This window comes from Pseudomonas brenneri (assembly GCF_007858285.1).
Taxonomy (GTDB): domain Bacteria; phylum Pseudomonadota; class Gammaproteobacteria; order Pseudomonadales; family Pseudomonadaceae; genus Aquipseudomonas; species Aquipseudomonas brenneri.
Window position 1 is genome coordinate 287,555 of sequence record NZ_VFIL01000008.1, and the last position, 45,527, is coordinate 333,081.

Consider the following 45,527-nt stretch of genomic DNA (forward strand, 5'->3'; position numbering starts at 1 on the left):
CCGGCTGCCCGCGCACTTGCGCCGCCGCGCACATTGCCCCGGTCACCTTGCTGGCGGTGGGCGTCGGGCACTACGACCTCTATTTTCGCGATGCAGCCCAGCCGGGTTTCGGCCGGCTGCACGCGCACAACCTTTCTATTGAAGCGGCGGGCGCCGTGTTGCGTGCCCGTCCACGGAGCAACACCGATGATTGATTACATCCGCGACGGTCAGGAGATCTATCGCAACTCCTTTGCGATCATTCGCGCAGAGGCCAAGTTGGATCGCATTCCGGCCGACCTGGAAAAACTCGCCGTGCGGGTGATTCACGCCTGCGGCATGGTCGAGGCCATCGACGGTCTGCAGTTTTCCGAAGGCGCGGGCAAGGCCGGGCGTGAGGCCCTGGCGGCAGGTGCGCCAATCCTGTGTGATGCGCGGATGGTCTGCGAAGGCGTGACCCGTGCACGTCTGCCGGCCAACAACCCGGTGATCTGCACCTTGCGCGACGATAGCGTGCCGGAGTTGGCGCGGGAATTGGGCAACACCCGTTCCGCTGCGGCCCTGGAGCTGTGGCGCCCGCACCTGGCAGGCAGCGTGGTGGTGATCGGCAATGCGCCGACGGCCTTGTTCTATCTGCTGGAAATGCTCGACGCCGGTGCCCCGAAGCCGGCGCTGATCCTCGGTTTCCCGGTCGGCTTTGTGGGCGCCGCCGAGTCCAAGGCGATGCTCGCCGCCGACAGCCGTGGCGTGCCGTTTGTGATCATGCAAGGCCGCCTGGGCGGCAGTGCGATGGCCGCTGCGGCGGTCAACGCACTGGCCACGGAGGTCGAATAATGCAGGCGCGTGGACGTTTGATCGGCCTGGGTGTCGGCCCCGGTGACCCGGAGCTGATTACCCTCAAGGCCTTGCGCCTGCTGCGCGAGTCGCCGGTGGTGGCGTATTTCGTGGCCAAGGGCAAGAAAGGCAACGCCTTTGGCATTATCGAAGAGCACCTGGTGCCCGAGCAGACGCTGATGCCGCTGGTGTACCCGGTGACCACCGAAGCCTTGCCGGCGCCACTGTCTTATGAACAGGTGATCAGCGATTTCTACGACGCCGCCAGTGTCGACGTGGCCGCGCACCTGGATGCCGGGCGCGATGTGGCGGTGATCTGCGAAGGCGATCCGTTCTTCTATGGCTCCTACATGTACCTGCATGACCGCCTGGCCGAGCGCTACGAGGCCCAGGTCATTCCGGGCGTGTGCTCGATGCTCGGCGGCGCCTCGGTGCTGGGTGCGCCGTTGGTGTATCGCAACCAGAGCCTGTCGGTATTGTCCGGGGTGCTGCCCCATGACGAACTCAAGCGGCGTCTGGCGGATGCCGATGCGGCGGTGATCATGAAGCTGGGGCGCAACTTTACCAAGGTGCGCCAGGTCCTTGAGGAACTGGGGCTGGCCGGGCGCGCGCTGTATGTGGAGCGTGCGACCATGGCCAACCAGAAAATCGTTGCGCTGGATCAGGTCGAGCCCATGTCCTCACCGTATTTCTCGCTGATCATCGTGCCGGGCGAAAGGTGGCAGGGTTGATGACGCCGGCGATCGTAATCCTCGGCCAGGGCAGCCTGGCCACGGCCCGCAGCATCCAGCAGCTGTATCCCGGCGCCTTGATCCATGGCCTGGCCGGCCGGGTGGAGGGCGCCGACCAGGCCTACAGCGAATTTGGCACGACCGTGCGCCAGCTGTATCAGCAGGGCACGCCGATCATTGCCCTGTGCGCGGCCGGGATTGTGATCCGCACCCTGGCGGCGCAGTTGCTGGAAAAAGGCGAGGAGCCGGCCGTGCTGGCTGTCGCCGAAGATGGCAGCGCAGTGGTGCCGTTGCTGGGTGGCCTGGGCGGGGTGAATATCATGGCGCGGGAAATCGCGGCGGCCCTGGGTGTGGCGGCTGCGATTACCACCAGTGGCGAGCTGCGGTTCGGCACCTGCCTGCTCAACCCGCCCCAGGGCTATCAACTGGCCGACCTGGAACTGGGCAAACGTTTTGTCTCGGACTTGCTGGCCGGCGAACATGTGCGTATCGAAGGCGCCGCGCCGTGGCTGGACCAGGCCAACCTGGCGCAGGACCAGCAGGCGCACCTGAGCATTCATATCGGCAGTGCCGAGCGTGTGCCGGCGGACAACGAGTTGCTGATCTATCCGAAAAACACCTGGGTGGCCTGCCGTCCAGGTGCCGGGCTGGCTGCACGGGTTCGCCAGGCGTTGCAGCAGGACGGTATCGCCGTGCAATCGCTGGCGTGCCTGCTGGGTGATGATGCCGACATGGCTTGCGGTGAACTGCATGAGGCAGCGCTGGAACTGGGTGTGCCGTTACGGTTTACGGCGTTGGCCGCTGGGCCGGAGATTGTCATCCACTCGACCGCTGCGCCGGTGGATCTGGCGCAACTGGGTCGTCCCCGTGGCCGCCTCGCGGTGATCGGCCTGGGCCCTGGCGCTGCCGAACTGATGGTGCCGGCGGTCAAGGCCGAACTGGCGCGTTGCACCGATGTGCTGGGCTACGAAACCTATGTGCGCATGGCCGGGCCGTTTCGTGCCGACCAGGTGCAGCATTGCACCGACAACCGCGAAGAGATGCAACGGGCGCGGCACGCCTTCGAGCTGGCGGCCCTGGGCCGTTCGGTGGTGGTGGTGTCTTCCGGCGACCCGGGTGTATTTGCCATGGCGGCGGCGGTGCTGGAAGCGTTGCACGAGTCCAGCGACCCGGCCTGGCAGCGGGTCGAACTGGAGATCCTGCCGGGGGTCTCGGCGTCCCTCGCTACGGCGGCCCAGGCGGGTGCACCGTTGGGGCATGACTTCTGCGTGATGTCGCTGTCGGACAACCTCAAGCCCTGGTCCATCATCGAGAAGCGCCTGGACCTGGCGTGCCAGGCCGACCTGGCCCTGGCGTTCTACAACCCCATCTCCCGTTCGCGGCCATGGCAACTGGGGCGTGCCCTGGAGATCGTGGCCCAGCATCGTATCGCCGCAACACCTGTAGTGCTGGGGCGTGATATCGGTCGCCCGGGGCAGACGCTGCGCACCACCACCCTGGGGCAACTGACCCCGGACCAGGTAGACATGCGCACCATGGTGCTGATCGGTTCGTCCACCACCTGCGCGTTCCCTCGGGTGGGCGGTGGAGAGTGGGTGTACACGCCACGCTGGTATGGCGAGAAGCCGGCCTCCTGAAACGACGGCGGCCCCGCAATGGGGCCGCCGTGCTGTCAGAGAAAGCCCATTGCCGACGACAGAAATTTCTTTGTTCAGCCCCGCTGATTCTCAATGCAATTAACGGTTCCTCTCTATTAGTTGCAGAAAGTAAGCCTGCCGTTATCAGTCGCCAGTTCATCCCCACTGTTTGCGGGGCGGGGCAGCCAATGTCGACTTTTCCTACGCTTTAAAGGCCTTCTCGTACCTCCTGAAAAAGTTCAATCGGGCGACTAGTGTTTGTTGTAAGCCCGTGTGGGTTTTTTGTGGAGAAACAGTTATGGAGCGCAAACATAAGCGAATCAATGTGGCAAAAAAGAACAAGCTGATTGCGGCATACCGACTGCCGTTGACCCGGCGGCCAGCGGACCCGTCATCGCCGTTCCAGGCGGATGGTGACTTGAATGGTGCGGTGATCAACAACAGTGTGTTTTCGTTTGTCGCGGGCATGAGCCGCCTCAACAAGGAATACACCCGCAAGAGTTATCTGTTGGCCAGCAGCTATGTGAGTGAAGTCCTGAAAGTGGGGCGCGGCACACAGGCCTGGTATGACGAATTTATCAAGGTCATGAGCCGCCTTGGCTGGTTGCCGATACGCAGCAGTTTCGAACGGGTCACCACCTCCGTGAAGGGGCTGAGCGTGCAGATGGCCGTAATGAACATCATCTCGTCCACGGTGGCCTCGACGTTCCTTTCAGGCTCCTTGGCCATGGCGTTACCCAGGTTGGCGGCGGATGCTTTCGAGGCTTTGAAACAGCTGTCGGCACCGTTTGATCTGTTCAAGCGCAACATCGTCAACCATGAGGGCGGCGACTTTGGGCTGGCCTCCTGTTCGGAGGTCGACGGTGAAGTGTTGATGGTGCTGGTGACCTACAGCGCCCACGGTGTCAGCACGAAAGTGGGTGTGCCGTTTTTCGAATGGGACAGTTCCACGATCGAAGCCTACAGTGGCCAGACGTGCCTGATGCTCAATCCGGCAGTGGTCAACGACGCAACCATCAAGCAGTTGCGCGAGAGCGCAGGCGACAAGGTCTTGCACGCTATCGCCCAATACCAGATTTGAATGGGGCCTCAGGGCACCAGGTAACCGCGCACGCCGGTAAAGATGATCTGTGCAGCCAGTGCACACACGAACAACCCCATCAGGCGGCTGACAATCTGCAGCCCTTGGTCGCCGAGGATGCGTTCGATCCGGTTGGACAGGTACAGCACCACGCCCACGGTCAGGCTGGCCAGGGCGATACTGAGAATGGCGGTGAGCTTGTCATCCCAATGGGGCTGGCTGACCCCCATCACCAGCAGTGCGCCGATGGTGCCGGGGCCGACGGTCAGGGGGATAGTCAGCGGGACGATGGTCACGTCCTGCTGCACATTGTCAGTCTGCACGGCCGATTTGCCCTGGGCCATGCCCAGGGCGGAGATAAACAGCACACTGCCGGCGCCGATGCGAAAAGCATCCACGGTGATGCCAAACACACTGAAAATCACCCGGCCAAACAAGTAGAGCAACACGCTCGACACCAGCGTTGCCAGGGCAACCTTCCAGGCCAGGCGCCGCCGTTCCTTGCTGGAATAGCCACGGGTCAGGCTGATAAAGCAGGACAGGACGAAGAAGGGGCTATACAGCACCAGCATCTTCAAATAAACGCTGAACAACACGTGGAGCATGGCAGGAGCTCACAGCGAAGGAGGGGCGAGGGGGAGTTTATCAGGCTATGTGGGAGCGGGCTTGCCCGCGATGCAGGCGCCTCGGTTTTCCAGTTGCCACTGAGGTGATGCTATCGCAGGCAAGCCAGCTCCCACAGGGCGTTGTGGTGAGCAAGGGATTGTCGTTCGGGTCAGGAGGTATGCACCTGCTCCGCCGGCTGCTCGCGCTGTGTCACCCAGTACTCCACCAGTTCGCGCAGTTGCGACAGCTCCACCGGCTTGGCCATATGCCCATCCATCCCGGCCTGGCGTGCGCGTTCTTTGTGTTCCGAGAGAATGTGCGCGGTCAGCGCCACCACCGGCGTGCGTGTGCGCTGGTTGCTGACTTCCCAGACCCGCAGTTGCTGGGTCGCGGAGAAGCCATCGAGGATCGGCATTTCGCAGTCCATCAACACCAGGTCGTAGCGCTGGGCCTTCATCGCCAGCAAGGCTTCCTCGCCATTGCTGGCGGTATCGGGTTGCAGGTTGAGCTTGCCGAGCATGCCGCGAATCACTTTGGTGGAGATGCTGTTGTCTTCAGCCACCAGGATGCGGAAGTCGCTGGGCACGGTGACGGCCACCGGCGCGTTCGGCACTGTGTGGCGCGGTTGCACCACGCCCTTGCTGCGCTGGGTCAACTCGTCGGCCAGGGTGGTCTTGAGGGTGTAGCCCGCGACCGGTTTGGCCAGGATGCGCTTGATCCCGCAGTTGCGCGCGATGATCTTGCTCGGCGCGTTGCTGATACCGGTGAGCATGATCAGCAGGATGTCGTGGTTCAGGCTCGGGTCTTCCTTGATCTTCGCCGCCAGTTGCATGCCGGTCATGCCGGGCATGTTCTGGTCCAGCAGCACCACGTCGAAGTAATCGCGCAGGTGTGCCTTGGTGCGCAGCAGGGCCAGGGCTTCCTTGCCCGACGGCACCGCGCTGACATTCAGGCCCCAGGCGGAACATTGCTGCACCAGTACTTTGCGGCAAGTGTCGTTATCGTCGACGACCAGTACCCGTGCGTCTTGCAGCGGGCCGTCGAGGTCGGAGGTCGGGTGTTCCAGGCGCTCGGGGTCCAGCGGCAAGGTCAGCCACAGGGTGCTGCCTTGCTGGCTACCAGCCTTGATGCCGAACTCGCCATTCATCAACAGGATCAGTTGGCGCGCGATCACCAGGCCCAGGTGGCCGCTCAGACGGGTGGCCGAGAGGAAGTTCTTGCTGTGCAGTTCGCTGTGCAACAGGGCATCACGTTCGGCGGCCTCCATCGGCAGGCCGCTGTCTTGCACGGCAATGCGCAGGCGCGGTTTGCTACTGCGTTCATCCAGGGCGACCACGATCAGCACTTCGCCTTCGTCGGTCTTGTGCAGGGCATTTTCCAGCAGGCTCAACAGGGCCTGGCGCAGGCGTGTCGGGTCGCCGCTGATGACCCGTGGCACCTGGGGCTGGATAAAGCTGATCAGCTCGACGTTCTGCTGCTCGGCCTTGGCGCGGAAAATACTCAGGCAGTCTTCGATCAGGGCATTGAGGTCGAACTGCACATCATCGAGTTCGATTTGCCCGGATTCGAGCTTGGAAATGTCGAGAATCTCGTTGATCAGGGTCAGCAGCTCATTGCCGGCGCTGTGGATGGTCTGCACGTAGTCGCGCTGCTTGACCGACAAAGGCGTGCCCAGCAGCAACTCGGTCATGCCCAGCACACCGTTCATGGGCGTGCGGATCTCGTGACTGATCTTGGCCAGGAACTCGGCCTTGGCGGCGATCTCGGCGTTGCTGGCCGCCAGGTCGCGGCTCAGGCTGAAACGATCCTCGACGATGCTGCGTTGGCGTTCGCCCAGGGCCTGGCTCATCAACAGGCCGCTGACGCAGATCACCGCCAGCAAGGTGATGATCAAGCCTTGCGGGGCCACCAGGGTCAGGCCCAGCAAGGCCGGCAGGATAATCAGCGTACCGGTGTTGAACACCAGCATGGCCAGTAGGAACAGGCGTGCCGGCCGGTAGCCTTTTTGCCAGTGGTAGGCGGAGACAAACAGCATGCTCAGGCCGGCCAGCGCCACCAGGGCGTAGGTGATGATGTTCAGCGGCAGGGTGTTGACGAACAGCAACAACAGGCCGCACAGGACGATCAGCAGGATATCCGCCATCAGCAGCTTGTTCAGCGGATGCGGGCCCAGTGGTGCGAAGAAACGGTAGGCGAACATCAAGCCGCATGGCGCCGTCAGCAGCAGCGCCATATAGGAGCCGGGGGTTTGCATAGCGTGCCAGTTCGGCAACCACGGGCCCAACAGGTTGAGCAGCAGCAACAGGCTGAGCAGCAGCAGCACTTCGCAGGCCGCCAGCCACAGGCTGCTGCGCGAACGATGGTAGGCGTAGCGGGCGAGGTTATGCAGGATCAGCATCAGCAGGCAGCCGAACAACAGGCCATAGACCAGGGTCTGGGTCTGGTTGGCGGCGGCCATCACGGCGGGTTCCAGGGTCAGGTACGGCCGCAGTTCGTGCTCCGAAACCAGGCGCACATACACCTCCAGGGGCTTCTGGCTCTGGGGCATGGGCAGAATGAAATCACTGCTGGGCAGCGGGCGTTCAGCCTGGGGTTGGCGGGTGCCGGTATTCACTTGCTCGATCAGCGTGTCGCCGTCCAGCACGTACAGATTGAGGTGCGCCAGGTCTGGCGCAAAGACCCGCAGCACTTGCTCGTGCTTGCCGGGTTGCAGCTTGAAGCGTACCCACAGCGCACCATTGGGCTCGGCGGCGGTGATCCGGTCCAGTTCGATAGGGCTGAATTGGTTGGTGTAGCGGGGTGAGCGAATGTCGCTCAATTGCAGGTCGGCCTGTTCATCAAGCAATACGGCCCAACCGCTGCCTTGCGCGAAGGCCTGGGCCGGCAACAGACAGAGCAGGGTCAGCAGGCTGACAGTAAAAACTATGGCGATCCTGAGCCAGCGCACGGCGAAATCCCTTCGTAGGTTAATGCACGGGGTTAACTATGCGCGGGACCGTAACAGGACGGCAAGGGCCAAAGGCCCCTGCCTGGCCGAACGGATAGCTGCTTACTGATCTTCGCCCCGCTCACGGGCAATGGCACGGTAGCCGATGTCCTTGCGGTAGAAGCAGCCCTGCCAGTCGATCTTCGCGGCGAGCTTGTAGGCTTGCTGCTGGGCGGCATCGACACTGGCGCCCATGGCGGTGGCGCACAGTACGCGGCCACCGGCGGTGACGACCTGGCCATCCTTGAGCGCGGTACCGGCGTGGAATACCTTGCCTTCGAGTGTAGCGGCTGCATCCAGGCCCTGGATCACATCACCCTTGGCGTAGTCGGCAGGGTAACCACCGGCTGCCAGCACAATGCCGACGCTCGGACGTGGATCCCACTGTGCTTCAACCTTGTCCAGGGCCTGGGCCAGTGCGGCTTCCACCAGCAGTACCAGGCTCGACTGCAGGCGCAGCATCACCGGTTGGGTTTCCGGGTCGCCGAAACGGCAGTTGAACTCGATGACTTTCGGGTTGCCGGCCTTGTCGATCATCAGGCCCGCGTACAGGAAACCGGTGTAGACATTGCCTTCATCGGCCATGCCACGCACGGTCGGCCAGATCACCAGGTCCATCACGCGCTGGTGCACCTGGGCGGTGACCACCGGGGCAGGGGAGTAGGCACCCATGCCACCGGTGTTCGGGCCGGTGTCGCCGTCGCCGACGCGCTTGTGGTCCTGGCTGGTGGCCATCGGCAAGACGTTCTTGCCGTCGACCATCACGATGAAGCTGGCTTCTTCGCCGTCGAGGAACTCTTCGATCACCACCCGCGAGCCGGCGTCACCGAAAGCGTTGCCGGCGAGCATGTCGCGCACGGCGTCTTCGGCTTCCTGCAGGGTCATCGCGACGATCACGCCTTTACCGGCGGCCAGGCCATCGGCCTTGATCACGATTGGCGCGCCTTTTTCACGCAGGTAAGCCAGGGCCGGCTCGATCTCGGTGAAGTTCTGGTAATCGGCGGTCGGGATCTTGTGGCGAGCCAGGAAGTCCTTGGTAAAGGCTTTCGAGCCTTCCAGCTGGGCCGCGCCAGCAGTTGGGCCGAAGCAGTCCAGGCCGCGGCTGCGGAACAGGTCTACGACGCCGGCAACCAGTGGTACTTCCGGGCCGACGATGGTCAGGGAGACGTTCTTTTCGGCAAAGTCGGCCAGTTGCTCAAGGGCCAATACGTCGATGGCGACGTTTTCGCACTTGGCTTCAATGGCGGTGCCGGCGTTGCCGGGGGCCACGAATACTTTCTGCACGCGTGGGTCCTGGGCAACTTTCCAGGCCAGGGCGTGTTCACGGCCACCGCTGCCAATGATCAAAACATTCATTTCAAAAACCTCTGTGAAACGCTGTGCTTTCTGTAGGAGCGAGCTTGCTCGCGAAGATCGTCAACGATAACGGGGGGCATCTGACTCCCCGTGGCGCTCTCGGGCTTTTCGCGAGCAAGCTCGCTCCTACAGTAGGAAAGCAGTGGTGTTTAGTGACGGAAGTGGCGCATGCCAGTAAAGACCATGGCGATGCCGGCTTCATCAGCCGCGGCGATAACCTCGGCATCACGCATCGAGCCACCCGGTTGGATCACGGCAGTAACCCCCGCTTTTGCGGCGTTATCCAGGCCATCACGGAATGGGAAGAACGCGTCGGAAGCCATCACCGAGCCCACCACCTGCAAGCCTGCGTGTTCAGCCTTGATCGCGGCGATACGCGCCGAGTTCACACGGCTCATCTGGCCGGCGCCGACGCCGATGGTCTGGCGGTTCTTGGCGTAGACGATGGCGTTGGATTTAACGTACTTGGCCACTTTCCAGGCAAAGATCAGGTCGTTGATCTCTTGCTCGGTCGGCGCGCGCTTGGTCACAACTGTAAGGTCTTGGCTGCCGATCATGCCAATGTCGCGGCTCTGTACCAGCAAGCCGCCATTGACGCGCTTGTAGTCCCAGGCAGCGGCACGGTCAGCCGACCACTCGCCGCAGGCCAACAGGCGCACATTGGCCTTGGCCGCCACGATGGCGCGGGCCTCGCTGCTGACGCTTGGCGCGATGATCACTTCAACGAACTGACGCTCGACGATGGCCTTGGCCGTCTCGGCGTCCAGTTCGCGGTTGAACGCGATGATGCCGCCGAATGCCGATTCGGTATCGGTGGCGTAGGCCAGTTCGTAGGCCTGGCGGATCCCGCCTTCAGCGTCCGGGCTCACGGCCACGCCGCATGGGTTGGCGTGCTTGACGATCACGCAGGCTGGCTTGACGAAGCTCTTCACGCACTCCAGCGCGGCGTCGGTATCGGCCACGTTGTTGTAGGACAGCTCCTTGCCTTGCAGCTGGGTCGCGGTGGCGATCCCCACTTCGGCAGGCTTGGCTTCCACGTAGAACGCCGCGCTCTGGTGCGGGTTCTCGCCGTAGCGCATTTCCTGGGCCTTGATGAACTGGCTGTTGAAGGTGCGCGGGAACTGGCTGCGGCCTTCTGTGCTGAGGGTCTCGGCGGCCTGGTTCACGGTGCCCATGTAGTTGGCGATCATGCCGTCATAGGCGGCCGTGTGTTCGAAGGCCTTGAGCATCAGGTCGAAACGCTGGGCGTAGGTCAGGCCGCCAGCTTTCAGGCTTTCCAATACTTGGGCGTAGTCGCTGGCGTTGACCACGATGGCCACGTCTTTGTGGTTCTTGGCTGCCGAACGCACCATGGTCGGGCCGCCGATATCGATGTTTTCGATGGCGGTCGGCAGGTCGCAGCCTGGCTTGTTGATGGTGGCTTCGAACGGGTACAGGTTAACGGCCACCAGGTCGATCGGCTTGATGCCGTGCTCGTTCATGATGGCGTCGTCGATACCGCGACGGCCGAGGATGCCGCCGTGGATTTTCGGGTGCAGGGTCTTGACCCGACCGTCCATCATTTCTGCGAAACCGGTGTAGTCCGCGACTTCTACTGCGGCCACGCCGTTGTCCTGCAGCAGTTTGAAGGTCCCGCCCGTGGAGAGGATTTCCACGCCAAGGAGCTGCAAGCTCCGAGCAAATTCGAGGATCCCGGTCTTGTCGGAAACACTGATCAAGGCGCGGCGGATCGGCAGGCGGGTAGTCTGGTCGGTCATCTCAATTTCCATCAAAAGCAAAGGAGTCAGCAAAAAAGGCGACCGGTTTTACGCGGGCGCCTTTCTGGTTTGATTGAATGCTTACAGCAAATCGTACTGTTTGAGCTTCTTGCGCAGGGTCCCACGGTTGAGGCCCAGCAGCTCACTGGCTTTGGTCTGGTTGCCCTTGACGTAGTTCATCACGCTTTCGAGCAAGGGCGCCTCGACTTCGGAGAGCACCAGGTTGTACACATCCGTGACGGCCGCGCCCTCAAGGTGGGCGAAATAATTGTGCAGCGCTTTCTCCACGCTCCCGCGAAGGGTCTGGCCTTCTTCGCTCGGCGTGTTGAGGTGCTGTTTCAAATTGACGTTGTCGCTCACGGGTGTTGTTCCACTCACTAAAGTCTCGGTCATCATCGTCATGCGGCCACCCCTTCTCCGTCCCCTGCTCTCAGGCTCTTGTCTCGTTCGGCAAAGAACTCACGAACGGCGGTGACCTGTGCTTGCGTTTCATCCAAACGATTGAACCCGGCACGAAACTCCTTGGCGCCGGGCAGGGTTGCGAGATACCAACCCACATGCTTGCGAGCAATGCGCACGCCCATCACGTCTCCATAGAAGGTGTGCAGGGCGGCCAGATGCTCTAGCAGAATACGTTCCACCTCGAACAGCTCCGGTGCCGGCATGATTTGGCCGGTACGCAGAAAATGCTCGATCTCACGAAAAATCCATGGCCGCCCCTGGGCGGCCCGGCCGATCAACAGGCCATCGGCACCGGTCGCGTGCAGTACGCGCCGGGCTTTCTCGGCCGAGTCGATGTCGCCGTTGGCAAAGACCGGAATCGACACCGCTTGCTTGATTGCAGCAATGGTGTCGTATTCAGCCTCGCCGGTATAAAGGTCAGCGCGGGTGCGGCCATGCACCGCCAGTGCTGTAATGCCTGCCTGTTCGGCGATCTTCGCCACCGTCAGGCCGTTCTTGTTGTCCCGGTCCCAGCCGGTACGGATCTTCAGGGTGACCGGCACATCCACTGCACTCACTACGGCGTGCAGGATCTCGGCCACCAACTGCTCATCTTTCAACAGGGCGGAACCGGCGGCCTTGTTGCAGACCTTCTTGGCCGGGCAGCCCATGTTGATATCAATAATCTGTGCACCCAGCTCCACGTTGGCCCGGGCCGCCTCCGCGAGCATCTGCGCATCACCGCCGGCGATCTGTACCGAGCGGGGCTCGGGATCACCTTCGTGGATCATGCGCATCCGCGATTTGCGGGTGTTCCACAAGCTCATGTCGCTGGTGACCATTTCCGAAACCACAAGGCCTGCGCCCAAACGTTTGCACAGCTGACGAAAGGGCTGGTCGGTGACCCCCGCCATCGGGGCGAGAATCAAAGCGTTTGGCAATGTATATGGGCCGATGCGTACCGCCGACATAGGACTTCCCTGTTGTGGGGCCGGATCATTAGAGTTCGAAAAAGGGTTGGCATGATACCCGCTCTCGATGACTGGTTAAAGGCTGAATTGGATAAAATCTGAGCAGTTATTTCTTTATCGCCACCGGTTTGGTGATGGACGGTCAAGTCAATAACCGGCCATCCAAACCTTGGCGTGCAGATCGGATCACTCGGGGGAGTGGAAACTGAGACTGTAGTTCACAGCCTTGTTGCCTGGGTCGAGGATATCCAGGGCGATATGGATCGGGGTCTGGGACGGCATCTCGGTCTGCCCGGCCAGTTCGCCGCTGAGGTACTCGGCAGGCTTGAAGCGCCGGCTGGCAATCATCCGGCCATTGAGGTCGGCGAAGCGCAGCTCCAGCAGGGGGAATGGCTGGGAGAACGTGGCGCGGTTATAGATGATGGCATCTACGACCAGCGCGCCGGCGAACTCGGGGTGGCTGCGCACCACCAGGTTGCTGCTCTTGATGTGGGCGATATCGACCCGTGATGGCACCGTGCAGCCCAGTTTCGGGCACAGTTCCTGGAACCAGGGCCGGTATCTGTCCTGGCGGGCCAGGTCATCGAACTGGTAGGCAATGTATTGGCCGGCGAGGGCAGCGGCGGCCAGCAGCACCAGGGTCAGCCAGAGCAGGCGGCGGCCCCAGCCGGTGGGGCGCTTGCCGGCATAGAGGTGCAGCGGGTCGTCTTCCAGGTCCTGCAGCATTTCGTCGTGGGCATTGCCCGTGGCGCGGGTGCGCTTGCGACGTGGTTGTGCGTCGGGGGCCGGCTCGGGCAGCGGTTCGTCCGACGCGTTGCCGATGCTTGGTTCGGGTGGGTCGAGATCGTCGTCGACATGGCGGGCATGCAGTACGGGCTCGTCGTCCACCTCATGGATGTCGAAGGACATCGAGGGTTCGGTACGCTGCGGTTTGCCCGCGGGTGTCGGGACCGGTTCGGCGGTTTCGTCGGCGTGGGCAATTGTCGCAGCCCGTTCGTCAGGCGGATCGCTGAACAGGCTGGCCGCCCACTGTTCCTCTTGCGCCTTGGCCGTGTCGCGGCTGGCGCTCATTGGCTGGTCTTTTTGCCGACGGTCTGCACCTGTCAGGCGCCGGTCGCTGCCTTGGGGCTGGGTGTGTTGAATCTCCCGGCGTTCCAGCTTGGCCAGCTCTTCGTCGAGGTCCAGGTGATCCAGGTCCAGTTCTTCAGCGGACCATTGCTTCTGGCTGATGGCGCGCGGTGCGGTTTCTGCCGTTGGCGCTTCAGGCGCATGGGTACGCTGCTCCAGCAACTGGCGAGCGGCGTTGAACACTTGCAGGCAAGAGCCGCAGCGAACCACGCCACGGGCCACGCTCAATTGAGCATGGCTGACGCGGAAACGGGTTTGGCAATGCGGGCACTGGGTGACGAAACTGTCGGTCATGCGGCCATCCGATTCATGCAGACGCTCATTCTAGCGCCGACGACCGCTGATGCGTACCCAGCCATCACGGTTGGCGATGGGGTCCAGGTCAAAGTCCTGGGCATAGGCGGCGGCCACTTCTTCGCCCTGTTCGGCGAGGATCCCCGACAGCGCCAGGCGCCCGCCAGGCTTGACCAGGCTCGACAGTTGCGGGGCCAGCGATACCAGCGGCCCGGCAAGGATATTGGCGACCAACACGTCGGCCTGCACCTGGGGCAATTGCTCTGGCAGGTACAGTGGGAGTTTGCTTTCAGCAATGTTATTGCGCCCGGCGTTATCGCGGGAGGCTTCCAGGGCCTGCACGTCGATGTCTGTGCCGACGGCTTCCTTGGCGCCTAGTAGCAGCGCAGCGATGGCCAGGATGCCCGAGCCGCAACCGAAGTCCAGCACGTTGCAGTCCTGCAAGTCCTGGCCGTCGAGCCATTCCAGGCACAGGGCGGTGGTCGGGTGGGTGCCGGTGCCGAACGCCAGGCCCGGGTCCAGCAGCAGGTTGACGGCCTCAGGCTCCGGGGCGGCATGCCAGCTTGGCACGATCCACAGGCGCTGGCCGAAACGCATGGGTTGGAAGTTGTCCATCCAGCTGCGTTCCCAGTCCTGGTCTTCGATCACTTCACTGTGGTGCTCGGGCAGCGGGCCGCCGGTCAGCAGTTCCATATGGGCAAAGACACTGGTGGCGTCGGTGCCGTCTTCGAACAGGGCCAGCAAATGGGTGTGGGACCACAAGGGGGTGGTGTTCAGCTCGGGCTCGAAAATCGGCTGGTCTTCGGCGTCCATGAAGGTCACCGACACGGCGCCCACTTCGAGGAACGCGTCTTCATAGGTTTCGGCTTGTTCTGGGCTGATGGCGAGACGGACTTGCAGCCAAGGCATGGCGGGCACCTTTGAAAAAATGAGTGTGCAGCGGGGGTGGGGCTGCGAAAGGGCGCAAGTTTACGCGAGCGGCGAGGATAAGACGACAGTGCAAGTTACACACCAATCAAATGTGGGAGCTGGCTTGCCTGCGATAGCATCACCTTGGTGTAACTGATGCACCGAGGTGCCCGCATCGCAGGCAAGCCAGCTCCCACAGGGCTTTGTGGTGTTCTTGCGTGCCCATGAATGACAAAACCGCCCGAAGGCGGTTTTGTGGGTAGAGCACAAACTTACTGGTTGGCCAGCTTGTGTTCCAGGTAGTGAATGTTCACACCACCTTCGCAGAAGCCTTCATCACGAACCAGATCCCGGTGCAGTGGGATGTTGGTCTTGATGCCGTCGACCACGATTTCGTCCAGGGCATTGCGCATACGGGCCATGGCCTCGTCGCGGGTGGAGCCCCAGGTGATCAGCTTGCCGATCAGCGAGTCGTAGTTCGATGGAACCTTGTAGCCGCTGTACAGGTGCGAATCGACGCGAACGCCGTTGCCGCCTGGTGCATGGAAATGCTTGACCAGGCCAGGGCTTGGCATAAAGGTCTTCGGGTCTTCGGCGTTGATCCGGCACTCCAGGGAGTGGCCGTGGATCTTCACGTCATCCTGGGTGAAGGACAACACGTTGCCAGCGGCGATGCTGAGCATCTCCTTGACGATGTCGATACCGGTGACCATCTCCGAAACCGGGTGCTCTACCTGCACACGAGTGTTCATCTCGATGAAGTAGAAGCGGCCGTTCTCGTAGAGGAACTCGAAAGTCCCGGCGCCACGGTAGTTGATATCGATGCAAGCCTTGACGCAGCGTGCCAGGACTTCCTGACGTGCTTTTTCATCCAGGCCTGGTGCCGGAGCTTCTTCCAGTACCTTCTGGTGACGGCGTTGCAGCGAGCAATCGCGGTCGCCCAGGTGGATGGCGTGGCCCTGGCCGTCGGACAGTACCTGGACTTCCACGTGACGTGGGTTGGTCAGGTATTTTTCCAGGTAGACCATCGGGTTGCCGAACCAGGCGCCCGCTTCCGAGCGAGTCTGCTTGGCCGCTTCGATCAGGTCTTCTTCCTTGTGCACCACGCGCATGCCGCGACCACCACCGCCACCAGCGGCCTTGATGATCACCGGGTAACCGACTTCGCGACCAATGCGCAGGGCGGTTTCCTCGTCCTCAGGCAGCGGGCCGTCGGAACCTGGAACGGTTGGCACGCCGGCTGCGATCATGGCGTCCTTGGCCGACACCTTGTCGCCCATCAGGCGAATGGTCTCGGCTTTCGGGCCGATGAAGGCGAAGCCGGATTTTTCCACCTGTTCGGCGAAGTCGGCGTTTTCCGCGAGGAAGCCGTAGCCAGGGTGGATGCCATCAGCGCCGGTCACTTCAGCCGCGGCGATGATGTTCGAGACCTTCAGGTACGAGTTCGTGGCCAGGGGCGGGCCGATGCAGATGCTCTCGTCCGCGAGTTTCACGTGCATCAATTCGGTATCGGCCGTCGAGTAAACAGCGACGGTCTTGATGCCCTCTTCCTTACAGGCGCGCAGGATCCGCAGCGCGATCTCGCCGCGGTTGGCGATCAGGACTTTTTGCAGTTTCTTCGCAGGTTTCAACATCGAAGGCGCTCCGCGGTTCAAACGATGGTGAACAGCGGCTGGTCGTACTCAACCGGCTGACCGTTTTCTACCAGGATGGATTCGATGACGCCGGCTTTTTCGGCCGTGATGTGGTTCATCATTTTCATCGCTTCCACGATGCAGATGGTGTCGCCCACTTTCACGGTCTTGCCCACTTCAACGAAGGCTGGCGAGGTCGGTGCCGGGGTGCGGTAGAAAGTACCGACCATTGGCGACTTGACCACGAAACCGTTGAGCACTGGTGCGGCCGGTGCGGCGGGAGCTGCGGCAGCAGCAGGTGCGGCAGCCGGAGCAGCAGCGGCTGGAGCCGGTGCTTGCATCTGTGGCGCGTAGAACTGTTGGGCCGGGGTCTTGCTGTGACGGCTGATCCGTACGGATTCTTCGCCTTCCTTGATTTCCAGCTCGTCGATACCGGATTCTTCCAGCAGTTCGATCAATTTCTTAACTTTACGGATATCCATGAATCATCAACTCCCAAGGGTCGGTCAGGGGCGTTTAGCCTGTTCTTCAACGTGTTCCAGGGCGGCCTCCAGGGCCAGTCGGTAACCGCTGGCGCCAAGGCCGCAGATCACTCCTACCGCTACGTCGGAGAAGTAAGAGTGATGGCGGAAAGCTTCGCGTTTATGCACGTTCGATAAATGCACTTCGATGAATGGGATGCTCACCGCCAGCAGCGCGTCACGTAATGCAACACTTGTGTGCGTAAAAGCGGCGGGATTGATCAGGATAAAGTCCACGCCTTCGCTGCGCGCGGCGTGAATGCGATCAATCAATTCATACTCGGCATTGCTTTGCAGGTAGAGCAGATGGTGGCCGGCTTCACGGGCCCGTCGTTCCAGATCGAGGTTGATCTGTTCGAGGGTGACTGCACCGTATACACCCGGCTCGCGGGTGCCGAGCAGGTTCAGGTTGGGTCCGTGCAGAACCAGTAAGGTCGCCATCGGCTGTTCCTTGTTATTGGATGTGGGTACGTCAGAACCCGGCGACTATGCCGCAAAGCCTTTGTGACTGTCCAGTTCTCTGCAATAGCCAGCACGATTAGCGAGGATTGCGCAAAGTATGTGACCGGGGCGCACGATCCGGTCATTGGTAATACGGTCCTGAGTACGCAGGAGATCAAAATGTGGGAGCGGGCTTGCTCGCGAATGCGGTGTATCAGTCAACATGTCCATCACTGACCCACCGCATTCGCGAGCAAGCCCGCTCCCACATTTTTGATTCCCGTCTGATTTGGGAGATGGCGTCAGACGCGGAAGGCCTGCACGGCCGTATTAAGTTGCCCGCCGAGTACTAACAGGTGCTCGCCCTGGCTGCGACCCTGGCCAATGCGCAGCAGGTTGTCCTCACCCAGTTGATGAATACGCTCACTGTTATCACGGATTTCACTGACCGCGCCGCTCTGCTGGGCCGTTACATCGGCAATGCGGATGGCTGTGTCGGAAATGGTCTGGATTGCGCCGACGATTTCATCCAGCGCGCCGTCGGCGGCCTGGGCTTGCTGGGCGGTGGCTTCGGCGTGTTCGACCTGGGCGCGCATGCCTTCCACCGATTGCCGGGCGGCGGTTTGCAGGCCGGCGATCAGGGTCTGGATTTGGGCGGTGGCGCCCGCGGTGCGCTGGGCCAGGGAGCGCACTTCGTCGGCGACCACGGCAAACCCGCGCCCGGCTTCACCGGCGCGGGCGGCTTCGATGGCAGCGTTGAGTGCCAGCAGGTTGGTCTGGTCGGCAATCGAGCGAATCACGGTCAGCACGCTGCCAATGGTGGCGGACTCTTCGGCGAGTTTTTCGATCATCTGCGCATTGTCCTGCACCTCGCCCACCAGCGCGTGCAGGCCGGTCAGGCTCAAGCCGATCACCCGCTGGCCATGCTCCACGGCCTCGCCGGCGCTGCGGCTGGCCTCGGCGGCCTGGCTGGCGTCGCCCGCAACCTGCTGGATCGTGGCTTCCAGTTCCCCTAATGAATCGCGGATTTGCGCAGTGTCCCCGGCCTGGCGTTCGGCGCCGTCATGCAGGCCGCCGCTCAGTTCGGCCAGGGCGCGGCTGCTACCGGCCACTTCTTCTGCGTTGGTGCGGATAGTCCCCACCAGGTTCACCAGGTAAGCACGCAGGCGATTGAGCGAGGCTTCAATATCATGCAGTTCGCGGTTGGTGTGGCCCAAGGCAATTGGCTGGCTGAAATCCCCTTCGGCCCAGGTTGAAAGGGCCGGCGCCAGGCTGGTGAGCACTCGCGCCAGGCGCCGTTGCAGGGTGTCGATGAGCAGGGCGATCAATAGGATCAGGCCGATCATCACGCCTTGGATCACCCGCACTTCGCCCTGGATCTTGCCGTGCTGGGCGCGTACCTCGGGCTCCAGCGCGGCGATGGCTTGCTGCACGGTGTCGATTTTCAGGTGAGTGGCAGCGGCCAGTTCTGCGCGCTTCTGGATTTGCTCGCGGGTACGCGCAAGCTCTGCCGGGTAGCGCGTGAGCAGGCTGTTGAGTTCGCGCTTGAGATTCACGCCAGTGTCTTCGGCGGTAGCGGTTTCGCTGCTTTCCAGGCCCATCAACGCAGAAAAATCATCGCTGTTGGAGGCACTGCTGGCGGTCACGCCCAGCAGCGGCAGTTGCTCAAGCAGGTCAGCCTGGCTGCGGATATTGGCCAGTTCACGTTCTACATCGGTGGCCAATTCACTGCGCCCGCTGCTCACCAGTTTGTCCCGCGCCAGGGACAGCTTGGCCAGGTGCTGCGAGGCTGCCAGCAACGGCGGCAGATAACGTCCTGCATCGGCTGAGCTGACGCCCATGGCGTACTGGCTCAGTTGTTCCAGGCTGGCCCCCAATTCCCGCTCGGCTTGCAGCAGCAAGGCTTGTGGGGCGCCGGCCAGTTTGCCGGCGGCCAGCAGGTCGGTCTTGCTGAAGCCATCGAGGCCGAGCAGGCCGGGCCGCAGTTTTTCGGTCAGTTCAGACGGCAATTCATCCAGGTGCAGCAACAGGTTTTCCAGGCTCTGGCCGGCAGCGCTCAGGCGCAAGGCGTCGCCGCTGGCCAAATAGTCGTCGATATTGCGCGCGGTCTGGTTCTGGAACGCCTGGGACAGGCCCAGATAGCGCTCCATCAATAGATAAGGGCGTTCGAGGGCCCGTTGCGACCACCAGAGCGTAGCGCCCAGGGCCAGGCAAACGGCGACCAGCAGAAGGGTGTTCAGATTCGTCAGCAGCTTCAGGCGCATGCGTGGTTTCAACCAACGGCAGAAGGAGTAAGTGCCTGAAGTTATTGCGTTTTCGTTACAGGGTTATGACCGAATCAGTGGATTCTGGTGAAAAGATGGCACTTTGCTTTGATGTGCGTGCGGCCTGGACTCGATTGCGTCCGGCGTCCTTGGCGCGGTACAGCGCTTCGTCGGCCTGGGCCGCCATCATCAGGCTGTCGGAACCGTCACACAACTCGACTACGCCGGCGCTGAAGGTGCACCACAAATCCTGGGGCTGGGCCGGATAATGGATTTCGGCAAAGCGCCCACGGATTTCGTCGAGCACCTTGCACGCGGCGTCCAGGTCGGTGTCGGGCATGACGATGGCAAACTCTTCGCCGCCGTACCGGCCGATATAGTCGGTCTTGCGCAGGCGCTGCTTGAGAAACAGCGCCAGGCTCTTGATCACGCGGTCGCCCATGGGGTGGCCGTGGCTGTCGTTGACCCGCTTGAAGTGGTCAATGTCGAGCATGGCAAAGCTCAGCGGCTTGCTCTCGCGGCGCGAGCGAAAGCTGCAATCTTCCAGCAGTTGCAGGATATGCGTGTGGTTGTACAGGCCGGTCAGGCTGTCGCGCACCATCCGCGCCTTGAGATGGCGGGCGCGGGCGGCGCGGTTGCGCACGGTGGTGATCAGGTGGCGCGGCTTGATCGGCTTGGTGAGGAAGTCGTCGCCGCCTTCGCTCATGGCATCGAGTTGCTTGTCCAGATCGTCCTCGGACGACAGGTAAATGATCGGCACGCTGACATAACGGTCATTGTGGCGAATCACCTTGGCCAGCTCGGTGCCGGTGCAGGCCGGCATGTACATGTCGAGAATGATCAGGTCGGGTTGGAAATCCGCCAGTTCGGCCATGGCCTGGATCGGTTCGATCAAGGTGCGGGTAACGATCCCGGCGCTGTTGAGCAGGCGCTCGGTGTGCATGGCCTGGGCCCGGGAGTCGTCGATGATCAGCACTTTATAAGGCTCGTACTGGGCGACGCAGGTCAGGACCTCGATTTTTTCCAGCAGGCTTGAGGCTTCCAGGGTGCCGGTCAAAAACTCCTGGCCCCCGGCGCGCACGGCGGCCAGGCGGGTGGGGGTGTCGGTTTCGTGCAGGCTGAAGAACAGCAGCGGCAGTTTCTGCTCCAGGCCTTCCTGGGCTTCGGCGGCCAGTGTCAGGCCCAGGCCGGTGCCGCAGAAGTCCACGTCCATCACAATCGCGGCCGGCAGGCGTTCGGCCATGGACGAGCGGAAGGCCGCCACGCTGTCCAGGGACAGGGCGCTCAAACCAAAGAATTCCAGTTGCTTGGCCAGGCGCTCGGCGCGGTCGTGATCGGCCAGCATCACGTAGATGGGTTTGCGCATCGGCGGCAGGAAGGTCTGGTCCAACTGGTCGCCCTGGCGCAGGCCGGTGCGTGACAGGCGCTGCATCAAGCGGTTGAGGTCGGTGATCAGATGGCTGCTCAGGCGACCACGGTTTTCATCCACCGCCTTGAGCGATTCGATGATGTGCCGGGCCAGTTGGCCGTGTTCGGGCTGTTCAAAACGCTCGGCAAACCGCAGCAGGCGCAAATTGGCCTCGCTGAGTTCGCTTAATTCGGCGTTCGACCACTCGCTGCGCTGCAAACGCTGCCAGATCTCAAGAATTTGACGCGCCTGATGAATTACCCGCTGGGCAAAGTGCTGCTTGAGACGCTCACGGCTGGGGTCTTCTGGCTCGGTCATATCCTGACTACTAGGTAAGGGTGCATGCTGAGATCGACTGGTGGCTCTATGCTAGCACCTCTTTTCCTTTGCACGAGTGTCATACGTCAATTAACTGCATCGTCCAAGTGATTCATTTGCTGACCGTTGGGTCGCATAGGCGCATCAGCGCCCATCCTTTATAGTTGAGTGCCATCTTTCTGCCAGCCCGATTAGAAAGCCCCGCACAGAGGGGCACGATGGGGTAGGGTTGTGGTCGTAGCTATTGAACTCAAGTGACTGAAAGGATATCCGCCATGCTGGACTGGAAAAACCGTGCAGGCAGCGCCCCAGGCCCAAGCCCTGCGCCCAAGTCGGCCTCCCGCAGCTATTTTCGTAACCTGCTGATGAGCCGTGCCCTGCTGACCCTGGTGGTCATATACCTGCTGGTCACCGGCGGCCTGGGTTGGTACTGGAGCCAGGAGCCAGCCTTGTTCCCGGTCCAGCAAAATGCACAAATGGCCGCTGAAAAAGACGGCAAGCAAATGGTCATCGGCTTCACCACCGTCGAAACCGTCAAGACTGTGATGGGCACCCTGCTTAACAAGCCTGGCGGCTACATTTCCAACGACCGTTTCCCGCCAGGGTTGTGGATGGACAACACGCCTAGTTGGGAATATGGCGTGCTGGTCCAGGTGCGTGACCTGACCCGGGCCCTGCGCAAGGACTTTGCCCGCTCGCAATCGCAATCGGCCGAAGACGCCGACCTGGCCAAGGCCGAGCCGCGCTTCAACTTTGATAACAAGAGCTGGGTGCTGCCCTCCAGCGAGTCGGAATACCAGGAAGGCATCAACTCCCTGAACCGCTATCAAGTGCGTCTGTCTGACCCCAACCAGAAAGGTGCGCTGTTCTATGCGCGTGCCGACAACCTCAACAACTGGCTGGGCGATGTCGCTACCCGCCTGGGTTCGTTGTCGCAGCGCCTGTCGGCCAGTGTTGGCCGGGTCAAGCTCAACACCGCGTTGAAAACCGAAGCGCTGGCGCCGGGCGAAGTGCCGCAGGTCGATGAAGAAGTGGTGGAAACCCCATGGATGCAGATCGACAACGTGTTCTACGAAGCCCGTGGCCAGGCGTGGGCCCTGTCCCACCTGTTGCGCGCGATCGAGGTCGACTTCGCCGACGTGCTGGCCAAGAAAAACGCCACCGTCAGCGTACGCCAGATCATTCGTGAGCTGGAGGCGTCGCAGGAAACCCTGTGGAGCCCGATGATCCTCAATGGTAGCGGCTACGGCGTATTGGCCAACCACTCGTTGGTGATGGCCAACTACATCTCCCGTGCCAACGCGGCGGTGATCGACTTGCGCCAACTGCTGAACCAGGGTTGAGTCATGGTCGACAGCACCAAGGAGGTCGCGCACCGCGCGGCCTCGGATGCCGAACACATTGCCTGGGTCGACGAGCAGGACAACCTGCTCGGCGCCCTGGTGCGCTCCGATTTGCGTGAGCGCGGGCTGATCGGGCGCGGCACCTACATCATGCTATTCAACTCAAAGGGTGAGCTGTGCGTGCATCGCCGTACCCTGAGCAAGGCCATCTACCCGGGTTACTGGGACGTGGCGGCGGGTGGGATGGTGGCGGCGGGCGAGAGCTATGAGCAGTCGGCGGCCCGTGAGCTGGAAGAGGAGTTGGGCGTCAGCGGTGTTGAATTGACCGCCCACGACCACTTTTTCTTCGAGGATACGGGCAACCGGCTCTGGTGCTCGGCGTTCTCGGCGGTCTGGGATGGGCCGCTGCAACTGCAGCCTGAAGAGGTGCTGGAAGCGCGCTTTATGAGCATTGAAGCGGTGCTTGCCGATATCGAGCAAAAGTCCTATTGCCCCGACTCCCTGGCTGCCTTAAAACGCTATCTGGCCGCGCGTCGCTAAAGTTGCATAAATTGGCGCCATTTGGCTCTTAGCAAGTAGGCTTTTTGCCGTTACACTGCGCGACTTTTCAAGCCGAACCGCTACAGCGTCTCCCCGGCCCCCTGTAGGAGCGAGCTTGCTCGCGAAAAATCCAATGCCACCGCGTGCTGCCTGAATGCCCGCGTTATCGTTGACGATTTTCGCGAGCAAGCTCGCTCCTACAGAGGCAAACGGTGAGGCCTGGGCGGTTCGGTAGCGCTGCCCCTGCCTGAGTGGGGCTTCGCGGTCAGCCGCCCATTGCGGGCACTGATCAGTCTTCATCCTCCCAAGAGGATTGCCGGTGGCCAAAAAAGCCGCATCCTTCGCCGCCCTTGGTGGCCTGGTGTTTTCCACCGACGCAGGTCGGCATTGCCCGGACTGTCGCCAGCCCGTGGACGCCTGTACCTGCAAACAGACCCTGATTCCCGAAGGTGACGGCATTGCCCGCGTGCGTCGCGAGAGCAAGGGCCGTGGCGGCAAGACGGTGACCACCATCACCGGCGTGCCCCTGGCAGCCGAGCCACTCAAGGAGTTGGCCACCGTGCTGAAGAAGCGCTGTGGCACCGGTGGCGCGCTGAAAGACGGGATTATCGAAATCCAGGGCGATCACGTCGAGTTGCTGTTGGCCGAGTTGATCAAGCTCGGATACAAGGCGAAGAAATCCGGCGGCTAGCAGCCTCTGTGAAACCCGCACCGACGAGCGCGCTCGTCGTCTTCATGGTTTCACAGAGCCTGTTCCTGACCGGTGTCTAAACTCTGTCCTGCAAGTGGGGTCTACCCCTCTCACAGGCAAATCGTCATTTTCACTCTTTAGACTGCGCCAGCCTCTGACTTGGGTGGCGCTCTTCGACTTTATATAGGGGACTTCGATGTCCGTACGACGCACACGCAAAGACGATGGCAGCCAATGGACAGTTGCGGACAGCCGCAGTGTTTACGGGATTCGCCATTGGGGGGCCGGGTATTTCGCGATCAATGATGCCGGTCGCGTTGAAGTCCGTCCGAACGGCCCGAACAGCTCGCCCATCGATTTGTACGAGCAAGTGGACGAGCTGCGCAAAAGCGGCCTGTCCCTGCCATTGCTGGTGCGCTTCCCGGACATCCTGCAAGACCGCGTGCGCCAGTTGACCGGTGCCTTCGACGCGAACATCGAGCGCCTGGAATACCAGAGCAAATACACCGCGCTGTACCCGATCAAGGTCAACCAGCAGGAAGCGGTGATCGAGAACATCATCGCCACCCAGGACGTGTCCATCGGTCTGGAAGCCGGTTCCAAGCCTGAGCTGCTGGCCGTGCTGGCCCTGGCACCGAAGGGCGGCACCATCGTCTGCAACGGTTACAAGGACCGTGAGTTCATCCGCCTCGCGCTGATGGGCCAGAAGCTGGGCCACAACGTGTTCATCGTGATCGAGAAAGAGTCCGAAGTGGGCCTGGTCATCGAAGAAGCCGCCAACCTCAAGGTCAAGCCACAGGTCGGCCTGCGGGTGCGCCTGTCGTCCCTGGCGTCGAGCAAATGGGCAGACACCGGTGGCGAGAAGTCCAAGTTCGGCCTGTCGGCGGCGCAACTGCTGTCGGTGGTCGAGCGCTTCCGCGCGGCCGGCCTGGACCAGGGCATTCGCCTGCTGCACTTTCACATGGGCTCGCAGATCGCCAACCTGGCGGACTACCAGCACGGTTTCAAGGAAGCCATCCGTTACTACGGCGAACTGCGCAACCTCGGCCTGCCGGTGGACCACATCGACGTCGGCGGTGGCCTGGGCGTGGACTACGACGGTACCCACTCGCGCAACGCCAGCTCGATCAACTACGACATGGACGACTACGCCGGCGTGGTGGTGGGCATGCTCAAGGAATTCTGCGACGCGCAGAGCCTGCCGCATCCACACATCTTCTCCGAAAGCGGCCGCTCCCTGACCGCCCACCACGCCATGCTGGTAGTGCAGGTGACCGACGTCGAGAAACACAACGACGACGTGCCGGTGATTGAAAACAAGGAAAGCCTGCCCGAAACCGTGCAATGGCTGGTGGACCTGTTGGGCCCGACCGACATTGAAATGGTCACCGAAACCTACTGGCGCGCCACCCACTACATGAGCGACGTGGCCACCCAGTACGCCGACGGCAAGCTGACCCTCGCGGAAAAAGCCCTGGCCGAACAGTGCTACTTCGCCGTGTGCCGTCGCCTGCACAACTCGTTGAAAGCCCGGCAGCGCTCGCACCGCCAGGTACTGGACGAACTCAACGACAAGCTGGCCGACAAGTACATCTGCAACTTCTCGGTATTCCAGAGCCTGCCGGACACCTGGGCCATCGGCCAGGTCCTGCCGATCCTGCCGCTGCACCGCCTCGACGAAGAGCCGCTGCGCCGCGCGGTATTGCAGGATCTGACCTGCGACTCCGACGGCAAGATCAAGCAATACGTCGACGAGCAGAGCATCGAGACCAGCCTGCCGGTGCATGGCTTGAATGACGGCGAAGACTATCTGCTGGGGATCTTCCTGGTGGGCGCCTACCAGGAAATCCTCGGTGACATGCACAACCTGTTTGGTGACACCGACTCGGTGAACATCTACCAGCGCGAAGACGGTTCGGTGTACAGCGCCGGGATCGAGACCCACGACACCATCGAAGACATGCTGCGCTACGTGCACTTGTCGCCGGAGGAGTTGATGACCCACTACCGTGACAAGTGCGCCAGCGCGAAGATCACGGCGGCGGAGCGTACGCAGTTCCTGGATGCGCTGCGGTTGGGCCTGACCCGCTCGTCCTACCTGTCTTCCTAAGACCGGCAGGCAGCGATTCAAACGGTGGGAGCCCGCTTGTGTAGGAGCGGGCTTGCCCGCGAAAGCAGTGGATCAGTCAATGCAGGTGCTGACTGATCCGCCGCCATCGCGGGCAAGCCCACTCCCACACTAGTTTGCGCCCAGCCAAAGCCCCTGCCGATTTAGCCGCCAGGCAATCGCCCACAGCGTCAAGCTACGCACCGCCATAAACAGCAGGAAGGTTATCCACAGCCCGTGGTTACCCAACCCCTGCAACCCCCACGCAAACGGCAGCATAATCAGCACCGTCAACAGCATCCCATTGCGCATCTCCCGCGCGCGCGTCGCGCCAATGAACAAACCGTCCAGCAGATAACTCCACACCGCAATCAACGGCAGCACCGCCAGGTACGGCAGGTAGATATCGGCGGTTGCGCGTACGCTGGGAATATCGGTTTGCATGGCGATAAACAAGTGGCCGGCGAAGGTGAACAACAGCACAAAACCGAGGCTGGCGATCAGCGACCAGCCGCAGGCCACTACCAGTGAGCGGCGCAAAGCCTGGCGATCACGGGCGCCGATGGCGTGGCCGCAGAGTGCTTCCACCGCGTGAGCGAGCCCGTCCAGCGCATGGGCCGTCAGCAATAGCCCATTGAGCAGCAGGGCATTGGCCGCGACAGTGGCATCGCCCAGCCGAGCGCCTTGCACCGTGATCATGAAAAACACCGATTGCAGCGCCAGGCTGCGGATAAAAATGTCGCGGTTGACCGCCAGCAGCGCACGCCAGCTTTGCCAGACCTTGAGCGCCGCCCAGGCGATATGCCCGGGGTAGGCGCGCAAGGCTTTTTGCGTGAGGGCCAGGCCGAGCAGGGCGCCGGTCCATTCGGCAATCACCGAGGCCCGCGCCGAACCGACCACGCCCCAGTCCAGGCCCAAAACGAACCACAGGTTCAGGGCGATATTCACAAGGTTTGTGGTCAGCAGAATTGCCAGCGGCGCCCGGGCGTTTTGCGTGCCGAGGAACCAGCCCACCAGCGCATAAGTGGCCAACGCCGCAGGTAATCCGAACAGGCGGGTGTGGAAAAACTCGCGGGTCAGTTGGTTCAGTTCGGCCGAAGGCTGCATCCATTCCAGCGCCAGATGACTCAGGGGAATGCCCACCGTGCCCAGCACCATCGCCAACCCTAGGGCCAACAGCAGGCCTTGCAGCAGGATTTGCCGCAGCGCCGCACCATCATTGCGTCCGGCCGCTTGCGCGGCGAACCCGGTGGTGCCCATGCGCAGAAAACCCATGGCCCAGGCCAGGAAGGTATACAGGCTGGCCCCCACGGCCACGGCGCCCAGTTGATGGGCGTGGGGCAGGTGGCCGATGACCATACTGTCCACCAAGGCCACCAGCGGCACCGAGATATTCGACAGAATCATCGGCGCGGCCAGGGCCCAGACACGGCGGTGAGTGGGACGGTGACGCCAGTCGGTGAGTAAGGTGGACATGCGGGCTCCTTGGAGGAGCGGCATTGTAACGCTGCATGGACAGCACCGCAGACACAATGTGGGAGCTGGCTTGCCTGCGATAGGGGTGTGTCAGGCAACTGATTTGTTACTGGTCCACCGCCATCGCAGGCAAGCCAGCTCCCACATTTTTGACCGCGTTTATGCCGGGGAATGCAGGCACTCGATGGAGCGGTCGACCGTGGTCTTGGCGATTTCCAGCAAATGCCACACCGCCAGCACCTTGGCCCGTTGGGTGCCGGGCAAGTGTTCGCCACAATCGAGCACGGTGGCCGAGGCGCTGTTCAGCAGGCTGGCGGTGTAGAGCAGGGAGTCTTCGAAACTCAGTTCTTCGCTGACCGAGTGGAAGCCCTGGGTCGGTAGATAGTGGCTGAGGGCGCGATTGAATGCGGCGCGGTCGTTGAGAAGGTCTGTCGGTGGGTCGGGGACAATCTTATGCATGGCTTAGCTCCGAATTTGATTCTGAAGCCGAACCTGTCGCGACTAAACGAAAGGTGGCGGCTGTACGCAGGTTAGTCGACCGGCAAAATCGGAAATCCGGCGCACCCGAAGGCGCCCTGCGCACAGCTACCATAAATGGACCATGCACCGAATTTGGATTCCGGGCGACTAAACCCGATCACTGATAAGCAGTGACGGACCGCAGACTAGTCACCCATCCCAACAGGCACAAGGCGCCAAGGATTGTCTAGGAAACGTCCTGCAATTTAAAGGGATGCGCCTTGCTGGCCCTTTACAAACCATGACCAACTGCCAGCCACCCCAGCGCTCCCACAGGGGATTTTCTACGCTTTTGAGGTAGTCGAGAACCAAACCGCCCTCCGTCGGTCAATGTGAGCAGCGCCACAGCCACTTGGCTGGCACTGATATATAGTTCACCTCTCAGACACCCCGACAACGAGTGCCCCATGCTTAACAAAGGATTGTTCCTGGCCTGCGCGCTGGCCCTGCTGAGCGCCTGCGATTCTTCCGATAAACCGGCTGCACCCACTGCCCCTGCGGCGGCGGTGACAGCGCCGCAGCCGGCCAAGGCTGCGGTGGATGTGGCGACGCTCAAGCAGCGTTATGCCGGCCGTGAGTTAAGCGTGGTGGACGTGTCTGAGGTGCAGCTCGATGGCGCCAGCACTTTGTCGGTGAGTTTTTCGATCCCGCTGGATCCCGAGCAGAAGTTCGCCGACAAGCTGCACCTGGTGGACAGCAAATCCGGCAAGGTCGACGGTGCCTGGGAGCTTTCCGACAACCTGATGGAATTGCGCCTGCGTCATCTGGAGCCCCAGCGCAAACTGGTGCTGACCGTGGACGCCGGGCTGCGTGGGGTCAACGACGCCAAGCTCGCCGCTGAATACACGGCACGCCTGGAAACCCGCAACCTGCAAGCCACCGTCGGCTTCGCCAGCCGTGGCACCCTGTTGCCGACCCGCCTGGCCGAAGGCCTGCCGGTGATCGCGCTGAATGTCGACAAGATCGACGTCGAATTCTTCCGCATCAAACCCGAGTCGCTGCCGGCGTTCCTCGCCCAGTGGGGCCGCAATACCAGCCTGCAAAGTTATGAATCCCGAGAGCTGTTGCCCATGGCCGATCTGGTGTATGGCGGCCGCTTCGATCTGAACCCTGCGCGCAATACCCGCGAAACCCTGCTGCTGCCCATCGCCGGTCTCAAGCAACTGCAGCAGCCGGGCGTGTACCTGGCGGTGATGCGTGCTTCGGGCACCTACAACTATTCGCAGCCGGCCACGTTGTTCACCCTCAGTGATATCGGTCTGTCGGTGCACCGCTACGCCAACCGCCTGGATGTGTTCACCCAGGCGCTGGAAGGCGGCAAGGCGCTGGATGGCGTCGAGCTGGAAATCCTCGATGCCGAAGGCCGCGTGCTGGGCCAGGGCAAGACCGAGAAGGGCGGCCACGCGCAACTGCCGCTGCCGAAAAAGGCCCAGGTATTGCTCGCCAAACAGGGCGAGCAGACCAGCCTGTTGCGCCTCGACAGCGCAGCGCTGGACCTGGCCGAGTTCGATATCGGCGGCCAGCCCGCGCACCCCCTGCAATTCTTTGTGTTCGGCCCGCGCGACCTGTACCGCCCTGGCGAAACCGTGCTGCTCAACGCCTTGCTGCGCGACAAGGACGGGAATGCCGTCAAGCCGCAACCGGTGAGCGTCGAAGTACGCCGCCCGGATGAGCAGGTCAGCCGCAAATTTGTGTGGGACGCCGATGCTTCCGGCCTCTATCAATACCAGCTGCAACTGGCCGGAGAAGCGCCGACCGGGCGCTGGCAACTGGTGTTCGACCTGGGTGACGGCAAGCCGCAACTGTATGAGTTCCTCGTCGAAGACTTCCTGCCCGAGCGTCTGGCCCTGGAGCTCAAGGGCAGCGATACACCGCTCAACCCTGGCGACAATGCGGTTATCCAGGTTAATGGCCGTTACCTCTACGGCGCCCCGGCGGCGGGCAATCGCCTGAGCGGGCAAGTGTATGTGCGGCCGTTGCGCGAGGCGGTCAAATCGCTGCCGGGTTATGAGTTTGGCTCGGTGACTGAAGAAGAACTGAGCCAGGATTTTGAACTGGATGAAAGCGTGCTCGACGCCAAGGGCGAGGAAAAACTCACCCTGGAAAGCAAGTGGAGCGAGGCCAAGTCGCCGCTGCAACTGATCGTCCAGGCCAGCCTGCAAGAGTCCGGCGGGCGCCCGATCACCCGGCGCCTGGTGCAGCCGGTATGGCCGGCCGAGCAACTGCCCGGCCTGCGTGGCCTGTTCGATGGCAAGGAAACCAATGGCGATGGCCCTGCGGAGTTTGAAGTGCTGCTGGCCAACCAGCAGGGGCAGAAACTCGCGGTCGACAACCTCAAGGTGCGCCTGATTCGCGAACGCCGCGACTACTACTGGAACTACTCGGACAACGATGGCTGGAGCTATCACTACAACGAGAAATTCCTCAACCTCGATGAGCAGACCGTCAACATCAAGGCGGGCGACACGGCCAAGGTCAGCTTCCAGGTGGAGTGGGGCCCGTACCGCGTCGAAGTCGAAGACCCGCAGACCGGCCTGATCAGCAGCCAGCGTTTCTGGGCCGGTTACCAGGCCCAGGACAACACCGAAGGCGGCGCCGTGCGCCCCGATCAGGTCAAGCTGGCGCTGGATAAACCGGCGTATGGCGATGGCGATACAGCCAACGTCACCGTTACCCCGCCGGCGGCCGGCAAAGGCTACCTGTTGGTGGAGTCCAGCGAAGGCCCGTTGTGGTGGCAAGAGATCGACGTGCCGGCCGAAGGCAAGAGCTTTGCGGTGAAGCTCGACCCGAAATGGTCGCGTCATGACCTGTATGTGAGTGCGCTGGTGATCCGTCCCGGCGAGCGCAAGGCCAATATCACGCCTAAACGCGCCGTGGGCTTGCTGCATCTGCCGTTGGATCGTACCCAGCGCAAACTGGGCCTGACCCTTAGCGCGCCGGAAAAAATGCGCCCCAAGCAGCCGCTGACGGTGAAAGTCGCAGCGAAAAACGCCGACGGCAGTGTGCCTAAGCAAGTGCATGTGCTGGTGGCTGCGGTGGACGTGGGTATCCTCAATATCACCGAGTACCCAACCCCGGACCCGTATTCCAGCCTGTTTGGCCGCAAGGCTTATGGCGTGGACCAGTTCGACATCTACGGCCAACTGATCGAAGCCGGCCAGGGCCGCCTGGCCAGCCTGGCCTTTGGTGGTGACGCGGCGCTGGCCAAGGGCGGCAAGCGCCCGGACACCAGCGTCACTATCGTCGCCCTGCAAAGCGCGCCGGTGACCTTGAACGAGAAAGGTGAGGGTGAGGTCAGCGTCAATATTCCCGACTTCAACGGTGAGCTGCGCCTGATGGCCCAGGCCTGGAGCGACGACCGCTATGGCATGGCCGAAGCCAAGACCGTGATCGCCGCGCCACTGATTGCCGAGCTGTCGGCCCCGCGCTTCCTCGCCGGTGGTGACCAGACGCGCCTGGCGCTGGACCTGTCCAACCTGTCGGGCAAGGCACAGAAACTGGATGTGCAACTGACCGCCGAAGGGCAACTGACCCTGCTGGGCGAGCCGTCCCACAGCGTGCAACTGACCGAAGGCCAGCGCACCACCTTGCAGATCCCGGTGCGCGCGCTGGGTGGCTTCGGCCAGGGCAAGGTCAAGGTCACGGTCAATGGCCTGGACCTGCCGGGCGAGAACCTGCCGGCGTTTACCCGTGAATGGACATTGGGCGTGCGCCCGGCCTATCCGGCGCTGCTCAAGCAATACCGTGCGGTGCTCAAGGATGAAGCCTGGAGCCTGCCAGATGCTGAGCTGGCCTTGTTTGAACCGGCTGGGCGTGAGGCGTTGCTGAGCCTGTCGAGCCGGCCGCCGTTGAACCTTGGCGAGCAGATTCGTGCACTCAAGGCCTACCCGTATGGTTGCCTGGAACAAACCGCCAGCGGCTTGTACCCGTCGCTGTATGCCGATGCCACCGTGCTGGCGCGCCTGGGTTTGACCGGCGAGCCGGATGCCGAGCGCAAGCGCAAGATCGAATTGGGTATCGAACGCCTATTGGGCATGCAGCGCTACAACGGCAGCTTCGGTTTGTGGGGCGCTGATGGCGAGGAAGAGTACTGGCTGACGGCCTATGTCACCGACTTCCTGCTGCGTGCCCGCGACCAGGGTTTTGCGGTGCCGTCTGAAGCGCTGAAGAAGGCCAGCGAACGTCTGCTGCGGTATGTGCAGGAGCGCAACCTGATCGAGGTCGACTACAGCGACAACGCCGACCACACACGCTTCGCCGTGCAGGCCTACGCCGGACTGGTGCTGGCGCGCAGTCAACAGGCGCCGTTGGGCGCGTTGCGTAGCCTGTTCGAACGCCGCAGCGATGCACGTTCCGGCCTGCCATTGGTGCAGTTGGCGATTGCCTTGCAAAAGATGGGCGACCAGCCCCGTGCCGACCAGGCATTGCTGGCCGGTCTGGCGGTGAAACGCAAAGCCAATGAATGGCTGGCCGACTACGGCAGCCCTCTGCGTGACCAGGCGATGATCCTGGCTCTGCTCGAAGAAAACGACCTGGCCAAGGGCAAGCGTGAAGAGCGTCTGTTCGAGCTGTCGGACCAGATGGCGGCCAGCCCATGGTTGTCGACCCAGGAGCGCAACTCGCTGTTCCTCGCCGGCCGTGGCCTGCTGGGCAAGCCGGAAATCAACTGGACTGCCCAGTTGCGCAGCGGCGGCGAAACCCGCGAGTTGAACAACGGCCAGTCCGGCCTGAAGCTGGAAGGTCCGTTGCTGGCTTCACCGTTGACCTTGCGCAATCAAGGCAGCGAGCCGATTTACCAGCAACTGAGCATTTCCGGTTATCCACAGCAGGCGCCAGCAGCCGGTGGCGAAAACCTGAGCATTCGCCGTGAGTACCTGGGCATGAATGGCCAGCCGTTGAACCTGCAGAACCTGCGCAGCGGTGATCTGGTGCTGGTACACATTGCCGTCAGCGCCAACAAGCAGCGGGTACCGGATGCACTGGTGGTGGACCTGTTGCCGGCCGGCCTGGAGTTGGAGAACCAGAACCTGGGGCAGAGCGCCGCCAGCCTGGAAAACGCCAGCAGCCAGGTCAAGGAGTGGCGTGAGTCGATGCAGAATGCGTCGATCAAGCACCAGGAGTATCGCGATGATCGTTATGTTGCCGCGCTGAACCTGGACGGCTATGGCACCACGCACTTGCTGTACCTGGCTCGTGCGGTAACGCCGGGGACTTACCGCGTACCGCCGCCGCAAGTGGAGTCGATGTACCGGCCGAACTGGCAGGCAGTGGGGGAAACCCCGGTGGATATGGTGATCAAGGGGCGTTAAGCGCCCCACCTGTGGGAGCAGGCTCTATCTTTAATGTGGGAGTGGGCAAGCCCGCTCCCACAGGTAAGGGGGTGTTAATGCACAACCCAACTGAGCAGCCACAGCCCCAGCATCAACCAGATAATCCCCATGATGATCGAGGCCCGCATAAATGCCCGGACTGCCGAATACAGCAGCATCAGGCCAATGATCAGGGTGATGATGCTGACGATCGAGGTATCCATGCCCAAGGTACGGGACAAGCCATCGATAAAATTGCCGCCGGCATTGGTCAGGGCGCCGAACAGGCCGCTGAGCCCGTCGACGATAAAACGGATGACCGAACCGAGCGCCTGGCCCAGCCATTCGAAAAAGCTTTCTACCTGCATATGAGTTTCCTGATGAAAGGGTGGGCGTATCTGCCGGACCTGAGCCTTTGGTCGTTAATCGCCTGGGCGAGTTCCCTTAAAGCATAGAGGTTTGCCCGTTTGAATTTGCGATTAGTTGCACGCTGGACCCTGGGTAGCCTGTTGTTGGTGATTGCCCTGCTCTGGCTGGCCGACCGCCTCTGGCCTTTGCCCCTGCCCAAGGACGACCTGGCCCGCGTGGTGCTGGCCGAAGACGGCACGCCCTTGTGGCGCTTCGCCGATGCCAACGGCGTATGGCGTTACCCGGTCGCCACCGGTGAAGTCTCGCCGTATTACCTCGATGCGCTGCTGACCTACGAGGATCGTTGGTTCTACCAACACCCCGGCGTCAACCCGCTGGCCCTGGTGCGGGCAACCTGGCAGAACCTCTCCGGTGCGCGGGTGGTGTCGGGCGGTAGCACCTTGTCGATGCAAGTGGCGCGCCTGCTCGATCCGCATTCGCGCACCTTGCCGGGCAAGTTGCGCCAGCTGTGGCGCACGGCGCAGTTGGAGTGGCATCTGTCCAAGGACCAGATCCTCAACCTGTACCTGAACCGCGCGCCCTTCGGCGGAACCTTGCAGGGAGTGGCGGCGGCCAGTTGGGCGTATCTGGGCAAGTCGCCGCAACAGTTGACCCATGCCGAAGCGGCCTTGCTCGCGGTGCTGCCCCAGGCACCCAGTCGTCTGCGCCCGGATCGCCATCCGCTGCGCGCCCAGGAGGCCCGGGACAAAGTGCTGCGGCGGTTGGCCGAGTTCCAGGTCTGGCCGCAACCGGCGGTCGACGAGGCCCTGGAAGAACCCCTGTTGCTGGCGCCGCGCCTGGAACCCAGCCTGGCGCCGCTGCTGGCACGCCGCCTGAACCGTCCCGACAGCCCGCCGCTGATTCGCACCACGATCGACGCGACCCTGCAACGCCGTCTCGAAGACCTGCTGCTGGGCTGGCGCGCACGCCTGCCGGAGCACACCTCGGCGGCCATCCTCGTGGTAGAGGAAGAAAGCATGGCCGTGCGCGCCTACCTGGGCTCGGTGGATATCAACGATGCGCGACGCTTTGGCCATGTGGATATGATCAGCGCCCTGCGTTCGCCAGGGTCGACCCTCAAACCTTTCCTGTATGGCATGGCCCTGGACGCAGGGCTGATTCATTCCGAATCGCTGCTGCAGGATGTGCCACGGCGCTATGGCGATTACCGGCCGGGCAATTTCTCCATGGGTTTTACCGGCGCGGTGCCGGCCAGTACGGCGCTCTCCAGCTCGTTGAACCTGCCGGCGGTGCAATTGCTGGAAGCCTACGGGCCCAAGCGCTTTGCCGGGGAAATGCGTATCGGCGGCATGCCCCTGGCGTTGCCGGCGCTGGCCGAACCGAACCTGGCGTTGATCCTCGGCGGGGCTGGCAGCCGTCTGGAGGACCTGGTCGGCGGCTACAGTGCGTTGGCCCGTGACGGCAAGAGCGCGGCGATCCGCTTGCAGCCTGGGGATACGCTCAAGGAGCGCCCATTGTTATCGCCGGGTTCGGCGTGGATCGTGCGGCGCATCCTTAGCGGCCAGGCACGGCCGGATCGTGATCCCCGGGCCGAGTTGGTACAGCGCCCGGTGCTGGCCTGGAAGACCGGCACCAGCTACGGCTTTCGCGATGCCTGGGCCATCGGGGTCGGGCCACGCTACTTGATTGGCGTGTGGATCGGTCGCCCGGACGGCACCCCGGTGCCGGGCCAGTTTGGCCTGGCCTCGGCGGCGCCGTTGATGCTGCAAGTGCACGATGTGCTGACCAACCGCGACAGCCAGCGCGGTATTACCGCGCCCGTCAAACCTGTGCCGATGAATGTCGGCGTGGCGGCGATCTGTTGGCCCCTGGGCCAGCCCATGAGCCGCAACGACCCCAATTGCCGGCGCCAGCGATTTGCCTGGACGCTGGACAACACCACGCCACCGACCTTGCAGGCCCTGGATCAGCCCTTGGGTGTCGGCTTGATGGAAACCGTGTGGATCAATGCCAAGGGTTCGCGCGTGGCCGCCAGTTGTCCGGGCGCGGTATCGCGAGACATTGCCCTGTGGCCTGCACCGCTGGAACCGTGGTTGCCGAGGATCGAGCGGCGTGACGCACGCATCCCTGCGCCAGACTCGGATTGCCCGCCGCCGGCGTTGGCGGCGTCATCGCCGTTATCGGTGGTGGGCGTGCGTGAGGGGGATCAACTGCGATTGCCGGCAGGCAGCCAACAGCAACTGCGCCTGAAACTGTCGGCGTTGGGCGGCAGTGGACGGCGCTGGTGGTTCCTTAACGGGGCGCCGCTGGGCGACAGTGCCAACCAGGACAGCATCAATGCCAGCCTGGAGCAGTTGGGACGCTATCAACTGAGTGTGCTCGATGAGGCGGGGCAGACGGCCAGGGTTGAGTTCAGCGTGGTTGATTAGATCGCGATGGCGCCCTGACAGGCACCGCAAATTTAGTTGCCATCCCCGCCTTTGAGCCCGAAGCTATACCCCTTCAGGAGCGCCCCATGAATCTCGAACACCTCACCGAACGCATGCATCGCATCCGCGATAACAACGACTGGAAACAGTTCCACAGCCCGAAAAACCTGGCTATGGCCGCCAGTGTCGAAATGGCTGAACTGGTAGAAATCTTCCAGTGGTTGAGCGAAGACCAATCCCGCCAGTTACCCGCCGACAAACTCGCCCACGCAGGCCAGGAAGTGGGGGACATCGTGCTCTATCTCCTGCTGTTGTGCGGTGAACTGGGCCTGGATATGAACCAGGTGGTAAACGCCAAGCTGGCCGATAACGAGCGGCGGTTTGCCCATGAGTGATCGTCATTTCGACCAGTTGGCCACGCGGTTTGCCGAGAAAATCTACGGTGGTGCCAAGGGCGCGATTCGCCTGGCGGTGCTGCAGGCCGACCTGATCGAGGCCCTGCCGGATCGCCCCTTGCGCGTGCTGGATATCGGCGCCGGCCTGGGCCATATGTCGTTGTGGCTGGCCGAACGCGGGCATCACGTGACATTGGCCGAACCTGCCGAGCCGATGCTGGAAGGCGCCCGCCAGCGTTTCGCCGAGGCGGGGCAGACTGCAACCTTCATCCAGGCGCCGTGGCAGGACCTGTTGGGTCAGCTCACCGAACCTTATGACCTGGTGCTGTGCCACGCGGTGTTGGAATGGCTGGCCGAACCCCATGCGATCCTGCCGGTGCTGCACCAGTTGACGACACCGGGCGGCTGGTTGTCCCTGGCGTTCTACAACCGTGATGCGCTGATTTACCGCAACTTGCTCAAGGGCCACTTTCGCAAGATGCGCAAGAACGACATGGCCGGCGAAAAACAGAGCCTGACCCCGCAACAACCCCTGGATCCTCGGGAATTGGCGGCGCAACTTGAAGGCTTGTGGCAGGTCGAAAGCCAGAGCGGGGTGCGGGTATTCCACGACTATATGCCGGTGGAGTTCCAGGCCCGCGCCGACTTGCAGGACTTGTTGGAGATGGAGCTCGCTCACCGTCGTCACCCAAGCTTTGCCGGACTTGGGCGTTATTTGCACTGGATCTGCCGTCCGGTTTAAGCGGCCCAGTCTGCGGAGATCGAAATGAAGCGCTGTGCATTGATCCTGCTGTGCCTGGGGCTGGGGGCCTGCTCCAGCAACAACCCGTATGTTGCGGCGTCCAAGCCGATGCCGCCGGCGCCTGCCCAGGCGGCCAACACCTTTGACGCCAGCGCTTACCCGGCGCCGGTGCGTGATTATGGCGCCTACCGCAACTGGGCCTGGCGCAACGGCCAGTTGCCGGCGGGCTCGGCCTGGGCAGATCCTGCGCAGATCGCCGAAGCCGTCAGCGGCGCCCTCGACCAACGCGGCCTGCGCCCGGTGCATGACCAGCGTGCGCCGGACCTGCTGGTCAGCGCCGATGTGCACCTGGAGAAGCGCCTGCGTCAGGTGCAGGACGATTATGGCTATGGCTACGGTGGCTACAATCGCTATGGCAACGGCTACGGCATGTACAACTCGGTGCCGATTGTGCGCACCTATGAAGTGCAGGTTGTGGTGGTCCGGGTCAACCTGTTCGATGCCCGCACGGGCCAGCCGGTGTGGAGCGCCAGCGCCGAAACGGGCAGCCAGGGTAGCTTGAGTGAACGCGGCGATGCCTTGCGCCAGGCTGTGCAGAAGGCGATGACGGCGTATCCTCCGAGTTAACAGCTATTCTCATCTCAGGTTGGGTTTGCCCTTTGGAGAACTACCATGTTGCGTCGTATCGCTTTGCTCGCTTTTGCCGTGCTGCTGGGCGGTTGCCAGACCAATCAGGTCAACCACGACTTTGACGCCAGCCGCGACTTTGGCGCCTACCGCAGTTGGGCCTGGAAAGACCCGGCGTTGCAATACCGTCCCGATGATCCACGGATCAAGAGTGACCTTACCGAACAGCGCATCCGCCAGGCGGTGGCCGACCAGCTCGACCAGCGCGGCCTGCGCCCGGCCGCCCCTGGGGCCAAGGCTGACGTGAACGTGCAGGCCTACCTGATCGTCGAAGACCGCCAGCAACAAGTCACCACCAACTACGGCGGCGCCTGGGGCGGCCCGTGGAATGGCTATTGGGGCGCGCCGATGTACAACGAAACGCGCAACATCACCTACAAGGTCGCCACCCTCCAGATCGACCTGCTGGACGGCAAGGACGGCAAACTGGTGTGGCGCGGCAGCGACGAGCAGATGATGAGCAGCTCGCCCAACCCGCAAGACCGCAGCGCGGCGATCCGGGCGACGGTGACCAAGGTGCTGTCCAACTACCCGCCACGCTAAGTCACGCTCGGCCGGTCCCGATTTGTGTCACAAGCACCGATCAAATGTGGGAGCCGTCGAGCCCCAGCGAGGCCGCGATGGGATCGCTGCGGTGTACCTGTTACACCGCAGCGCCCGCATCGCAGGCAAGCCAGCGCCTACAGGTTCCGTCAGTCGCCAAATATGGCTACTTGCCAGCGTACCTTCCAAGCCTTGTCTACACTGCAGTTCACTACAGGAGAGTAAGCGCTCGGCAGTTCGCCGGCAAAGGAGTGCTCGATGTCTCCCCGACTTCGTTCTGGCCAACGTGGCGCAATCGGTCTGGTGTTCGCCGGGACCTTGGCGTTGGCCCTGGTGTTTTTGTTGCTGGTGGTTGATAGCGGCCGCCTGTACCTTGAAAAACGCAAGCTGCAGGCCGTTGCCGACACCGCCGCCCTTGAAGCCGCCAATCGCGGTGGGCAGTGTTCAGGCAGCACCACCGCTGTTGATTACGCCAAGCAAAACGCCACCCGCAATGGCTTCACCGTCGTCGCCAACGACAACAGCCGCGCGCTGGCGGTGAGCTGTGGGACGTTGTTGACCAATGCGGCCAATGTCCGTGTCTTTACTGTCGATGCAACCAAGAATGATGCTATTCGTGTGGTGGCGAGCCGTACTGTCTCCACGGGTATTGCCAATGGGGTGTGGAGGTTGTTCAGCGGGACGTACAACGCCAATACCACATTGACGGCTACGGCGGTTGCCGCGCTGGCGCCGCCGGTGGCGCAGTTGACGATTAGAAGTTCGCTTGCCTCTGTCAACACCGCGAAGTCTGATCTTCTTAATTTGGTGGTCGGAGGCATGCTCGGCGGTAACCTCTCGATCACCGCCGCAGGATGGGAGGGCTTGGCCTCGACCGACATTAACCTGCTTAGCTACTTGGATCAGTTGGCCATTCAAGCGCAGGTTACGGCTGGGGACTACACGACACTGCTCGACACCCTGGTGTCACCAACTCAACTGCTCAATGCAGCGGTTACGGTTCTTCAGCAAAATGGAGCTGCGGCTTCGGTTGCGCTTGGGGCTACGAGTGCAATCCAACTGATAGCCAAAAATACGAAAATCCTGAAGTTGGGGGATTTGTTGGACATAGCCAATGGAACGCCCACCGAAGCGCTTAATACCAATGTGCAGTTACTTCAGTTGATCCAAGGCGTGGCTCAGCTTTCCAATAAGAAAAACGCAGTGAGTGTTACAGGGCTGGTCACTATTCCATTGGTTGGCTCTGTATCTATAACGACGAAGGTTATCGAGCCACCGCAGCTTTCAAACATCGGAAATCCACTCAAGGCGAAGCAAGGGCTAGCCACCAATACCGATCAAATTTATGTGCGTACGGCGCAAGTCAGGACGCTGGTATCTATAGATGCTTCGGTGCTCAAGGACGTTAGTTCTATCGTGTCTGGGATCGCGGGATTGACGACGCCTGTCCTCAAGGTAGTTAAAGGAGTATTGAGTCTGGACTTGCCTGCGATACTGGGTGGTGTTCTATGCGTCCTCGCATGCGACCGTACTGATATCGCAATCGCGACCAAGTTGGACATTTATATCGAGGCCGCCAGCGCAGAAAGCCATGTAACGGACTTCAGTTGCGCGACCCCAGCTACGAAGTCTTTGACTGTGCTGGCTCATAGCTCAATTGCCACTCTAGCTATCGGTGATATAGATCCTGCTAAAGCTTTTTCTCCTTCTGTCCCTGTGGACGTCCAACCCATACGGCTGATTGATATCGGTACAAGATATTGTTCACTGTTAGGTGGCTGTAGTGCTACACGCAAAAGTAATGTTGGTGGTGGCTTTCTCTTGAAGGCCGAATCCACTATCGGCGAGCGAACCCAAAGTTTGCTGTATATGCCAGTTGCGGAAATGAATGCGAAGTCTACCTATCAGAGCATCAGCAGTATCGACATCGTCAACAGTCTGGGAGCCACGTTGAGTGGCCTTCAGGTTACCTACAAACCTCCTAGCGGGAGTGCATCGAGTAGCCTGCTTGCAGGTGTTGCAGATAGCTTGGCTTTGGTTGTAAATCTTCTGGTTACGGCAATTCAAGGCCTGCTCTCACCGCTACTCGATCCTATCGTCAATGGCTTGCTCAGCGGCTTGGGTATCAACCTGGGCAACGCCGAAGTCGGCGCCAACCTCACCTGCCATATGGGCCGCGCCTACCTCGTCATCTAACCCCCACCCACCACCGGCAACTCCACACAAAACCGCGCGCCATGCTCACTGTTGACGACGCTCAACCGTCCGCCCATGTTTTCCACAATGCCGTAGCTCACCGACAACCCCAGCCCGGTACCAACACCGATGGGCTTGGTGGTAAAGAACGGTTCGAAAATCCGTTCCAGCAACCGTGCGTCGATCCCGCCGCCGTTATCTTCAATCCAGATCCGCACATGACGGCTGTCGTGTTCGCTGTACAGCGCGATCCAGGGTTGGAAGCCGTGGTTTTTTTCATGTCGGGCCACGAGTGCGTCGCGGGCGTTGACCACCAGGTTGATCAGCACCTGTTCCAATTGGTCGACATGGCCGTTGACCTGCACATTGAAGTCCATGGGGGTGATGCGCAGGTCCACGCCTTTACCGCGCAGGCCTTCGCCCAGCAGTGACTGGGTACCTTCCACCGCCTGGGCTGGGTCGAAAGGTTGTTGCTCGACCTCCGAGCGGCGGCCGAACACACGCATATGGTCTACCACCCTGGCTGCGCGCTGGACCTGGGCGTCGATGCGCTGGAGTTTTTCCGTCAGGTAATCGATCTGCACGTCGCCGTTGCCCAGGCGCTTGAGCACATTGACGATGGCCATGCGCATCACGTTCAGCGGCTGGTTGATCTCATGGGCCAGGCCGGTGGCCATTTCGCCGAGGGTGGCCATTTTTGCGCTTTGGGTCAGTTGCTGCTGGGAGCGACGCACTTCGGTGTTATCGCGGCCCACGGCCTGGATTTCCTGCAGTTGGCCGTGCTCGTCGAACACGCCACGGTCGGACCAGACCCACCACGCATGCTCGCGCCCTGGCAGTTGCAGGCTGATTTCGGCGGTGCTGACGGGAAATTCCGGGCTCAACTGGCTGATGCGTTTTACAAAGGCGTTGCGTTGTTCGGCCGACAGCCATTCGCCCAGGTTGATCCCCGGTAACTGTGCGGGCGTGCATTCCAGGTAGTTGGCCAGGGGCGTGTTGCCGAAAGTCAGGGTCAGGTCCGGGCGATAACGGCAGATCATCGCCGGCGAGTCTTCCACGAGGATCCGGTAGCGCTCCTCGCTTTCCTTGATCTGTTGTGCGGCCAGGGTCGCTTCGGTGACGTCCAGCCACAGGCCGACGGCTTCCACCGGCAAGCCGAGGTCGTCGCGCAAAAGCTTGGCTTCGTCCAGCAGCCAGTGGTAATTGCCCTGGCGATCACGCACCCGGTAGCGGCTGCGCACGCTGCCTTCACGCAGCAGTTGCCGGGTGCGTTCGAAGTACACATCGCGGTCGTCGGGGTGTACCCATTCCACGGAGGTGTCGTGGGTGCATTCGGCCAGGGTCCAGCCCAGCAGCGGCAGCAGGCTGTCGCTGAAGAACGCCGGGTGCAGCGCGCCGTTGACGTAGCGCTGGACGTAGATCACCGCCGGGGAGCTGGCGATCAGGTTATCCAGGCGCGCATGGGCGGCGGCGGCCTGCAGTTGTTGGTTCTTGATGTCGCTGATATCGAGCATGAAACCGATCCAGCGCCGCTGGTCGCCGGCACCCAGCACCTGGCCCTGCACGCGGTACCAGATAGGGTTCTGCTTGGCGTCGGTACGCAGCAGGCGCACGCTGGTCAGCAACGGTTTGCTTAGGGTTTGCAGGTCTTGCAGGCGGCTGTTGAGCTCCTGGCGGTCGGCGGGGTGAATCAACTCCAGCCAGTTGCCCAGGACTTGCCTGGTCGGCGCATCTTCCGGGCTCAGGCTGCGCATCAGTTGTGGCGCCAGCAGGATCTCTTCACCGCTGCTCAGCAATTCCCACCAACCGGTGCCGAGCAGGCCCTGCAAGGCTTCCACGCGCTCCAGCTGCTGGTGATGACGCTGCTCGCGCAGTCGGCTGAGCAAGGGGGCGGCGAGGGCGGCGGCGAGGTTCAGCCAGTCACGCTCGTTGACGTCGGGGTGGCCGCTGTAGAACCCGCACAGCAACCAGGCGGCGACCCCCTGGCTATCGCGATAGGGCACCAGCAAGCCCTCGGCATTGCCAAACACGCTGTACAGGCGTGGGTGCTCACTGCGGCCCTGGAGATGTTTGAGGCTCAGTGGGGTGTTGCCGTTGAGACTGTCCAGGCAGGTGCCGAGGCGTTGCCCCGGCGTCCACAATTGCGGCGCGTCATGGGCGCTGTGGCTGCTGTAGACCAGCCAGTCCTGATCCTGCTGGTCCAGCAAAACCATGGCTACGCAAGGGATGCGCCAGCGCTGGGCGAGACTGCGCAGGTGGTCGTTGAACACTTGCGGCAGGCGCGTCAGGCTGCAGACGCGCAGTTGCTCGCTCATCTGGCTGGCAAGTTGATGGTTCTGTTCGCGCTGCTGGGCCAACTGCCGGCCTTGCAGCAGGTCGCTGATATCCAGTAGGCGCAGGATCCAGCCATCGCCATCGGGCTCGACCCAGCCACGGGTATGCAGGATCGTGTCGGCGGCACCTTGGAAATCCAGGTCCAGGCTATTGCGCTGCCAGTCGACGGGCGTGCCTTCGATGCTCAGTGCGCCAGGCAGGCACAGCAGGTCGCGCAACAGCGGTTGGGGCTGGGCGCTAAGGTGATGGGCCAGTTGCGGGCGCAGCGCACGGCTGATCTGCAGCACATGGCCTTGCTGGTCCAGGCGCAGGTGCAGGCCGGGGCTAGGCTGGCTGGCTGGGGCTTGCAGGGCCTGGGCGCTGCTGCGGCCGAGCAGTCTGCCGAAGATTTTGTCACCGGAGGTCAAAATTGCAGGCTCGACTGGGCATGCAGTGTCGTTGGCAGCCTGGGCACCGTGCCAATGCCTGGCAGGACAATAAACGGCAGGACATTCTTGAGGTTAGCCGAGGGGTAGTTGATTTCGACGGTCAGCACCCCGGCGGTGTAGGTCGGGTTGATATGGCCCGCCTGGAACTGGAAGGTGGCGGGAATCCACTGCAATTGGCTTTGCACGGTCTGGGTCGCCCGCAGTATGAGCGCAGCATTGTAGTTGGGGGTGCTGGGGTCCAACGCCACGCTGCGGCGCACGGCCTCGGCCGTGGCCTGGTTGAACGACTGCAACAGCAACAGCGGCAGGCTGTAGCTGACCATGGCATAGAACACGGCAAAAAAAATCACGAAGACCGCCGCAAACTCGATGGCGACGGCACCTTTTTGCTTTCTAGGGAGGCTGGTTTTCATCACTGCGACTACCCTGACTGCTACTACCTGATATCAGCATAGAATCAATCAGCAAAAAGGGACGGTTTTTACGTGATCCAAGGCCTCGTGGTTTTTGTCTGGTTGGTGGTGTGTGCGGTGCAGGACGTTCGCCAGCGGCAGATTGCCAATCGCCTGACCCTGGGTGCCGTGCTGCTGGCGCTGCTTTACCTGATGTGGAGCGGCTCGACATGGCTGGGGACCTCCAGGGCTGAAGGGGTGTGGGCCTTCTTCCTGGCGCTGCTGTTGACGCTGCCCGGCTACGCCCTCGGGCGCCTGGGCGCCGGTGATGTGAAGCTGCTCGCGGCGTTGGCACTGGCGTCGAATTCGACCTACCTGTTGTGGTCGCTGATCGGTGCCGGCGTGGCGAATGTCGCCTGGCTGATCTATGGGCCGCGGCTGTTACCACTTGTCAGTCAAGGTGTTAGAGCGCGCCTGGGTTATCTGGTGGTAGACCCGTCAAGGAAGCTGCCCTTTGCGCCGTTTCTGTTAGTGGGTTTCACCCTGGCCTGGCTGTGGCTCCATTAGTCGTGGATGCTCTCTATCGCTATGTACATAGTCGGAAAGTACGTCTAAGTTTATTTACACAAGCAAGTAGGAAAGTTCTTCGGAACGGATAGGTCAATCTTTGGCTTGCCAGGCATGGAGTAGCGCGTGAACAAGCTTACGTCTGCAGTAAAAGTGCTCGTGGTCGATGATCAGCCGCTGATCGTGGAAGAGCTTTGCGAGTTTCTCGAAAGCAGCGGTTATCGCTGTGTCCCTTGTGAATCCAGCCAGCAGGCCGTGCAACGCTTCAGCGAGGACCCGCAGATCGGCCTGGTGCTGTGTGACCTGCATATGCCCGACATGGACGGTATCGAGTTGGTGCAGGCACTGCAAAAAATCGCCGGCAAGCAGCGTGCATTCGAAGCCATCATGTTGACCGGTCGCGCCGACAAGCAAGACGTGATCAAGGCCTTGCGCGTGGGTATCTCCGATTACTACCAGAAGCCCATCAACCTCAATGAGTTGCTGGAAGGGTTGCAGCGTCAGGAAGCTGCGCTGGAAGAACGCCACAAGAATCTGCATCTGGGGAATTTGAACCAGAAGCTGCAATACCTTTCAGAATCCATCGACGACTTGTACCAGGACCTGGACAAGGTCCGTCGCGGCCCGGCGGCGCGAGCCGATGGCGAAGGGGCAAGCGAGGAGACCGAGCGCCTGGAGGTGCCGGCGATCTTCAATCAGTTGTCACCGCGGCAACTGGACGTCGCCAGGTTGGTGGGCAAGGGGCAGACCAACTACCAGATTGCCTGCGAGCTGGGCATCACCGAGAACACGGTCAAGCTGTACGTGTCCCAGGTGTTGCGCCTGACCCATATGCATAACCGCACCCAACTGGCATTGGCGCTGTCGCCGAGCAGCTCGGCATTGCGCCAGCGGGTGACGGCGCACTGAGGATTACTGATTACTCAGGACATGCACAAAACCAATGTGGGAGCGGGCTTGCTCGCGAATGCGGTAGATCAGTCAGCACCTATATTGACTGACCCACCGCATTCGCGAGCAAGCCCGCTCCCACATTTTGGACTGCCCCCGAAAAGTTGGACAGTTTCAGCTAGCAGCCTCAGCAGCATGAGTCCTGTATTTCACAGGGCTCATGCCATTGAGCTTTAGCTTGATGCGGTCATGGTTGTAGTAGTGGATGTACTC

At 61.9% G+C, this 45,527-nt stretch carries 36 protein-coding genes and 2 pseudogenes (1 of these 38 cut by a window edge); 19 read left to right on the forward strand and 19 right to left on the reverse strand.

The annotated features are described in order from the left end of the window. The 5 genes from cobG to FJD34_RS19370 all read left to right on the forward strand — a co-directional run. On the forward strand, positions 1-194 hold the end of the coding sequence (cobG, locus tag FJD34_RS19350) for a precorrin-3B synthase (protein ID WP_090293263.1). 1,111 nt of this gene lie to the left of the window's left edge; 194 of the gene's 1,305 nt are visible here — the last part of the coding sequence; its start codon lies off the left edge, out of view; it ends in the stop codon at positions 192-194. After that, positions 187-813, forward strand: a complete 627-nt coding sequence (locus FJD34_RS19355) for a precorrin-8X methylmutase (protein WP_065942854.1) — start codon at positions 187-189, stop codon at positions 811-813. The genes cobG and FJD34_RS19355 overlap by 8 nt, the downstream gene beginning before the upstream one ends. Further along, positions 813-1,544, forward strand: a complete 732-nt coding sequence (locus FJD34_RS19360) for a precorrin-2 C(20)-methyltransferase (protein WP_032859836.1) — start codon at positions 813-815, stop codon at positions 1,542-1,544. The genes FJD34_RS19355 and FJD34_RS19360 overlap by 1 nt, the downstream gene beginning before the upstream one ends. Continuing rightward, positions 1,544-3,181 carry a precorrin-3B C(17)-methyltransferase gene (cobJ, locus tag FJD34_RS19365; RefSeq protein WP_065942853.1) on the forward strand — a complete coding sequence of 546 codons (1,638 nt, stop codon included), beginning with the start codon at positions 1,544-1,546 and terminating at the stop codon, positions 3,179-3,181. The genes FJD34_RS19360 and cobJ overlap by 1 nt, the downstream gene beginning before the upstream one ends. Before the next feature lie 298 nt (positions 3,182-3,479). Next, on the forward strand, positions 3,480-4,262 hold the full coding sequence (locus tag FJD34_RS19370; protein ID WP_032859834.1) for a hypothetical protein: 783 nt from the start codon (positions 3,480-3,482) through the stop codon (positions 4,260-4,262). 8 nt (positions 4,263-4,270) lie between these two features. On the opposite strand, the gene FJD34_RS19375 is transcribed toward FJD34_RS19370, so the two are convergent. The 3 genes from FJD34_RS19375 to purD form a co-directional block, all read right to left on the reverse strand. Beyond that, complete coding sequence (locus FJD34_RS19375; protein ID WP_003171467.1) at positions 4,271-4,867, reverse strand: MarC family protein; 597 nt, start codon at positions 4,865-4,867, stop codon at positions 4,271-4,273. Between the two features lie 170 nt (positions 4,868-5,037). Next, positions 5,038-7,815: a hybrid sensor histidine kinase/response regulator gene (locus tag FJD34_RS19380; RefSeq protein ID WP_090292874.1), complete on the reverse strand. Its 2,778-nt coding sequence runs from the start codon at positions 7,813-7,815 to the stop codon at positions 5,038-5,040. 102 nt (positions 7,816-7,917) lie between these two features. Beyond that, positions 7,918-9,210 carry a phosphoribosylamine--glycine ligase gene (purD, locus tag FJD34_RS19385; protein ID WP_032859831.1) on the reverse strand — a complete coding sequence of 431 codons (1,293 nt, stop codon included), beginning with the start codon at positions 9,208-9,210 and terminating at the stop codon, positions 7,918-7,920. A gap of 44 nt (positions 9,211-9,254) precedes the next feature. Between purD and FJD34_RS28445 the strand changes: the two are divergent. Further along, positions 9,255-9,344, forward strand: a pseudogene (locus FJD34_RS28445) (outer membrane lipoprotein carrier protein LolA); the annotation flags it as partial. Between the two features lie 15 nt (positions 9,345-9,359). Here the strand turns inward: FJD34_RS28445 and purH are convergent. The 10 genes and pseudogenes from purH to FJD34_RS19440 all read right to left on the reverse strand — a co-directional run bounded on the left by purH (position 9,360) and on the right by FJD34_RS19440 (position 21,296). Beyond that, positions 9,360-10,967, reverse strand: coding sequence for a bifunctional phosphoribosylaminoimidazolecarboxamide formyltransferase/IMP cyclohydrolase (purH, locus tag FJD34_RS19395; RefSeq protein ID WP_032859830.1), 1,608 nt, complete (start codon positions 10,965-10,967; stop codon positions 9,360-9,362). 81 nt (positions 10,968-11,048) lie between these two features. Continuing rightward, positions 11,049-11,369, reverse strand: coding sequence for a DNA-binding transcriptional regulator Fis (gene fis, locus FJD34_RS19400; RefSeq protein WP_003186237.1), 321 nt, complete (start codon positions 11,367-11,369; stop codon positions 11,049-11,051). Further along, positions 11,366-12,379, reverse strand: a complete 1,014-nt coding sequence (gene dusB / locus FJD34_RS19405) for a tRNA dihydrouridine synthase DusB (RefSeq protein WP_032859828.1) — start codon at positions 12,377-12,379, stop codon at positions 11,366-11,368. Before dusB ends, fis begins: the two co-directional genes overlap by 4 nt. A gap of 186 nt (positions 12,380-12,565) precedes the next feature. Continuing rightward, positions 12,566-13,801 carry a DUF3426 domain-containing protein gene (locus FJD34_RS19410; RefSeq protein ID WP_032859827.1) on the reverse strand — a complete coding sequence of 412 codons (1,236 nt, stop codon included), beginning with the start codon at positions 13,799-13,801 and terminating at the stop codon, positions 12,566-12,568. A 30-nt stretch (positions 13,802-13,831) separates the two neighbouring features. Further along, positions 13,832-14,710 carry a 50S ribosomal protein L11 methyltransferase gene (gene prmA, locus FJD34_RS19415; RefSeq protein WP_090292876.1) on the reverse strand — a complete coding sequence of 293 codons (879 nt, stop codon included), beginning with the start codon at positions 14,708-14,710 and terminating at the stop codon, positions 13,832-13,834. Positions 14,711-14,982: 272 nt separating this feature from the next. Continuing rightward, positions 14,983-16,344 (reverse strand): acetyl-CoA carboxylase biotin carboxylase subunit, encoded by a 1,362-nt coding sequence (gene accC / locus FJD34_RS19420; RefSeq protein WP_032859825.1) that lies wholly within the window; start codon positions 16,342-16,344, stop codon positions 14,983-14,985. 17 nt (positions 16,345-16,361) lie between these two features. Then, the gene (gene accB / locus FJD34_RS19425; RefSeq protein ID WP_029297651.1) at positions 16,362-16,826 is read right to left on the reverse strand and encodes an acetyl-CoA carboxylase biotin carboxyl carrier protein; all 465 of its coding nucleotides are present in this window, start codon (positions 16,824-16,826) and stop codon (positions 16,362-16,364) included. 24 nt (positions 16,827-16,850) lie between these two features. Beyond that, a complete protein-coding gene (gene aroQ, locus FJD34_RS19430) occupies positions 16,851-17,306 on the reverse strand; it encodes a type II 3-dehydroquinate dehydratase (RefSeq protein WP_032859824.1) in 456 nt (151 codons plus the stop codon). A gap of 302 nt (positions 17,307-17,608) precedes the next feature. Then, a pseudogene (locus tag FJD34_RS28890) lies at positions 17,609-18,124 on the reverse strand (methyl-accepting chemotaxis protein); the annotation flags it as partial. Positions 18,125-19,625: 1,501 nt separating this feature from the next. Further along, a complete protein-coding gene (locus FJD34_RS19440) occupies positions 19,626-21,296 on the reverse strand; it encodes a GGDEF domain-containing response regulator (protein ID WP_090292879.1) in 1,671 nt (556 codons plus the stop codon). A gap of 275 nt (positions 21,297-21,571) precedes the next feature. Here FJD34_RS19440 and FJD34_RS19445 point away from each other — a divergent pair, with 275 nt between their 5' ends. The 4 genes from FJD34_RS19445 to speA all read left to right on the forward strand — a co-directional run bounded on the left by FJD34_RS19445 (position 21,572) and on the right by speA (position 25,980). Further along, positions 21,572-22,639 carry a DUF2333 family protein gene (locus tag FJD34_RS19445; RefSeq protein WP_032859820.1) on the forward strand — a complete coding sequence of 356 codons (1,068 nt, stop codon included), beginning with the start codon at positions 21,572-21,574 and terminating at the stop codon, positions 22,637-22,639. A gap of 3 nt (positions 22,640-22,642) precedes the next feature. Then, positions 22,643-23,179: an NUDIX hydrolase gene (locus FJD34_RS19450; RefSeq protein ID WP_032859818.1), complete on the forward strand. Its 537-nt coding sequence runs from the start codon at positions 22,643-22,645 to the stop codon at positions 23,177-23,179. Between the two features lie 319 nt (positions 23,180-23,498). Beyond that, positions 23,499-23,870 carry a translation initiation factor Sui1 gene (locus FJD34_RS19460; RefSeq protein ID WP_029297635.1) on the forward strand — a complete coding sequence of 124 codons (372 nt, stop codon included), beginning with the start codon at positions 23,499-23,501 and terminating at the stop codon, positions 23,868-23,870. A 196-nt stretch (positions 23,871-24,066) separates the two neighbouring features. Beyond that, complete coding sequence (speA, locus tag FJD34_RS19465; RefSeq protein WP_065942402.1) at positions 24,067-25,980, forward strand: arginine decarboxylase; 1,914 nt, start codon at positions 24,067-24,069, stop codon at positions 25,978-25,980. Between the two features lie 129 nt (positions 25,981-26,109). Here the strand turns inward: speA and FJD34_RS19470 are convergent, their stop codons facing one another. Both FJD34_RS19470 and FJD34_RS19475 read right to left on the reverse strand, forming a co-directional pair. Then, a complete protein-coding gene (locus tag FJD34_RS19470; RefSeq protein WP_032859813.1) occupies positions 26,110-27,453 on the reverse strand; it encodes an MATE family efflux transporter in 1,344 nt (447 codons plus the stop codon). A 159-nt stretch (positions 27,454-27,612) separates the two neighbouring features. Beyond that, positions 27,613-27,912 carry a DUF6124 family protein gene (locus FJD34_RS19475; protein WP_090292880.1) on the reverse strand — a complete coding sequence of 100 codons (300 nt, stop codon included), beginning with the start codon at positions 27,910-27,912 and terminating at the stop codon, positions 27,613-27,615. A gap of 467 nt (positions 27,913-28,379) precedes the next feature. Here FJD34_RS19475 and FJD34_RS19480 point away from each other — a divergent pair, with 467 nt between their 5' ends. After that, the gene (locus tag FJD34_RS19480) at positions 28,380-33,281 is read left to right on the forward strand and encodes an alpha-2-macroglobulin family protein (protein WP_090292882.1); all 4,902 of its coding nucleotides are present in this window, start codon (positions 28,380-28,382) and stop codon (positions 33,279-33,281) included. Between the two features lie 74 nt (positions 33,282-33,355). On the opposite strand, the gene FJD34_RS19485 is transcribed toward FJD34_RS19480, so the two are convergent. Then, the gene (locus FJD34_RS19485) at positions 33,356-33,649 is read right to left on the reverse strand and encodes a hypothetical protein (protein ID WP_032859808.1); all 294 of its coding nucleotides are present in this window, start codon (positions 33,647-33,649) and stop codon (positions 33,356-33,358) included. A 99-nt stretch (positions 33,650-33,748) separates the two neighbouring features. On the opposite strand from FJD34_RS19485, the gene pbpC reads away from it, so the two are divergent. From pbpC to FJD34_RS19515, 6 genes are all read left to right on the forward strand, one after another. Then, a complete protein-coding gene (gene pbpC / locus FJD34_RS19490; RefSeq protein ID WP_050593336.1) occupies positions 33,749-36,079 on the forward strand; it encodes a peptidoglycan glycosyltransferase PbpC in 2,331 nt (776 codons plus the stop codon). An 86-nt stretch (positions 36,080-36,165) separates the two neighbouring features. Continuing rightward, positions 36,166-36,474 (forward strand): MazG-like family protein, encoded by a 309-nt coding sequence (locus FJD34_RS19495; protein WP_032859807.1) that lies wholly within the window; start codon positions 36,166-36,168, stop codon positions 36,472-36,474. Further along, positions 36,467-37,216: a methyltransferase gene (locus tag FJD34_RS19500; RefSeq protein ID WP_032859805.1), complete on the forward strand. Its 750-nt coding sequence runs from the start codon at positions 36,467-36,469 to the stop codon at positions 37,214-37,216. Before FJD34_RS19495 ends, FJD34_RS19500 begins: the two co-directional genes overlap by 8 nt. 24 nt (positions 37,217-37,240) lie before the next feature. Next, the gene (locus tag FJD34_RS19505; protein WP_029297619.1) at positions 37,241-37,843 is read left to right on the forward strand and encodes a DUF4136 domain-containing protein; all 603 of its coding nucleotides are present in this window, start codon (positions 37,241-37,243) and stop codon (positions 37,841-37,843) included. Between the two features lie 45 nt (positions 37,844-37,888). Further along, the gene (locus FJD34_RS19510) at positions 37,889-38,446 is read left to right on the forward strand and encodes a DUF4136 domain-containing protein (RefSeq protein WP_090292883.1); all 558 of its coding nucleotides are present in this window, start codon (positions 37,889-37,891) and stop codon (positions 38,444-38,446) included. 258 nt (positions 38,447-38,704) lie between these two features. Then, positions 38,705-40,642, forward strand: coding sequence for a pilus assembly protein TadG-related protein (locus FJD34_RS19515; RefSeq protein ID WP_090292885.1), 1,938 nt, complete (start codon positions 38,705-38,707; stop codon positions 40,640-40,642). On the opposite strand, the gene FJD34_RS19520 is transcribed toward FJD34_RS19515, so the two are convergent. Both FJD34_RS19520 and FJD34_RS19525 read right to left on the reverse strand, forming a co-directional pair. Further along, positions 40,639-43,383 carry a PAS domain-containing sensor histidine kinase gene (locus FJD34_RS19520; RefSeq protein ID WP_090292886.1) on the reverse strand — a complete coding sequence of 915 codons (2,745 nt, stop codon included), beginning with the start codon at positions 43,381-43,383 and terminating at the stop codon, positions 40,639-40,641. The genes FJD34_RS19515 and FJD34_RS19520 overlap by 4 nt on opposite strands. Further along, complete coding sequence (locus FJD34_RS19525; protein WP_032859799.1) at positions 43,380-43,817, reverse strand: TadE/TadG family type IV pilus assembly protein; 438 nt, start codon at positions 43,815-43,817, stop codon at positions 43,380-43,382. The genes FJD34_RS19520 and FJD34_RS19525 overlap by 4 nt, the downstream gene beginning before the upstream one ends. A 72-nt stretch (positions 43,818-43,889) precedes the next feature. Between FJD34_RS19525 and FJD34_RS19530 the strand changes: the two genes are divergently transcribed. Together FJD34_RS19530 and FJD34_RS19535 are read left to right on the forward strand one after the other, a co-directional pair. Beyond that, a complete protein-coding gene (locus FJD34_RS19530; protein ID WP_065942408.1) occupies positions 43,890-44,363 on the forward strand; it encodes a prepilin peptidase in 474 nt (157 codons plus the stop codon). A gap of 126 nt (positions 44,364-44,489) precedes the next feature. After that, a complete protein-coding gene (locus FJD34_RS19535; RefSeq protein WP_032859796.1) occupies positions 44,490-45,272 on the forward strand; it encodes a response regulator transcription factor in 783 nt (260 codons plus the stop codon). Between the two features lie 156 nt (positions 45,273-45,428). Here the strand turns inward: FJD34_RS19535 and FJD34_RS19540 are convergent. After that, positions 45,429-45,527: IS3 family transposase (locus FJD34_RS19540; protein WP_146552254.1), on the reverse strand; the 99-nt coding region annotated here is incomplete at its 5' end.

Bases quoted from the DNA above. Each gene is read 5' to 3' on its own strand.
- FJD34_RS19355 (WP_065942854.1), top strand. From the start codon at position 187: ATGATTGATTACATCCGCGACGGTCAGGAGATCTATCGCAACTCCTTT.
- FJD34_RS19360 (WP_032859836.1), top strand. From the start codon at position 813: ATGCAGGCGCGTGGACGTTTGATCGGCCTGGGTGTCGGCCCCGGTGAC.
- cobJ (WP_065942853.1), top strand. From the start codon at position 1,544: ATGACGCCGGCGATCGTAATCCTCGGCCAGGGCAGCCTGGCCACGGCC.
- FJD34_RS19370 (WP_032859834.1), top strand. From the start codon at position 3,480: ATGGAGCGCAAACATAAGCGAATCAATGTGGCAAAAAAGAACAAGCTG.
- FJD34_RS19375 (WP_003171467.1), bottom strand. From the start codon at position 4,867: ATGCTCCACGTGTTGTTCAGCGTTTATTTGAAGATGCTGGTGCTGTAT.
- purD (WP_032859831.1), bottom strand. From the start codon at position 9,210: ATGAATGTTTTGATCATTGGCAGCGGTGGCCGTGAACACGCCCTGGCC.
- purH (WP_032859830.1), bottom strand. From the start codon at position 10,967: ATGACCGACCAGACTACCCGCCTGCCGATCCGCCGCGCCTTGATCAGT.
- fis (WP_003186237.1), bottom strand. From the start codon at position 11,369: ATGACGATGATGACCGAGACTTTAGTGAGTGGAACAACACCCGTGAGC.
- dusB (WP_032859828.1), bottom strand. From the start codon at position 12,379: ATGTCGGCGGTACGCATCGGCCCATATACATTGCCAAACGCTTTGATT.
- FJD34_RS19410 (WP_032859827.1), bottom strand. From the start codon at position 13,801: ATGACCGACAGTTTCGTCACCCAGTGCCCGCATTGCCAAACCCGTTTC.
- prmA (WP_090292876.1), bottom strand. From the start codon at position 14,710: ATGCCTTGGCTGCAAGTCCGTCTCGCCATCAGCCCAGAACAAGCCGAA.
- accC (WP_032859825.1), bottom strand. From the start codon at position 16,344: ATGTTGAAACCTGCGAAGAAACTGCAAAAAGTCCTGATCGCCAACCGC.
- accB (WP_029297651.1), bottom strand. From the start codon at position 16,826: ATGGATATCCGTAAAGTTAAGAAATTGATCGAACTGCTGGAAGAATCC.
- aroQ (WP_032859824.1), bottom strand. From the start codon at position 17,306: ATGGCGACCTTACTGGTTCTGCACGGACCCAACCTGAACCTGCTCGGC.
- FJD34_RS19440 (WP_090292879.1), bottom strand. From the start codon at position 21,296: ATGACCGAGCCAGAAGACCCCAGCCGTGAGCGTCTCAAGCAGCACTTT.
- FJD34_RS19445 (WP_032859820.1), top strand. From the start codon at position 21,572: ATGCTGGACTGGAAAAACCGTGCAGGCAGCGCCCCAGGCCCAAGCCCT.
- FJD34_RS19450 (WP_032859818.1), top strand. From the start codon at position 22,643: ATGGTCGACAGCACCAAGGAGGTCGCGCACCGCGCGGCCTCGGATGCC.
- speA (WP_065942402.1), top strand. From the start codon at position 24,067: ATGTCCGTACGACGCACACGCAAAGACGATGGCAGCCAATGGACAGTT.
- FJD34_RS19470 (WP_032859813.1), bottom strand. From the start codon at position 27,453: ATGTCCACCTTACTCACCGACTGGCGTCACCGTCCCACTCACCGCCGT.
- FJD34_RS19475 (WP_090292880.1), bottom strand. From the start codon at position 27,912: ATGCATAAGATTGTCCCCGACCCACCGACAGACCTTCTCAACGACCGC.
- FJD34_RS19480 (WP_090292882.1), top strand. From the start codon at position 28,380: ATGCTTAACAAAGGATTGTTCCTGGCCTGCGCGCTGGCCCTGCTGAGC.
- FJD34_RS19485 (WP_032859808.1), bottom strand. From the start codon at position 33,649: ATGCAGGTAGAAAGCTTTTTCGAATGGCTGGGCCAGGCGCTCGGTTCG.
- FJD34_RS19495 (WP_032859807.1), top strand. From the start codon at position 36,166: ATGAATCTCGAACACCTCACCGAACGCATGCATCGCATCCGCGATAAC.
- FJD34_RS19500 (WP_032859805.1), top strand. From the start codon at position 36,467: ATGAGTGATCGTCATTTCGACCAGTTGGCCACGCGGTTTGCCGAGAAA.
- FJD34_RS19505 (WP_029297619.1), top strand. From the start codon at position 37,241: ATGAAGCGCTGTGCATTGATCCTGCTGTGCCTGGGGCTGGGGGCCTGC.
- FJD34_RS19510 (WP_090292883.1), top strand. From the start codon at position 37,889: ATGTTGCGTCGTATCGCTTTGCTCGCTTTTGCCGTGCTGCTGGGCGGT.
- FJD34_RS19515 (WP_090292885.1), top strand. From the start codon at position 38,705: ATGTCTCCCCGACTTCGTTCTGGCCAACGTGGCGCAATCGGTCTGGTG.
- FJD34_RS19525 (WP_032859799.1), bottom strand. From the start codon at position 43,817: ATGAAAACCAGCCTCCCTAGAAAGCAAAAAGGTGCCGTCGCCATCGAG.